We start from the raw sequence: 57,671 nt of genomic DNA, 5'->3' as shown, positions 1-57,671 counted from the left end.
TTGATATCATTAAACGCTTGTGAAAAGACAGTAAATTCAACACGCTTATCGCCTATATATGTATCATATAAGCCACCAATATCTTGCTTTACATCAGCGTTCGGCTTTTCTTCCTGCTTACCGCCTGTTCCCCCTGCACTCATAAAACTGCCAACGACACTAATATCTTTAAGTCCTTCGCCATACGTATCAATCAACTTGTCAAACTCGCCTTGACTGCTGCCGCCGATTGCCCCGCTTACAGTTGTAAGACAAAATACTCCTGCAATCATTAGAGCAAGGGTGGATACTAAAAATCGCCCGAATTTATTTTTGACATTCGATTTGGTCAGTGCAATAGCATTTTTGATAGATAAGGAATGATTCTTATCGTATATAAGATTTTCTGTTTTAGTTACAATTTCTTGTGGTGATGCAATCAGTTCTCCCTTATCCAGGCTCAAAACGTTTGAATGATTATCAATCAAATTGGTATCGTGGGTTACAACTATAACGGTCCTATATTTAGAAATAGCTTTAAGAATATCCATTGTTGCTTTGGCGGTTACTTCATCCAAAGCACTTGTCGGCTCGTCAGCAATAATAACCTTTGGATTTTTCATAAGCTCTCTTGCGATGGCAACACGCTGTTTTTGACCACCAGAAAGATATTTCACTTTTTGATGGGCAAGGTCAACTATTTTGAGGTCCTTTAAAATCGCTTCAGCTTGCGTTTGATTTTGCTTATTTTTTAAATACTGTGGCAGCAACACATTGTCTAAGACCGAAAAATCTTCTAGCAAATTAAAATCCTGCCAAACAAATCCGAAAATATTGTTGTAATAATAGCCTTTTTCATGGGAGGTTAATTTTTTAATGCTCTTACCGCAATAGTAAGCCTCGCCGTCAAAATCTTGTTCCATACCGCTGAGAATTTTTAAGAGAGTAGTTTTGCCGCTACCTGAAGCGCCGACTATAAAATTCAATCCTTTTCCCATTGAAAAGGAAATGTTCTTTAATGCGAATTCGCCGTTATATAGTTTGGATACATCCTTAATTTCAAACATTTGATTACTCCTTGGTTATGTTAGTTTTTCTTCACAAGCGACAGTTTCCCGTCTGAGATCCCCCAGATCTCATCTGCATAATCTGAAACCTTTTTGGAGTGAGTTACAATGATTACACACTTGTTTTCTTCTTCCGAAAGTGAAGTGAGTATGTTCATAATGCTTTCTTCGGTTTCGGTATCTAAGTTTCCCGTTGGCTCGTCTGCAATAATGATGTCAGGATCGTGAGATAAAGCTCTTGCAATACCAATTCGCTGTTGTTCACCGCCGCTTAATTTCAATACCTTTCGATCCGCGGTTTCTTTATCAATACCCACACTTTGCAATAAGGCATAAGCATATTCTTTTTTATTAGCCACCTGGATACCGCTAATGTCAATGGAGAGCATAATATTTTCAATGGCTGTGGCATTAGTGAGCAAATTATAGCTTTGAAAAATAACACCGATTTTATTTGAACGGTAATAATCACGGTCAATCGATTTTATATTCTCACCGTTATAAAGTATTTCGCCCTCTTTACAGAGGTCGAGCCCCGAAAGCAGGGCTAAAAGTGTTGTTTTACCGGAACCTGACTTGCCGACGATTGCATAAGTTTTTTTAGGCTCAAATTCAATGTTAATTTGATTAAGAACTTTCTTTTTAGTGCCATCATAGACATAAGAAAGGTTATTTACTGCTAATACATTCATCCTCATATCCTCCTTAATTTCTTTCCGATAAAATTTTTATAGGCTCATATTTCGTGATATACGTTAGTGACATTGAGCTGGAGATCATTACAAGCAAGCCACCAATAAGGAACATCCCTAATATAACGCTCGCATCTAATTTCACTTGCAACGAGCTAACGATTTCATCTGAAATCGGCATAGCCGCACTGGAGCCGCCTAAATTTCCACCCATATTTTCCATTTGCTCTTGTCTTTGCTCAATTTGATCGGCAAGAAGTTTATCCGATATAGGCTGTGCTGCAACACTTCCCACTCCAAGTCCGATCGTAACGGCAAGCATGGTTACAAGAATGGATTCATATAACAAGGTTTTAATAACCTTAAATTTTTTCATTCCGATCGCTCTTAAAACACCAATTTCATATTTACGTTCTCTAAGAGCAATGAGATTAAGCAGAATAAGAATAATGCCGCCTAAAATAAGCACTACGACTAAGAAAACTGTGCTTATCTTTTGCACGCTTTCAACAGGACCCGCTATTTGTTTATACAGATACTCGTTATTCGTCAATGAGTAATATTTACTCAGCCCTTTGCCTTGAGCATCCTTGACAAAAGCATTTAAATTATCAGGGGAGTTTAAGAAATACTTAATACGTGACATTGTATTGGCTTGTTTTCCTACAAGTCCTGTCGCTGTTTCGTAAGTCGTTAAGATTTCATTTTTTCTTGTCATATAAGGGTCTTTATAAGAGGCGTCAGCGTTATTTTCTTTGGTCAGATCTTTATAAATACCTGTTATTGTAAGACTAATATCTTTATTCGCATCGGCGATAGAACGAACAGTAATGGCATCGCCGACTTTTAAGCTGTTTTTCTGCGCCAAATTTTCGCTGAGAACAATTTCATAATCTTTTTCAAATATTTTTCCGTCTATTATTTTGCGTTCGCCTTTTTTGAATTCTTCAAACAGCTCATAGGACGAGCTTCCAATTATTTTTATATTTGGAGGGCCGATATCGGGACCACCACCTATAGCACTTCCGCTACCTTGCAGTCCTGCATCCCCATCTTGATTTATCGCATTGATTTTAGATACAGCAGGAGCTTCTAAATAAAAATAGTAGTCTTTTACATATTCAGAATCTGCATAATGTTTAAGCTGTTCAATGGTAACTTCGGGAAAATTTGAAGTAATTCCATCTTCATAAAGCTTTGAATAATCAAGCTCAACATTGACTTCACTACCAAATCGATTTTTATAATCGGTTATAATACTACTTGTTGCATTGTTAATTACTAATGAAATAACACAAGTGATAGCGATAATGACCAATACAATACTAATTAAAGAGTTCCTTCCTTTGTTTCTTCTAATGTTTTTAACTGCGTTTTTTACAATATACATTTTGTTCCTCCTAAACTTGATGTAACCATCGTATAACAAACGATGTTAAATCCCTGTTAAGTGATTTTCTTTGTTTGGTCTTAAATGCTTAACATAGATTTAACCTATACTTAGGTACAATAGTAAAAGAGGTGATTAGCGTATGAGGATCCTTATCGTAGAGGACGAGCTTGATTTGCAAGAGGCGATTGCAGAGGGGCTTAGAATAGATGGTTACGCAGTTGATACATGCGACAACGGAGAAGCTGCTTACGAGCTTTTATATGACGTAAATTACGACTTGGTTGTACTTGACTTAAACCTTCCGAAATTAGATGGGCTTGAGGTTTTAGCTAAGATACGAGATGAAAGGCCGGAATTAAAGGTACTTATTCTCAGTGCAAGAAGTAGTGTGAATGATAAAGTAAAAGGCTTAGACATAGGTGCGAATGATTACTTGGCGAAGCCATTTGATTTTGCCGAGCTGGAAGCAAGAATAAGAAATTTGTTAAGGCGAAAGTTTGTGCAAGAAAGTAGTATGCTTTCCTGCGGTGCCATTAAAGTGGATTTATCAAAGCGTATCGCCGTTGTTAATGAAGATGAAATATCTCTTACAAAAAAAGAATTTGCGTTGCTTGAATATTTTTTACTTAACAAGGATAGAGTGGTTAGCCAAGAAGAGCTGATTGAACATGTTTGGGATCAGAATGCGGATAGCTTCAGTGGTGCTATTCGGGTTCATATTGCAACTCTCCGAAAGAAGCTAAAAGCCATCTTGAACTATGACCCCATTGGAACGAAAATCGGTGAAGGATACTTGTTATCAGATAAGGGTGATGATTTTAATGCTTAAAAAAATGCCAATTCGATTGCGGCTTACGGTTATGACCGTTGCACTTTTGACGGTTTGTTGTGTAGGTCTTACCTTAATACTTAATTTATCTGCGGATACTATGGCTACAAGGATTGATGCAACTTTGTTATTACCGGCAAAAAAGATCGGCGAAGATGGATGGGGTGATGAAAGCTCTCAATCACCGTCAAGCAGCATAACCACTCCTGTTCCTTCTGTTGAGTCCCAAAAAGCAAGAATGGATTTTAGAATGGAAAGCATGCTTTATATGATTTTAGTTATTGTTGGCGGCGGGTTCTTAACCTACTATATTTCAGGAAAGGCATTAAAGCCGCTTGATACGCTAAATGGTCAAGTGAAAAACATAAATGTGCATAATCTATCTGAAACATTATCTGTGCCGCCAACAAGGGATGAAATTGCAGAGCTTACTATAACATTTAATGAAATGACGGATAAGCTGGATAATGCTTTTATGATGCAAGGAAGATTTTCCGCAAGTGCCGCTCACGAGCTTAGAACACCTCTTGCTGTGTTACAAACAAAGGTTGATGTATTTAAGAAGAAAAAAGATCATACAAACGAGGAATATGATGCTCTTATTTCCGTTTTTGAAAAACAAATAAACCGCTTGAGAGCACTCGTTGGCAACCTTTTGGATATGACGAATTTGAACGATAACGGTGAGCAAAGCAACATTTGTATAAAGGATATTTTTGAGGATATTATTTCCGAGCTCTCTCAAATAGCTAAAGATAGAAATGTTTCAATGATCTTAGATTGTGATAGTAGCATTGTTACTGGGAATACCGACTTATTGTATCGTGCTTTTTACAACCTTGTGGAAAATGGAATTAATTACAATATTGACGGTGGTACGGTTGGGGTTATTGTAAACAGGTTGAGTAATGATCAGGTCTCAATCAAAATTAAAGATACAGGCATCGGTATTGCCGAAAATAACAAAAAGAATATATTTGAGCCTTTTTATCGTGTTGACAAATCACGCTCCCGTCAAATAGCTGGTGCGGGCTTAGGGCTCTCGATTGTGGACAGTATTATCAAAAAGCATCATGGTACAATTACTGTTACTGATAATGAAAATAGCGGAACTTGCTTCAATCTAATCTTAAATATAAAGCAGCTCGGTTAATGTTTCATCGTGGACCCTTTTTCCAAACAAAAGGGCACCCCTATAAAGGGTGCCCTTAATTTCGCCTTTAGAGTGATACGCCGAACTGTATCATAAGTAGGGCGAAATTTTTGACATTAATCAGTATTAGATTAGATAATCATATATGAAAACTTAACCGTAACTTAACCCAATAGGACATATCATGATATTAATGTTTGGCGGAGGTGATGGAGTTGAAAGTATTGGTTGTCGAAGATGACTTATCGTTGCAGAGAGCAATCAGCATAGGCTTGAAAAAATTCGGATACGCGATAGATGTTGCATCCGATGGTGAAGAAGCCTTGAAATGCTTTGAGGTTAACGAATATGATGCCGTTGTTCTTGATCTGAATATGCCGCGGGTGGATGGTATGGACGTTCTGAAAGAAATCCGTATAAATAATCAGGAAATCAAGGTCCTAATCCTATCGGCACGTTCCGAGGTAGAAGACAAAATCTCCGGGCTAGACACCGGCGCAAACGACTATATGGAGAAGCCGTTTCATTTCAAGGAGCTGGAAGCCAGGCTTCGGGCGTTGCTTCGCCGCAAATTCATCCAGACGAATACGCTGCTGTCCTATGGAGAATTAACAATAGACACTGCATTAAAGGTTGTGCATGTTCATCATACAAGAATTGACTTAACGAAGAAGGAATATGGCATTCTGGAGTATCTCTTATTAAACAAAGTCAAGGTCGTAAGCGCAGAAGAAATCATAGAACATGTGTGGGATAGTAACGCCGATTTATTTTCCAACTCCTTAAAGGTACATATCAATTCGCTGAAAAAGAAGCTTACCTTACACCTTGGCGAAAAAGAATTTATTCGAAATACAAGAGGACTTGGATATTTCATCGCGGAGGCGAATGATGAACCGGTTTAATCGACTATCGCTGCGACTGCGGCTCACCATTGTTATAGCACTGATCTTAATCATAGCCAGTACCGTGTTGATGGCTGTCTCGATCTACTCCGCCCGTAACATTTATTCGGATAAATCAGCAGTGAAAGAAATAGAAAGAATATCGAACGGCGAAATCAGATCAGAGCGACCGAATCCTCCTTATCAAAAACAGCCAGTACTGGCAGTACGGGTGGAACAAGATAATAAGTTTGCATCCATTAGCTTATTAAGTCTTGCTTTGGTCGTCGTTTTCGGAACCGGCATCACCTACCTGATTGCAGGAAGAGTCTTGAAACCCGTTACGAATCTAGCCCGGGAAATCGAGGAGATCGACGAAAATAACTTATTCAGGCCGGTCAGAGTAACTCCTTCGAACGATGAAGTATCTAAATTGTCCGTTTCTTTTAATCACATGATCGCCAAATTGGAAAAAGCGTTTATCTCGCATAAAAATTTTTCGGCCAATGCGGCGCATGAACTCAAAACCCCGCTCGCCGCCATGATTGCCAATATCGAGGTACTGCAGCTAGACGAACATCCTACGCTTGACGAATACAAAGAAACTATGGATGACACATTGAAAAATGCACAGAGGCTAAGCGGTCTGGTGAATGACCTGCTCAAGATGAACGCCGAGCTCAATATCGCGGCTTATGAGAAACTCGAAGCCAAAGCCATGTTCGAGCAAATCTTAGACGATCTTCATCAAGAGATTCAAAGCAAGAACATACAAATCGAGAATTTGACCGGTGAGGTGCAGCTTTATGGAGACAAACCGCTACTGTACAGGGCTTTCTCCAACTTGATTCATAATGCCATCAAATACAACAAGCCAGAGGGGCTCATCAAAATCGCGGCTTCCGAGACGGAAGATAAAGCCCGCATAACGATCATGGATACAGGGATCGGGATACCGGAAGATCAGATCGACAAGATCTTTGATCCGTTTTATTGTGTGGACCAATCTCGATCAAGAGAGCTTGGAGGCAATGGGCTAGGGCTGTCGATCGTAAAGTCGGTCATCGAAAAGCACGGCGGGGTTATCCAAGTGCAAAGCGTGGTCGAAGTCTATACATCCATCGTCGTTACCTTACCAAAACCATAAATGAAACGGCCTGCCGACAGTTTCGGCAGGCCGTTTTCTTAACCGTGATTTAACTTTACAAGCAGTATAGTTGAATCATAAAAGTTAAGGAGTGGGGACATGTACTTAATCAAGAAAGCAATGAAGAATTTACTTAACAACAAGGGACGCAATATCACCATGTTTATTATGCTGTTCATGGTGACTTTGGCTTCTGTTGTAAGTCTGACGATTTACAATACTACCATGAAGGTTAAGGCAGAAACAGAAAATTACTACGCAGGCGAGGTTTCTATCACACAGGACAAGGAGAAAGAACCTCATGCAAGTCCAACATCCGAAGATTACAAAAAATACGTAGACAGCGATTACTTACGGAGCTATGTATTCTATCAAAGCATACCTGTGTCATTAGAAAATTTGAAGTTGCTGGATGGCGATTATGTGGAACCAGAAAACAGCGGTCACGGCGGTCGCAGGATGGTGGACTCTAATTCCCATGCTTATGGTATGTTTGATGAGCATAGTACGGATGAATTTACTTATGGCGACAGGAAAGTGATTGAAGGCCATTTTCCCGCAAGTATAGACGAGTGTATGATTTCTAGCGAACTAGCCGAACTTAATAACCTACATATCGGAGATACACTGCACTTGACTATCGCAATTACCAAAATAAAAAAAGAGTTGAAGATTTCAGGTATATTCACAGACTCTACAATTGCGAGAAGTAATAATGATTTCCATGCGCCCCAATTTAATAGGAGAAATGACGTTATCACAAGTTATGAATTATTTAAGCAGATTCCTGACGATGCAATGCAGGACTATAAAACCTTTTTGTTAAAGGATTCCGCCGATCTTAATGCCTTTCAGAATGAGTTGTATGATAAAGGACTCTCAAAAAGCCTATATTTAAAGTATGACACCGATAGATATGACGAAGCCGTAGAGGGTATAAATGAAATGTTACTGATCGTTACGCAGTTCTTTGGAATTGTTGCGTTTATCGGAATTGGCATTGTGTTTCTGATCAATGTGCTGGCGTTAAGAGAAAGAAAATATGAAATCGGCGTTTTGCGAGCCATTGGAATGTCAAAATTCAAGGTAATGACACTACTTATGAGCGAAATGTTGATACTGGCACTCTTTAGTTCTGTTATTGCACTCCTAGCAGGAATATTTGTCAATCCATCTGCGGTGAATGTAATGAAAAGGGTTACGTTAGGGGGACATCTGCCTTCACCGCTAATGTCTGAAATATTGGGACTCAAGGCTTCGCTTTCCGGAATTGTAATCATGGAAGTTATTTTACTTTCGATACTGCTTGTATTAATTGCGGGCTCTATGACAATCGCAAGTATAACGCGTTTTGATCCTGTGAAGATTTTATCAGAAAGAAATTAGGGAGGAAACCAATATGACAGTGCTTTCCATGAAAGATGTTTCATTTTCATATAAAGGGAATGAAAAAAAAGTATTAAATCATATATCTGCTGACTTTGAAAATGGAAAGGTGTATGCCATTGTGGGTGAATCGGGGTCAGGCAAGACAACTCTGCTTTCCCTTATTGCAGGACTTACAAGCTGTTCATCCGGCGTTATCACATATAAAGATAAGGATATCAATAACATTAACAAAGATCACTATCGCTCTAATAAAATCGGTGTAATATTCCAAAGCTACAACCTGCTGCTATCAGATACGGCGGTGGAAAACGTAATGTTGTCAATTGATCTAAGCGGAAACAAGGAAAATGATAAAAATCAGCTCGCTTACGAGCTGTTGGAAAAAGTTGGAATTGACAAAGAAAAAGCGGAACGCAAAGTCCTGAAACTATCAGGCGGGGAGCAACAACGAGTTGCCATAGCACGTAGTTTGTCCTACAACCCAAACCTAATCATTGCAGACGAACCAACCGGAAACCTTGATGAAAAAAACGAGAAAGGGATTATGGAAATCCTGCAGAGTTTAGCTCACATGGAAGGTAAATGCGTAATCCTAGTTACACACTCATCTTCTGTTACGGAATATGCGGATGTTGTTATGGAAATTAGAAATGGTAGCTTGAGTCAAAGAAGTTAAGGATGAGTCTACCCGGTTTATGGGCGGATGCTCAACGATCTGGAAGTGATTTTGGATTCATAGTACGCAAATCAGATCAAGAGCCCTTGTTATAAGGGTTCTTTTTGTATTGTCGAGGTTCATTATCAAATTGCTTCCTTAGTGGGTAGCTTCCATTTTACTCACAAGCATTTTTGAACCGATCTCCATAAGACGACATCTTCCGACACTAGACGTATATCCATAAGATACCATGTGTCTGAAGGTCTGGAATCGAAAAAAACGATACTACATCCACTGTAAACCAATGATGGATCATAAAAAATATTTAAAGAAATTTAGTAATACTTAACAGTATAATGAATAGGGAATCCAATAATGGGCGCCAAAAAAACCAGAAAAGCAACAATAACATCGTCACATTTTACATAGAACTTGTGTTCGTGTATATGATGGACAGGTACTTTTATAGTTGAATGATAGCATGATGGGGAGTGGAGTTTCATGGAGATGAACATACAAGCACTTCTAGCGCACGGTCAAATGCTGCACAAGCCGGCGGGAGAGGTCATTTTTCGCAGTGGTGATCACGGGGATGAGATGTTTGTTGTACTGGCGGGTACGGTAGAAATATTCCTTGAGCAGGAAGGGCGGCGGATTTCCGTGGCCAAACTCGGACAAGGGGATTTTCTGGGGGAAATGTCCCTGCTCGAGGGGCTGCCCCGCAGCGGGACGGCGGTAACTTCAACGGCTTGTGAGCTGGTGGGACTTGGGAATGAGTCGTTTCGTAAACTGATGACTGAGGATAGTGTACTGGCTTGGCGAGTTATGAAGGGGCTATCGACGCGCATTCGTAATTTAAACCAAGAACTGGCACAGAGGATCGGCAAGGATTTGCAGGAGATGTCACGTAGTTTGCATGAGCATGCGCAGTGGATTTCGAGCAGTATCAAGCAGATTGCAGTGTCAGCGCAAGAAATTGATGCGAATGAGAAGCTTCTAGTGGGGCAGACCAGGGAGGTTCAGGGCATCTCCAAGGATATCGGGGCGATGCTCGATTTCATTCAACATGTCGCGAGCCAAACGCACATCCTCGGCCTTAACGCAGCAATCGAGGCGGCCCGAAGCGGGGAACACGGACGTGGCTTCGGTGTGATTGCAAATGAGATCCGCAAGCTGTCAGCGCAGTCGAAGACGAATGCGGAGCAGATCGCGGATCTAACGGAACTGATCTGGAAGAAAATGGACCAGGTGACGATCGCCTCGGAAAATAGTGCTAGTAAGAGCAACGAGCAGGCGTCCGCGACGCAGCAAATGGTTACGGCGATCGAAGAAGTGGCCCGATTGGCCGAGCGCCTTGCCGGGATTGCGAAGTCACTCGCCTAGCGGGCTTGTTCAAAGTACTTTAAGAAACATGATAAGGGTAGTGTAAAAGATCAAAATAGGAGAAACGTTGTTTGCTCACGGTGGTCGATATTTCCAAAGTTCCGCAACGTTCCTTACAAGAATCCAGTACGGAAATTTCGATTAGGCCGAAGGATGCTTTCACGGAAGAAATGTTCACGAACATGGCGCTGATTCGGAAGCGTCTGCAAACGGGATTATTATTCAGCGAATTGTTCGTCATCGGGAGCTTGAGCAAAACCCGAGTATCCTTGCTCTATATGAGCCATAAAGTAAATCCGGACATGATTGCCGAAGCGCGAAAACGGTTGGCATCATTTCAAACGGAAATGTACTGAGAGCGGTCAGCTCGAGATATGGTTGTCGGATCGAACGTTCTCTCTATTCCCTTTGATTGATTATATCGGTCGGCCCGATTATGTCATTGAAACTTTGCTGAGCGGAAGATTCGCCATACTTGTAGACGGGTCTCCAATGGTGCTGATCAGGCCGAGTAATTTTCTGGAACTGCTGAAATCACCCGAAGACGTTCATTTTCCTTATTTCTACGTTATGTTTCAACGGGTACTCTGAATAATCGGCCTGATGCTAAGCATGTATTTGCTTTTGCATTGGTCAATCAGTCTTTGTCGGGCACAGTCAGCCTGCTTAGGCTATTCATCATGCTCTGAATCTTGGGTATAACTTATTCCGCTATCACTACGGCTATGCGATGCGGATGATCAGGCGGGGCGCTCTGCATACGGCGCCGCTCTTGTCCGCCAAGCTGAACTACCGCGAGGCCGATCGAGCCTACCGCATGCTGATCGATCGCAAGGATCAGGTAAGGGGGTGCTGCAGGCGTCATTTGTTAAACCAGAGCATGGAGTCGTTTTCCATGATGTGTTCCTTCCACACGGCTGCGATGCGATCCATGTTTTTGGAGCGCAGCGTATCGAGCAACAGCCGGTGTTCGCGGGTAATGTTTTGCAAATCGCTGTAATACTGCGTGTTTTTAATAAAATGAAGCCGCAGCCGATTGACGATCCCGTTCCAAATTTGCATCGGGGACGGCGATGGACTGATTTTGACAATAGTTTCATGAAAAAGAATGTCTTGATCGACAATTTGGAATAGCTCGTCTTTGGCGGTAAGCGTACTCATTTTGCCGATGATGCCCTCCAGAGCATCGAACAGATCGTTGTCCATTTCGGTCATATTCGATTGTATCGTATATAGCTCAAGCTGAATGCGGATCGGGATGAGGAGATGAATAATTTCCTCCTTGTTGACGTCGGCAACGACCGTTTCACGATACGGCGATGATATGATCAGTCCCATCGCCTCCAGATCGCGCAGTGCTTCGCGAACCGGACCGCGGCTGATGCCCATCTGTTCCGACACTTCGGCTTCCCGGATTCGTTCCCCCGGTTTCAGATTGCCCATCACGATCGCTTGACGAATGTCCTCGACTACCCGGTGGCGAAGCGACAAGGTAGACTGGGCTTTAAACTGGAATCGATGCATAAAGATCCCTTCCCAACAACAAATTTTCCCCACAAACGATGAGATCGTCTGCATTTACTATAGCAAAAGTGTGAAAAATTTTCAAGAACCACAATCAACAAATGATTGTTGACAATCGACTTTTACCAAATTATGATGGGGGTAAGCGGAAGAGAAGGGGGCTAGGGTGGAAGCAGTTACGATTTCATTGGAATGGATGGCAGCAAAAAGCCGGATGACGAACGCTCCATGCAAACTTGTTATCGAGTTGCGGCGGTGGTATCAGCAAGTTGCGGCAATGGTGGTATCGAGTTGCGCTAATTGGAGGAAGCTTCAGTGATGGCAGCAACAAGCTTAGGTGGCAATATAACTCTTGAGAAACGAGGCGTGAAGACAAATGGCGAAAAGTCCGTTGCCCAGCTTTTTTTATGAGAAATTGACGTGGGAGGAAATGAATACCGCTATCGCCGAGGAACGGGTCATTGTCATTCCGGTCGGTTCGACGGAACAGCACGGTCGGCACTTGCCCATGGATGTCGATACGGTGTTGCCCCGCCGAATTGTAATTGGTGCGGCAGAGCAGGTGCCGGATGATGTGCTCGTGATGCCGACGATTCCTTATGGGTTTAACACGCATCATATGGACTACCCCGGGCAGATTACGATTACGGCCAGCGCGTTTATTCAATACTGTCTTTGCGTGACGAAAAGTTTGTCTTATCACGGATTTAACAAAATTATATTCGTCAACGGACATGGTTCGAATATGCCGGTTCTCGACCTTGTTGCCAGACAGACGGTACTGGAGAGCAAGGGGAAAACGCTCTGTATGACACTCATGCACCCGAGTCTGATTACCGATGTTGTCGATCAGTATCGCGATTCGGAACAAGGCGGAATTGCCCATGCATGCGAGTTGGAGACGTCCTTGTACATGTTCCTTGATGAAGACGGAGTTCGCATGGATAAAATAGAAGACGAGAACAGCCTGCCCCCGTCCGAATTTCACTGGTTCGATTTGGCGAAGGGCTCTCGTGTGCTGATGACCCCGTGGTTTTCGACTTACACGAAGTCGGGGGTTTGCGGTCAAGCGACGCTGGCCACGAAGGAGAAAGGGAAAATTTTCTATGAGGCGACTGTCGACCGACTTGTCCAATTGATCAAGGAATTCAAGGCGCGCCCCATCCAGCCGCGCCACGACAATCATGCCCGCAAACCGGAGCAGGAACTGGATAATTTGCTCCATTTCTAGCCGGACAGCATCAAGGAGGAGCCCATGATTGTCATCGTCAACCGGATTATGAAAGAGCACGTTCGCTGCATTACGCCGCCAATGGCGGAGCAATTGCAAGAAGAGCTTAAGGAGCGTGTCGTGCTGCTGGACACTATATCGGATGTCGAGGATTGGGCGCTGGACGCCAACGATATTGAGCGCACTTCGGAAGGCAGGAAACTTCCGGGCGGCGAGATGAAGACGAAGACAGAGTTAACTTGGAGGAGAACAGACGATGAAAATTACGAAAGTGGAGGCCATTCCAATCCGCCAAAGCTCCGATGTGCAGTTCAATAACGACAGCGCGCAGGATGGCATTATTGTGAAGGTGCATACAGATGAAGGCATTGTCGGCTACGGCGAAGTCGATTCCTCACCGCTGGTGGTAAAGGCTGCTATCGATGCGCCGGCCTCGCACCGCATGTGCCGGGGGCTCGCGGAAGTGATTGTGGGAGAGAATCCGCTCGAAATCGACAAGCTATGGGAAAGCATGTACCACGCAAGCACCTTTTTCGGTCGCAGGGGCGTGGCTGTGCATGCGATGAGCGGCATCGACATCGCCCTGTGGGACATCAAGGGCAAGGTGCTCGGCAAGCCGGTGTACGAATTGCTGGGCGGCGCGGTGCGCCAACGTGTGCGGGCCTACGCCAGCACGCTGATGCCGTACACCCCGGAGGAAGCGTACGAGGAGACGCGCAAATGGTGTGAGGCCGGATTTACGGCGATCAAGCTCGGATGGGGGGGATTTGAGCAAGATGACCGCACAATCGTCGCATTGGTCGAAGCCGCCCGCAATGCGGCCGGTCCGGACGTCGATCTGATGTTCGACCTCGGTTTTATTCCGTCGGACGAACGGGTCATCGATGCCGCTTCCCGCATCCCGCTCGTGCGCAAGCTGGAACCGTACAATCCGTATTGGATCGAAGAAGCGCTTTATCCGGACGATCTGGAAGGCTACCGCAAGCTGGCCGACTCCACGACGGTGCGAATCGCCTGCGGGGAGAACGAAAGCACGCGATACGGCTTCAAAACGTTGATCGAGCTTGGCGGCATCGACATCATCCAGCCGGATGTGACCCGCTGCGGGGGCTTGGGCGAAGCGAAGCGCATCGCCCAGCTGGCCCAGGCGTACCAGATTACGTGCATTCCGCACGCATGGAGCAGCGGGATCGTCATTGCCGCTTCGATGCACTTGATCGCGTCGACGCCGAACAGCAATTTGCTCGAGTACTGCATCGTCGATACGCCGATACGCCGGGAGTTGCTGCAGGAAGACATCACCGTCAAAGACGGCTACGCCAACATTTCGCACAAGCCGGGGCTCGGTATCGAAATCAACGAAGAGGCGATCGAGAAATACAGAATCGACAAGTAAGGGCACGCGATGACTAACGATTGAAGCGGCATGACTGAACGTTGAGCGACAGACGGTTTTGAACGGCACGATGATTCATAGCGATTATCGTACGGAAGGAAGAATGACCATGCATACGGACGGGATGAACATAGAGCATTCGCACTTTTTTCGTGTGGAAGAGGAGAGCGACTGGCTCGTCATGAATGTCGATTTCGGCACGGGTCTACTGACGAAAAACGTATGTTTGCTGTGGGACCCGCACGGAAGGTTGCGCTATCAGCACATGGTCGCCGAAGCACCACGCCGCATCCGCCGCCACCAAGCAGGCGCTTGCGGTATGGAATACGCTGTGGAGCAAAGGCTATCGCAAAGGCGAGACTTTGATCCCGCAGGAAATAGCCAAGATCATGGTGGCTGAATGGACCAGCGGGGTAACTTATTCTATACAAAAGAAAGAAAAAGAGAAAATGCCCCGCTACGGACTGACCGAAAGGGAGCTAGACGTCTTGCGACTGCTCGTTAGCGGGAAGGATAATCGCGAAATTGCACGAAATTTATATTTGACTGAGGGAACCGTTAAAAATTATATCTCTACCATCTATTCCAAGCTCGGAGTATCAGATCGAATTCACACCGTTCTAAAAGCGCAAGATGAGAATCTACTGATTGAATAAATATTATAGAGCGCCTGGGCAGGTGATAAAGGATTATGGTTAACGATCAATCTTATACGATCGGCCACGTGTCACGGATATGCGGGATATCCATCCAAACGCTGCGATATTACGATAAACTTGGATTGGTGAGTCCCAGCCGGACCGATCCCTTTACCCACTATCGTTATTATTCCAACATGGATATTCTACTGGTCAAAATCGTTCAAGATTTGAAGGGGTTGCGGTTCTCATTGGAGGAAATCGGCAGCATCCTGAAACAGAGAGGTCTAGATGGACTCAGTTCAGCTCTGAAGGGGAAAAGGCAAGAAACACTGCAAGAAATCAGTCGTCTAGAAATGACGGCTGCATCCATAGAGGGCCGAATCGGGCAGTTGGAAAGTCTGAGAATTGTGAATGAGAAGCTTGATGGCGAAAGCGTCTTAATAGAGTTGAAGGTGTTGACGGAACGTATTGTCGCGTTCGAAAGGAAGCGGGCGGTATGCGGAATGGAAGCATCTATTGTGCGCTTCACACAGCTGTATGACAAGCTGGAAACGCATGGATTGACTGCACAAGGTCACATCATGAGTATCTATCACGAAAATCTGTTAACCTTCGACAGGGCCGATTCAGATATAGAGGTATGCATTCCACTGTCTTCAGAGGCTCTCAAATACCCGTTCGTGCGGGTACTGCCTGGGGGCGTTTATATTACCGCAACCTACAGTGGTCCTCCCAACGAGGAATCATGCAAAAATGTATACCTTCAACTTTTGGAATGGATGGGTCAACAAGGGTATACGGAGTGTGGGCCAGCGGTTGAGCAGTATGTCGTTGATTTGAGTCGAATGCGTGATCCAAGCGAGTTTATCGTGGAGCTTCAAATTCCTGTAGAAGAGGTATTGACCCTATAGCGGCTATAGGGTTTATTCTGGTTTTATTCAAATGAAACCAGGGAGGCACCGCACGCATGCATGTAGTATTAGGCACAGGACCGCTAGGTAGATCAGTATTCAATGAGATTCGAAGGAGGGAGGAGCCGGTTCGAATGGTGAATTCCTCTGGGCGGTCGGCTTGGGCAGACAATGTAAAGGTTGACAGGGCTGATCTGATGGAGCTTGATCAAGCGATAGCGGCAATTAGAGGAGCGGCAGTAGTATATCAATGTGCACAGCCTCCGTATCACCAGTGGGAGGGAAGATTCGAGCGGCTTCAAGAGAATATCATCACAGCTGCAATGGCAACCGGCGCCAAGCTGGTCGTCGCAGAGAATATGTATATGTACGGGGATGTAGACATCGAGAGGCACGAAGGACTGCCGAACGCCGCGCAGACAAAGAAAGGCAGGATTCGTGCGAGGCTTGCAGAGCGACTGCTTGAATTGTGCCTTCGCGGGAAGCTTCAGGCCGTACTTGGCCGGGGGTCCGATTTCTTCGGACCTGGCGTAACGGACTCGTCCGCTGGCGAAAGGATGTTTCAGCCGCTCATCAAAGGTAAGCCGGCCTCTGTATTAGGCGACCCTGGTCGGAGGCATACGTATACGTTTATTGAAGATTTCGGAAGAGCGCTCGTTATGCTCGGTCAAGCCGAGGATGCCTATGGAGAGGCTTGGCATGTCCCCAACGCGAATACGGTATCCGTAACAGAGTTTGTACAGTTAGCCGCACGGATTGCCGGTGTTGAGGCCACGATAAAGCCGATGGGGAAGTTGATGCTGCGCATTGGCGGGATGTTCATTCCGGCGGCGAGGGAAAGCATCGAGATGTTTTACCAATTCGAAAAGGATTTTGTTGTAAGCAGCCAAAAGTTTACGAATCGTTTCGGGCATCAGGCGACAGCGTTGGAAGAGTCGGTAGCCGCTACGGTCGAATGGTATCGGGCTCGGAGTTCCTCAGGGCAAAGATAATTCTGGATCTTTCTAATAGCACAAATGAAACTTAATTCTTGAAGCAAGACAAAGAACGGCCTTGTTTGCACTCCTAATGCAAAAGAGCCGTTCTTTTATTTTAGAAATTTTCCAATACAATCTTTCCAATCGATCTCCCTGTCTCCATTTTTTCATGTACCAAACGCAGGTTGGTTGCATTAATAGGCTCTAGACGTTCCGATAATGTAGTTTTCAACTTTCCGTTATCGATTAACTCAGCCAGTTTATTCAGCAGATCGTGTTGTTTGATCATATCTTTGGTTTGGAACATGGATCGGGTAAACATAAGCTCCCATACAAACGTGATACTTTTAGCAAAAAGCAGGTCCATATCCAAGCTCCCCGTCCAAGAAGCCTTATGTGCAGGAACGATTGAACAAATCTTACCTTGGGGAGCTATGACCTCAGCCATATTCGCAAAATGTTGTACCGTGTCATTTAAGCAAAATATATAATCGACAGTCTCAAATCCTATTTTCTTGAGCTGCGGTGCAAAAGGGTCATTGTGATTGATTGTAAAATCTGCCCCTTGATTTGTGGTCCACTGAATGGACTCTGGACGTGAGGCCGTACCAATTACAGTTAGACCTGCTAATTTAGCAAGTTGAGTAGCAATCGATCCTACTCCTCCTGCTGCGCCGATAATGAGTATGCTTTTGTTTTCCTCTGCGCTATGACTAATTCCTAATCGATCAAATAAGCCCTCCCAAGCAGTAATAGAGGTAAGCGGTAATGCGGCGGCCTGTGCGAAATCCAGACTTTTTGGCTTGTTTCCAGCAATTCGTTCATCAACCAAGTGAAATTCACTATTACCGCCTGGGCGAGTGACACTGCCCGCATAATAGATCTCGTCCCCGGGTTTAAACAATTGACAATCAGGTCCGATCTGTTCCACGATCCCAGCTACATCCCAACCAAGAATCTTGGGTGATTCTTCTTCATAGTTGTGTTTCTCCCTAACACCCAAGTCGGCGGGGTTGACAGAGATGGCTTTTACTTTTACGAGTAGATCGCGACCTGTTGGAATCGGTTTTTCAATATATAAATCAACCAGGCTCTCCGGATCGGATAAAGCGACATATCGGTAGGCACCAACTGCTTTCATTTGTGGCTGATTGCTCATATTAATCTTCCTTTCAAATTGGTATATCGTACATTTGAATTATATGTTGTATACTAACTTTAAGGAAGTACGCATAATTTTATTATATAGTATTAAAAATCATACCATTGTGAGGGGACAGTGTAATGGGAGATCGGAGAAACAAATACGGTACCAGTCCAAACATGGAAGGATGTCCGGTGGAGACAACTCTAGATGTCATCGGCGGCAAATGGAAAGGGATCATTCTCTATCATCTCATTGACGGAACGAAAAGATTTAATGAATTCCGGCGTCTCAATCCAGGTATTACTCAGTTCATGCTTACCCTTCAGTTACGGGAGCTTGAACGAGACGGCATCATTCACAGAGAAGTTTATAAGGAAGTTCCGCCCAAAGTAGAATACTCTCTTACTGATTTTGGAAGGACCTTGGAACCGCTCATAATATCTATGAAAACATGGGGGGAAACTTATAAAGTCAGAATTAACGAAATTAGAACGCCACAAGAGGAAGATGTTTGAGTGTTCGAGAGAGGTTTAATTAATTCAATAACGAATGGAGAAATGAAATTATGGCGGATTTACCCAATTGCCCGCAATGTAATTCAGAATACACATACGAAGATGGAAGTATATTGATTTGTCCAGAATGTGGTCATGAGTGGACATTAGAATTAGATACCGACAATAGTGAAAATAGTAAGATTATCAAAGATGCAAATGGAAATGTGTTAAACGATGGTGATTCTGTAACAGTAATCAAAGACCTAAAAGTAAAAGGAAGTTCATTAGTCGTAAAAATAGGGACGAGAGTAAAAAATATACGTTTGGTAGATGGAGATCATGATATCGATTGTAAAATTGATGGGTTCGGAGCTATGAAATTAAAATCTGAATTCGTTAAAAAGATATAAAGGCGAACAAGTAATAAAGTAACCACTCCAGAAGGAGTGGCCTTTTGTTTATATATGGAATTTATTTAAACAATTTGTCGGTTCTCTTGTTCATCACTTTGATTTGTTTGGATTCAGGACGCATGAGTTCGACACTTCATCATTAGCGGGCCATGAATAAATTCAACCATTTTTTCCGTTAACTTCATGAGAAACTCGGCCTCCAATAGTTCTTTATACCTAAATACATTCTATGTTGCTGAAACAAAACCTTCCCCAAAAAAGTTTAAATCACCATTATTTTGCGTTTACAGCAAATGAAACTCTGCGTGCCAACTGGCGGTGACGGAGCTTATTTGTTATTATTAAAATATAGTAGCTTACTTAAATGCAGCTACAAAACTACTTGGAGGAGATCCTATGAGCAATGAAACGAACATAGAGTTGGATAACGGAGGCTTTGAATTCGGTCTTTACACGTTCGGCGATATAATTCCAGATACCCGAACCGGAAGGGCGATCAGCGCGCGTCAGCGACTGGAAGAGATCATAGCGGCGGCCAAGCTGGCCGACGAAGCAGGGCTGGACGTCTTTGGCTTAGGTGAGCACCACCGATCCGATTTCGCCGTCTCGTCTCCGCCGGTCATAATGGCCGCCATTGCCCAGGTCACCAAGCGCATTAAACTGACTAGCGCTACGACCGTCCTAAGCACGGCAGACCCGGTGCGGGTGTTTGAAGATTTCGCCAGCGTGGACCTGCTTTCAGACGGGCGGGCTGAGCTCATTGCCGGACGTGGCGCATTCGTCGAATCGTTCCCGTTGTTCGGCTATAATCTGGAAGATTATAACGAGCTTTTTGCCGAGAAGCTTGATTTGCTGCTTCAATTGGCAGAGCACGAGCGAATTACTTGGGACGGCCGATTCCGTCCTTCCTTGCGCGACGCCCAGATCGCGCCCCGTCCCGAGCAGCGGCAAATGCCGGTATGGATCGGCGTCGGGGGCACACCGGAAAGCGCAGCACGCGCTGGTAAGCTGGGTAAAGGCATGGCGATCGCGATTCTTGGCGGCAACCCGGCCCAGTTCAAGCCGCTGGTCGACATCTATCGTCGTGCCGGAGCTGAGGCCGGACATCGGGTCGAGGATCTCAAGATCGCCATCACTAGCCATGGATATGTGGCGAGAACAACCCAACAGGCGTTGGACGAATTCTATCCCCACTACATGAACTACTTCGGTACGCTTATGCGGGAGCGGGGCCGCCGGTTGGGACTGACCCGGGAGGACATGGATCAACTTGTTGTGCCTGAGCAAGGTTTGGCGATCGGGAGCCCGCAGCAGGTCGTAGAAAAAATTCTTTACCAATATGAACTGTTCGGACACGATCGCTTCATAGCCCAGATTGATGTCGGCGGGCTGCCTTTTTCCAAGGTTGCCGCGGCAATTGAACTGCTCGCAGCAGAAGTTGCTCCTGCAGTGCGGCGTGAAATCAGGAAGCGTAAGGCAGCAAAGGGCTAAACGCAGGACACTCAGGGAAGCCTTGCTGGCTTCTCTTTTTGCTGTTCGGCACAGCTCTATTTATGAAAACGACCCTAATTGAGTTCTCATTTGCAATCGACGATAACCCCATTTATTATTAATTGTAGTGTACTTATAAGCAAGTACCCGCTTTTAAGTAAGATAGTATCCATTAATATACTAAAGGAGTCCGTTACCTTGGGGAATCAACTATTCAAGAGCTCAGTAGAAATGACTCTGAAAGTCATTGGCGGCAAATGGAAGCTGGTCATTCTTTGCCATCTGACGGAAGGCGTCCAACGATTCGGCGAATTAAAACGGGCGATGCCTGACATTACACAAAAAATGTTAACCCAACAACTACGGGAATTAGAGGTTGACGGTATCATCCATCGGAAAGTATTCGTTCAAGTGCCTCCGAAAGTCGAGTATTCCTTAACGGAATATGGCGAAAGCTTGAAGGAAGTGCTGAATGTGCTTGCCGATTGGGGACAGAAGCATCAAGAGAAAATCGAGGATAAATCAATATAGGAATGTCCAAACTAGGGACCTTTAACATTGTGTTGAAGGTCTTTTTCGTCGTTCATAGTTTCCAAATGGGTACTACGTCACTGAATAGTGCGTACTTCCTTTTTGAAAAGTATCATCGTACAATAGGACCCGTGAACAACACCAATCTACATGAGGAGTGAAACATCCATGGAACTTCAATTAGCGTTAGATCTTGTCGACATCCCACAAGCCAAACAGTTGGTGAAGGAAGTAGAAGCATATATAGATATCGTTGAAATCGGCACACCAGTTGTCATTAATGAAGGGCTTCGCGCCGTCAAAGAAATCAAAGAAGCTTTTCCAAACCTGAGGGTACTGGCTGATTTGAAAATTATGGACGCCGCTGGTTACGAAGTCATGAAAGCATCCGAAGCAGGAGCAGACATCGTTACCGTATTAGGAGCTTCGGAAGACATGACGATCAAAGGTGCTGTTGAAGAAGCTCGAAAACAAGGCAAACAGATCCTTGTTGATATGATCTCTGTGAAAAATCTCGAGCAACGCGCGCAAGAAATCGACGCACTAGGCGTAGATTACATCTGTGTGCATACAGGTTACGATCTCCAGGCAGTTGGTAAAAATTCATTTGAAGATCTTCTGACTATCAAACGTGTTGTGAAGCATGCCAAAACAGCGATTGCCGGAGGCATTAAATTAAGTACGCTCCCGGAAGTTATCAAAGCGAACCCCGATCTTGTTATTGTTGGCGGAGGTATTACCGGACAAGAGGATAAGCATGCCGCTGCTGCTGAAATGTATAAATTGATCAAACAAGGATCGTAATTCGAATGAAAAACAATCCATATTTCGCTGAAATCCTTCTTGAGCTGCAGCAGGCAGCCGACCATCTGAATGATGAACAAGCAGATCAGTTAGTGGAGCAGATTATGAAGTCCGATAAAGTGTTTGTAGCTGGGGCCGGCCGATCCGGCTTGATGGCCAGAGCATTTGCAATGAGGCTAATGCATATGGGTATTGACGCCTATGTTGTAGGTGAGTCGATCACGCCTAATGTTACCGCAAATGACATGCTGATCATCGGATCGGGTTCCGGGGAAACGAAGAGTCTCATTTCGATGGCGGAGAAGGCCAGAAGCTTGCAAGCTTCCATCGCGGTAGTGACGATATTCCCGGATTCAACGATTGGACAGTTGGCGGATTTCGCCGTGAAACTTCCCGGTTCGCCCAAAGATAAGTCAGCTGGTAATTACTCCACCATACAACCTATGGGCTCGTTATTCGAGCAGACCTTGTTATTATTCTTTGACGCTGCCATATTGCGGTTAATGGAGCAAAAGGGTTATGACTCCACGACTATGTTTGGCCGTCATGCCAATCTGGAATAGATAAAAGTTTGAGTAGAGGGCTCTATGAACGTTTCAAACCTAAAGCTTCGACCTCAGCAAGCCACTTTTCACGTTGCTTATCCGTTGAAGACTTAACCGGACATATTTCAGTGATTCTGACGGGATTGACTCCACAAAATTGCAAAGTAGCACGTTTCATGACATGGTGTCCCCCTTGTTTGTACACCCATCGATTATACCAGGAAGGCGAGTCCATCGTTACAATGAGGCGGGCCGATTTCCCTTTCAACAATTTATCCCAGAGTAAGGAGTTTGGACGGTTCCGATAGGCGAATCCAGGTAGAAATACACGATCAATGAACCCTTTCAGGATGGCGGGGACCGTCCCCCACCAAATAGGATATACGAATACAAGGTGGTTCGCCCAACGGATTGTCTCTTGAGCCGCTATCAAATCCTCTTCTAACTCCAACCGTTGATGGTACCCAAACTTCAAATTCGGTTCAAAATTCAAGGAGCCTATATGAATACTGCGTACAGACGAACCGCTAGCGATTGCACCGTTCTGATAGGCCTCCGATAATGCCGTGCAATAGCTCTTGGAATACGGATGTCCGTTAATAATAGCTATATTGGATTGCATGTTCTCGTCTCCTTTATTCATCTTTAGTGACTGTGCGTGTTAAGATAAAGTAAGAATAAGGCATTTGAAGCTACAGGGATATGATGAAACATGCCAAAATCTTATTCTTAAGCGCAAAAAGGAAGAGGAGAACATCTTGCCAAACTATACTGGGATATCTGTTTCCCTTGTTTATCCTATTGTGAAAACGATTTTGATCAAGGGACATGACAAAGACGATTTTTTCAGAAGGGCAAATATCGATGAATCGCTTTTTCATGATCCCGAAGCACGGTTGCCGGAAGAGGATTTCGAACGTATAACAGAATTGGCCGCTGCCATTACATCGGATGATACATTTGGATTGCATCAAGGACAGAACATAGAAGTTTCTGATTTGGGAATTCTGGGATTTGTTATGCTGCACTCCAAAACCATCGGTCAAGCTTTAGCGGCCTATCAAAAGTACAATGTCGTCGTATGCAATGCATACAACATCAGTTGGCAAGCGGAGGGGGAGGACGTCATCCTCGAGATGTCGTACAATCATCCTCATAGACATCCGACCCGTCACTGCATGGAGGATATGCTCAGTTCGGTATATCATTTGATGATAAGGCTAAGCTGTAGAACCATTTCGTTAAAAGAGGTGCATTTCACCCATCTTCTCTCCTCAGAGATCGACGAGTATACTTCCGTGCTCGGGATAACGCCACAGTTTGACCAAAATTCGAGTATGATTCGCATGAGTAAGGATATTTTAGAGTACCCCATTTTATTTGCAGACTCTAAATTACTAGGAACTTTCGAAGCCATTGCAGAGGAAGCCAAACTCAGATTCATGCAAGGTCGAATATTTTCCGATCAATTGTACACTTGGATCATGAAATGCATGCCGATTTCATTTCCGAGTCTCAAAGATACAGCCAGGGCATTCAAAATGAGCGTAAGGAGTATTCAGACGAGGTTGAAACAAGAAAATACGACTTATCAGGATATTATGAATAGAGTTCGAACAGAGCTTGCCGTTGGGTATTTGGCTAAACCGGAATTTAATATAGGAGAGGTTGCGTACCTTCTTCATTTCTCAGAACCAAGCGCTTTTCAAAGTGCCTTTAAGAAGTGGACAGGGGTAACTCCAAGACAGTATAGGATGGATGTATGGAACGGGAGACTGCAAGGGGAAGCATGATTAGTTTTCTTCTTGACAACTAATAAGTTTAGATACTAAACTAACAACATGGATAATAACAATAGTTCACAATCTAACCATATGAATAAGGGAAGCCGCAATCTTGGTCGATTGTTCCTGCAACTCCGACGGCTCGAACGGCATCCTCAAACCTTTGGACAAGCCGGATCTTTAACGCCAAGTGAAATTCATACGATCGAGGGGATTGGATACGAGGGAAGCATTCTTATGAATGAGCTTGCCGCCCGACTTGGCGTTACGAAAGGTGCGGTCTCGCAGCTTATCGTACGGTTGGAAGCCAAACAAATGGTGACGCGTTCGTCGTATCCGCATGATTCGAGAGGAGTATTAATTTCACTTACCGAAAAGGGTAAGAAAGCCTACATGGCTCACGAAGAAGTACACCTCCAATTTTACGATCAACTTCGTTCTCAGTTAAGCCAACAGGAGATTGAAATATTCGAGAAATGCATTGAAAAATTAAATGAATTTTTGCAAAAATAAATTTTTTTGTCATTTAGTTTAGTAACTATACTATATGTTCAAAACGGAGGAGACAAATATGAAGGAGTACATTGTTGTAATTGGCGGATACGGTCATGTAGGGCAAACGATATGCAGGGAACTGGGTGAATTATATCCAGGTAAAGTTTATGCGGCGGGAAGAAGCCTTGAGCGCGCGGAGCAATTCAGTCGTACAACCGGCGGGAAGGTCATGCCTCTACAAATGAATAGTAAGGAAGGGTTTGATCCGAACATTTTGAACAACGTCAAACTTGTTATCATGTGCCTGGATCAAACAAATACCGAATTCGTCCGCTCATGCTTCAAAAACGGAATTGATTATGTAGATGTATCCGCGAATGACTGCTTCCTGGCTCAGGTGGAAGAATTGCAGGCGGAGGCTAAGGCGAACGGCACAACGGCTGTGCTGAGCATCGGGCTTGCACCAGGGCTGACGAACTTGATGGCTCTTCACGCCAAAAATCTAATGGATCAAGTGAATACCATAGACATCTCTATTATGCTTGGAATGGGAGATCAGCACGGGAAAGCCGCAATCGAATGGACTGTCGACAACCTGGGCATGAATTTTGATGTGGTGAAGGAAGGAAGAAAAGTTGAAGTTGCAAGTTTCAAGGACGGCAAAATAACGGATTTTGGGGCACATTTGGGGCGTAAAAAGGCATACCGGTTCAATTTTTCGGATCAACATGTGCTGCCGCGCACGCTTGGTGTACCGACCGTTTCCACACGTCTCTGTTTCGATTCAACAGCAGGGACAGGGTTGATAGCATGGCTGAGAGCGACGGGAGTGTTCGGTTTATTGAAGTTAAAGCCGCTTCGCAATGCCGCCGTTCAACTGTTCGGGAAGCTGCGATTAGGAAAAGATACTTATGCTGTAAAAATCGATGCATGGGGGAAAAAAAATCAAGAGGATGTAAGGGTCGAGTGCTTCTTACAGGGTAGAAACGAAGCCCAAATTACCGCCAAGGTAGCCGCTTCTGTGGCGGATATTATATACCCGCTCTGCGTTGCCGCATGGCGTATATCATATTGAACAATTGTTTGAATTGAAAAGTACTCTGCATCCTGTTAATCAGACGGTCACCATCGAAACTCGAATCAATGGCGAAATACCTTCTGTAAGTGGGTATTCGCTTTTTTTAACCCAAAATACCACCGAGATTGTTTCACAACTGGGCCTTCGTGTTAAATAAAAGGTAAAATATTTATCCAGCTAGGGGGAAATGAACATGAATGATTACATAAATGATTTGTATGCATCCATGAAAAGTGCAAGAGAGAGGTCCGAAAAGATAAGTGCCTGGGCCTATGACCTTAGACAGAAAGCCTTACGTCTACAATTTGAGGCAACAGCTGCTATTGAAACCGCGGATGTCGCGACTGAAATTCTCCAAGAGTGCAATGATCCTACTCTATTGAAAGTGGTTGTGAAATCCAGTCTTGAAGCAACCCAGAATGCAGCAGAGACGACTCTTAAGGCCATTGTGGCCGTTGAAGAAGCGAACGAAGCCGATAAGGAGGTTACGGAAACCTTTCTGGTCGCCAAGGAAGCGGCCGAGAAATTAGCAGACGCCCTTAATAAAATTACCGAAGAGGTGGATCTTGCCAACTAGTGTTGGCAAGATTTTTTGTGTGATATCGGAACCTGAACCCAACCATCCTAAGAGTTGTTTGCTTAGCTCTGATTTGTCTTGAACATTTCACCTATCGCACCAACTGTACCCAATGTTTCGACGGCCTTGGTAGGGAGGAACACTTTGTTCGCTGGACCCTTCGCAATTTCTGCCAACGCCTCAAAGGACTTGTAAGCAAGTACATTCTCGTCCAGACCGGCCTCTCTAAGCATCTCAATCCGCGTTTTCTCCGCCTCCGCCACTGTCTGGATGGCTTTGGCTTGCCCCAGTGATTCCAGCTCCTGAGCCTGCCTCAGACCCTCTGCTTGCCGGATGCGTGCTTCCTTATCACCCTCGGCTCTCAGGATCTTACTCTGCTTATCTCCCTCCGAGCGGAGAATCATATCCTGCTTCGCCGCTTCCGCTTCCAAAACTACAGCACGCTTGCTGCGCTCCGCTTTCATTTGTTTATCCATTGCATCCTGAATATCGTTAGGAGGTTTGATGTCTAACACTTCTACACGCTCGATGCGCACGCCCCACTTCTCTGTGGCCTCGTCGAGTGCTATTCGTATTTCTGCTGAAATTTTCTCGCGGCCCGATAAGGTTTCGTCCAATTCCAGCTTCCCGATTATTTGACGCATGGTGGCAGTCGTAATATTGCGGACGCCGTACACATAGTCGGAAATCCCATATGTAGCCATGTCAGGTGCGATAATTTGATAGAAAATAATCGTATCGATATGTACTTGGACATTATCCTTCGTAATGACCGTCTGAGGCGGAACGTTCGCTTGTTGAATCCGCAGGTCATGATAGACGCGGACATGGTCAATGATCGGTATCAGAATATTGACACCCGGTGTCAGCAGCCGATTGAATTTACCGAGCCGTTCCACGACACCAACCCGTTGCTGCGGGACGATCTTGATTGATAGCACAATAGCGATCAAGATGACGACCAAGATAATAACACCCAATATTACACCCATTATTGTTCCCCTCCTAATGAACGAACTTGTAGCATGGTTGTTCCGCGATGGGTAATGACGACTAACTGATTCACTTCGAGCGGTTCCTCTGCTGTAGCACTCCATGTCTCGCTTCCGACTCTTACGATGCCCGGCTTCCCTAGAGCGATTGCTTCCACGACAATTCCTTCTTTGCCGACCAGGCCATCAATTGCATCGCGAAACGCAGCCCCAGATCGGAAGCGGCGTGTCAGCGGTTTCGTGAACAAGGTTAGCAGGAGTGCCACCCCTGCGCCTGTAAGCAATTGAACGGTAAGAAGATCAGGGAAAAGAAAGCTCGTCAATGCTCCCGCCAAAGCGCCTATAGCCATCCACAGCAAGTAAAAGGTTAACGTCAGCATCTCTACGGCCACGAGAACCGCGGCAATGGCGAACCATATGATCCATCCTGCCAAATCACACACCTCCTTTTGAGAGAAGAAAACGCACTATATCCACTTTATTAATGAAATCAGAAAAGAATGAATGATAATATCCAAAAATTTTGGTGGTGGGGAGGGGGGGCATTTTGTTTCATTCTATCGGGTATGCGGTACTACGTAGGTAGATCAAATAAATCCGGAGAGAGGGTCAGGTATGAACCATTCTGCTCATAAACAAGACCATTCCCATTCAGACCTCGTCCTTTTACCCAAAGTGCGCAAGAAGGTTGCCCAAAAGCGGTGGCTGCTAGGCGTCATGATCGTTGTATTGTTCTATACAGCAGTTGCGGTATACCATACGAATAAGCCGTTACCTGATGGAATCTCAGTAGAGGGTCCTATTCATTATGTGACGGATACAGATATTCATTTTCTCAGCGATCTGACTTATAAGGGTCAGTCTGATGGCCAAACCATTCAGGAGCAAAACATATTCGAGCGGGTGTACAAAGCTATAGATGAAGCGAAGCAATTCATTGTGGTGGACATGTTCCTATATAATGGCTATTACAAGAAGGAACAATCGTTTCCTCCGCTCAGCCAGACACTTACCGATAAACTAATCGCGCAAAAAAAGAAATACCCGCAGATGTCGATTGTGGTCATCACCGACGCCATCAACACCTCCTATGGCTCACATCCATCGCCAGAGCTTGAACGATTGCAGGCGGCAGGGATTGAGACGGTGCTGACCGATGTGGACCCCCTGAGAGACTCCACACCCCTGTACTCAGCATGGTGGCGTATATTCGCACAGTGGTTCGGGCAATCCGGCAATGCAACGTTGCCGAATGGCATGGCTAACAGGGCGCCGGATATGACGACACGCTCTTATTTGAAGCTGTTGAATGTCAAAGCGAACCACCGCAAGGTAATCGTGACCGAGCAAACGGTGATCGTCCCTAGTGCGAATGCGCATGATGCCAGCTTTTATAACTCGAACAGTGCCATCGAGGTAAGAGGAGATCTTATTGGCGATGTGCTTGAAAGCGAGCAGGCGGCCATTCGGATGTCGGATTCCTCGGTCAAGCTGCCGCAATATAATCCAGTAGGTCCTAACAACGGAAACATTCAGGTACGTCTCTTGACGGAGGGCAAAATTCTGGATCATGTGCGAAAGGATTTATCTGAAGCTGGCGCTGACGAAACGATATGGATGGGAATGTTCTATCTGGCCGACAGACAGGTGGTTCGTCAGCTTCTGGAAGCTTCAGATCGAGGCGCGCAAATCAGGCTTATCCTTGACCCGAATGAGAATGCCTTCGGCAGTGAGAAGATCGGGATTCCCAATCGGCCGGTTGCATCGGAGTTGCTGAAGAAATCAGGCAATCGGATCCAAGTGCGATGGTACAATACGAGCAAGGAGCAATATCATACGAAGCTGATGATGATTGAGAGTAAAGAGCATGCTGTGATCCACAATGGCTCGGCTAATTTCACATCGCGCAATCTGGACGATCTGAATCTCGAAACGAACCTTAAGGTTGTCGCGCCAACGGAAAGCAAGGTTGCAACGGAGGTAAGTGAATACTTCCGTAGACTCTGGAATAATGAGGGGGCTGCATTTACTATAGATTACACGGAGTATCAAGAGGAAACCGTGTTTTTAAAACGAATCCTATATAGATTACAAGGCTGGCTTGGCTTTACAACATTTTGAAGGATATGGAAATCCATAGAAGTAGAAACTATAAAATTAGGGGAGGGGGATGCTTATGGAGATTGCTTATTGGAGTGTATTCGTTCTGACTCTCGTTGGGTTCTCCTTGTTGTACTTTGGTGCGGCTTGGATTGGCAATAGACTGACTCGCCATTCAGCAGGACGGTTGATTGATGAACGGCCTGTGAAACCGAAGCAGCTCCAATCCGAAATTATGCATTCGCTCCTCTCTATTGTGATGTTTGGTGTGATTTCGGTCTTTACAGCATTCCTAGTGAATTATGGTGTTCTTCATGTGACCTGGACGGTTACATGGTGGAAGCTACCGCTCGAGATCATCGCACTTTTCCTGTGGAATGAGATTCACTTTTACATCAGTCACCGCTTATTACACACGAAATGGTTGTACAGGCACGTGCATTACAAGCACCATAAGTCCGTAACACCAACGGCTTACTCGACCTACAGTTTTCACTTTGTAGAAGCCTTGTTATTAGGAAGTGTGATGACAACCGCACTGTTGTTTTTTTCGTTCTCCGTGGTATCTCTTCTCACCTTGCCGCTGATGAGTATTGTGCTCAATACGATGGGTCACTACAATGTCGATTTTTTCCCCGGACGGCCTATAGGAAGCCTGCTTAGCTTTACCCGACGCCATAGCTATCATCACAGTAGAAATACAGGAAACTTTGGTTTCTTTCTACCCTATTTAGACAAACTATTTTCCACACATATCAAGGAAAAAGGGCGGGGCGCCTCTTGAGCCCCAATCAAACACGAACAGGCTGACTCATCAGGCAGCCTGTTTGTGCTTCAATTCTACTAATAAGGCGTGAAGCTGCTCTGTGGCAAGCCCATGAAGAACCAAGCGAAATCCTGCCCGGAGGGTAGAGAGCGGAACCATAGGATGCTTGTTGTTAATCAAGGCCAACCTGTCATTGCTGCCGATCACCTTGGAGGCTAGTATTCCTATCGTTTCATCCAGTTGTAACGAATTCGTTGCCCGCCAGAAGTCATTATCGGTCAGGAACAATTGATATACAGGCGTGAAGCATTCGATTGCGGTCATTAGGTCAAGAAAATTCGAGCGATGAGCAGGCATCCGCTCGATAGGAATCGGCTCGGAAGTGATAGCGTCAAAATTAAGCCGCTCCTGCTTGGTCACTTCTATATGCTTGGAACGAATCTCTGTGTTTAGATTAATCACAAAGTTATATAGATTGAGATCATGGATGAGGAACAGATCGTCCTTAACCGGTTCAAGGTTGGTTGGCTTGAGCGGGTTCATCTCCATCTGAACGCCAGGCACGTTGTCGCGAATGAATTGCAGCACTTCGGAGCCTAGATAGAAATGCCGGAGAATCATATAATTTGCATCCGGACTTACAAAGGTTCTCATTCCCCAATACAAGAAACGATGGAGCATTCTGGATGAAGTGAAGGCTTTCGGGAATATGATTTTATAAATTTGAAAGAGAATGATGAACAGCCGTGACAGCGGTCTTAGTACAGGAAGCAGGAACTGTCGGGACTTACTTGAGCAATCTTTCAAATAGGCTGCCTTTGCTTCTTCATTAAAAGGAATGCTCTGGTCCAGAAAGATCGCAAGAAACGGGTTCGGGTCGTGCTTGTTATGCTGCATCGTTTTGAAATAATCAGCTTGGCTCATATGTTCCCCAGCTCCTCTAATTGCAGTAAATACAACCGTGCTGTTGTTTTGGCCGTTTTCACAATGCGCTCCGCGATTTCCATCGTTAGCATGGGATGCTGGATACCAGCTTCTAGTCTTTCAAAATGTTTCTCATCGGAATCGCTATGATACAGAAGGAAAGATACTTGCTCGTCGCTCAGGTGGAGCTGATCACGAATCGCTTCTCCCCAATGCCTGGCCATGCGGCACCCAAGACCCTCAATGATCCACATTGCCCCCATCAAATCGACCGGATTCTCGCGGCTGGCCCGCTGGAATAAGTAAGCGGATAGCGCTTCGCTGCCGATATTTTTCTCTCCTGACTGGATGTCTTCCAGCTTTCCGCCTACTGCAACGTAGTTACGCTCGAGGATTTGAAAGTCACGATGCTCGTCGCGCGCATGGGCGATAAACAAGGAACGCAGATCAATATGCTCGATGGCAATATAAGAAGCGGCGCGTGCGATCCACTGAGACCCGTCAATGACCTGCTGTCGGATGTTCTCCATGAGCAGCTTGTAATCCTCAAGTGTAAACTTGCCTCTATAGAGCTTATGAATAACCGGGACCTGTGACAGCTTCTGTTCAAAATCAACCCATATATGGACTAACTGACGAACCAGATAGGACTGAATGAAATCGGACTCATCATATTCCAAGTGAGGCGCTTCCGGTAGACGCTCCAGATTGACCTCTGGGACTTTGCTGTTGTCAGTATTAGCATCTGAACCGACAACGGTCAGCAGCATATAGGAGGTTTGGAATCGTCCGCTCTCCGGCACCATGCACAAGACCTTCTCCCCAGGCTTCAGATGTCCTTCGTTCAGGAGCTCCTCCAGCATGATATAGATGGATGCCGCACCCGTGTTCCCTTTTGTATACAGATTGGTAAACCACTTCTCTTCGGGAATCGTCATTCCCCCAAGCTTCATCAAGCGGAAAATCTCGTCACGGAAAAAATGAGAGGAGTAATGGCACACCATCCAGTCGATATCGCCCGGGTGTACTTTGCCCTCGTCCACGAGCTCAAAAAATCGATTCACACCGACTTTGGGCATTTCATTGACGAGACGAATATCTTGCTTGAGATTAATAGCACCGTCATCAGCAGCCTCATGGACGGATGCATAATCGAGCCAGCCGGATGAGTTGGCGGCGACCGAAGACCCGTCCTTATTGCACCCGGCATACATACAGACCTCGTACAGATTGGCATAGGACTTGTTATCAATCCATTCAATACGGAGCGATAATCCATGGTCGCTTGGTTGATGCTGCAGCACAGCAGCACCTGCGCCATCGGATAGCATGAATCGAAGAAAGTCCGTATCGAAAGGGATAGCATGATTCATGAACTTAGCCTGCGTCTCGAAACGAGTATGCTTGAATACACGGCTTGGGAACTCGCTTGCACAGGAGATCGCGGTTTGCTTCTCACCTGATTGCACCTGTAAGTAGGCATTCTTCATCGCTTGCATGCCGCTAGCACAGACACCATGATGAGTGGCGATCTCCATGACGGGTAACCCCGTTTCAGCATGAACCATGCTTGCAAAACCGGGTACCAGCAGGTCGCCTTGGGTAGTACCGACAGCGAGAAAGTCGATTTGATCGTATAAATCGTCATTATTCCGATCCAGAGCGTCCCGGATTGCAAGGTTTGCCATCTCTGCATTGGAATATAAGCTTTGTTGATTTTTATCGAGGGCATAGTACCGATAACGAATCTTGTTTTGTTCAAGAATACGGCGCATGGACTTCGAACTCTTATCTCCTATTCGGCCGAGGTAATCTTCCATCTCATCGTTGCCAATAGGCTCACCAGGCAGAAATTTGCCAATACTAGTAATGTATACTGGATTCATGCATGTCCTCCAAATAAGGAATCTTATAATGGCTAGTAACTGAAAACGATGCCAAACTAACATAAGTATACCGTTAAAGGAAGAGTCTGTCATTTGACAGCCCTATCAGGATATGGTTCTCTAATCTTACAGGCGCCACGACTCGGGTGGATTCGACAAATTGGCATTATATCGATGAAGGAGACCAAAAGGGAATGAACAAGAGAGCTGTTCTGTACATGAGCCTCATCCTTGTATCTGTCTATTTATTAGCGGCTTGTGACAAGGCAACGAAGCCCGTAGTGCAATTCCCCGAACCGTCCTTGCTGCCGCCGAAGCAATATGGGAACGCCATGCAAATGCAAGAGAATCGCGAGGGACTGCAGCAATTTATTGTGGGCCGACTCTCTGGAAGCAACGGGATCCATACGAATTATCTGGATACGGACCAGTCTGCGGAGGCAGCAACAGGTCATGAGCTATTGAGCGAGTCGTCAGGGCTCATGATGCGTTATTATGCGCTGACTGGGCAGCAGAGCGCTTTTGATTCCGAGTGGGCGCGAGCCAAACAAATATTCGATATGGATACCGGCTTCAGCTATCGATATAGTCCCAAGCAGCAGAAGAAGTACATGATTAATGCTGCTGTGGACGACATGAGGATCATTCGAGCTCTTCATGAAGCGGGTCGAATGTTCAAGGATACGAAGTACGTAACGGAAGCTGATACATATGGGAGCCGTTTCTACAAGTACAATATCAACGATGAGCATCTGTATGATTTCTACGATGCTGCATACCGAACGACGAACGCGTTCATCACCTTATGTTACATTGATCTCAAGACGCTGCAGTTGCTCCCTGATTCCATCAAGCAACAGCAGAAGCTGCCCGCGAACATGCTGGAAATCATACAGGGAGGGTATTTGTCTGATCAGTTCCCTTTTTACGAGACCCGATATCAATATAAGACGCGTTCATATAGCTCGGACTCTATAAACACTGTGGAGTCGCTTCTCACCATTCTTGCGCTCGCCGAGGTCAAGCAACATAATCCGGAAAGTATTCGTTATTTGAAGGAACAGGTGAGGGCAGGTACCCTGTACGGGCAATACACCAAAGAAGGAAAGCCGACGAACGATATTCGATCGACTGCCATCTATGCGATTTCTGCTATGATTGGATCACAGCTCGGAGATGGGCCTCTGTATGAGGACAGCATTCGGAGAATGAACGAGTTCCAGGTCCGGGATACAGCAAGTCCGCTGAATGGAGGATTTGGTTATGGGCCGACACTGCAGGCCTACTCCTTCGATAATCTGATGGCCTTGCTGGCCTACACCTATTGAAAATGGAAAGGAGTACAGAATGACAGGTATCGAGCTTAACCATAATCTGACGCATAGGCTTCTAAGGCTCGGCCGAATGATCTCACCTGCTTGGATGAGTGCCATAGGGGTGCTGTTAATTACGGTGATCGCGTTGTTCGTACGACCTTTTATCGGAATGGCGGATAACGGGGATTACTTTCGTATCTTATACAGCAATGGCCTCTACTTCAACGTACCGGACTATGACAGTCATTACTTAGGCTACTTCGTCAAGGATTACGGGATCTTCCAGTACTACAATGAGAATGGAGCAACTTTATCGTCCTCACAATCGTTATTTATTCGCCTAGCAATCTGGGTCAATACATGGTTTTATCATAATGAGCAGTTCGACATCCGATTCCAAGCGGCTATCTTTACCATCCTGTATGTGATTGCAATCTATTTACTGGTAGAAAGTCTGACATGGAGAATAGCTAAGAAGTATGGGTATTCTATTGCAGCGATCGCCATCTTCGTATTCGCAGACACGGGGTATACAGCTTACTTTAACTCGTTTTATAGCGAAAGCATCGTTTTAATCTCACTGCTATTCTTATTCGCGGCAGGATTGTTGCTCTATCGGAGACGATATAACGATTACCTGCTGCTGGCCATCTTCGCGATCAGCGGGCTGCTTCTAACCACAAGCAAGCAGCAGAATGCGCCCGTGGGTGTTATTATTGCCTTGACCTTGTTCATTCTCATTTATATTCGCAAAGAAAGACCGTTCCGCGCCCTGATGGCTACTTCACTAATCGGTATGCTCCTTACTGGTGTGGCTGCGTATGTTTGGATCCCGCAAGAGTTTGTGAATATCAACAAATACCACGCGATGACAAGGGGGGTATTAATGGAGTCGAACGATCCAGAAGCTGCTTTGCAAGCTTTTGGGATCGACAAACAATTCGCTGTATTGAATAAGAGCATCTATTATGAGCCATACACTACCGTAGATGTGAATTCCGAGATACTGGAGAAACACTTCTATAACGAGTATGGATTCGGATCGATTCTACTCTACTATCTCACCCATCCGGAGCAGGCAGGAAAAATGCTGGATTTGGCCGCCCAGAATGCTTTCAAGATTCGGCCTTCTGCCATGGGCAATTATGAGAAATCGGTTGAGAAGCCTTTTGGAGCACAGACCTCATTCTTCTCAGGGTACAGCCTGTTAAAAGAAACGATTGCGCCAAAGACGTTCGGGTTTATAGGTCTATGGATGATTCTTATAATCGGTCTGTACATGCCTTCCTTCATTTATGCTATAAAAGCCCGGAATATGAGGGGCGCCTTGCGGCTTCCTCTAATCATAATGATGATCCTGGCCGGCTTATCCGGTATCGTGGCCTCCATCATAGGGGCTGGGGATGCGGATCTGGCCAAACACGAATTTCTATTTACGGCCGCATTCGATATGGTTACTTATTTAACGATTGCCGATGTCATTCGACGACAGCTGTGGCAGAGCGAGTTAGGAGGTGAGGCCTAGCATGTTCGTACACAAATGGAAACATTCGCTCATCATGCTGCTTATCCTCCTGCTGTCCATTCCACCTGTTGTCGTTCAATCGGCGGGCAGAGATCCTGTTCATGTGCTGCTGCTCTATGACAGTCAGTCGATAGGGACGTCCAGAGAAGGCAATATCGAGGCGCTGGGGCGGATGCTTGCCTCGTTCAGTGCCAAGGTCACTTTGACTTCTATGGATAGCTACAAGCAAGGAACGCTGCAGTTATATACGAAGGTCATAGCCGTCCGCAATGCTGAGGATCTTGCCGATACCCCTCCAGATTTACTTAAGGATCTCGCAGCCTATGAAGGTGATTATCTGCATATTGGAGAGCACTTACCTGTTCATGTTCAAGAGAAGCTGAATATTCAGACCCGCAAGACTGGCAAGGGAACAATCCGCTTGTCAATCGGACCGTTCTCTCAGCCCTTGATCCGTGTGAACAATATGCCTTATTTGGTTCAGCATAACGGAGTCGAGTATGGCAGTCTCTCGTCTGAGAACGGAGAATTCCGTTCCCCCTTTGCAGTAAGGGAGGGTCGGTATACCTATATTCCCTATTTGGAAAAGGGGAACCTCAGCGAACTGGCCATCTCCTATGTGTTAAAGGATTGGTTCGCTGTCGCGGCGCCAAGCCACACTTATCTATTATTTAAAGAAATTTATCCGTTCTCAGATTTGAAGATGCTGGAGAGGTTATCCGACAAGCTGTATGATGCCGGCATTCCTTTTGCGGTTAGTGTCAGTCCTGTGTTCGGTAATACTGAATATCCAGCCGCACAACGCTATCTGGAAACCTTGAAATATGTACAGTCCCGCAACGGCAGCATCTTGGTTCATGCTCCTGTTGTGGCATCTACAAGCAGTCAAGAGGGCGGTAATACGCTTAAGCCTAAGATGACTTCGTTCCTGAAGGTTCTGATCGATTATGGGATCGCCCCCCTTGGGATGGGGGCGGAGATGTATTGGTCTTATGATACGGAATACGTGACAGCAGGGATGAGCTATTTCGATTCCGTTGTGTTATTTCCTAATAAACAATTGATGTACCGGGCACAGACGAATTCTTCACAGCCCTTTGCCTCTGCCATGTACAGCTTACCAATGGACGTTTTTCAGCAGTACGAGCATACAGGCAAGGCGGTACAAGCATTTCCGATGCATACAGCCATCACGGTCGATATGTATGAGAACGAGACGGAGCTCGAACAGGCGGTTCAGAGGCTTAAGCAGAGTTGGTTGACTTTTGCCGACTATAAAAGCGTGCCTCACCAGGTTCAGACGGAAGCTAGTATTCGCTCCACTTCACAGGATGGCCAACTTCTTATAAATGGCCAGAATGTGGATCTGAATGATGTCAGGAAGGATATTAGCTCAGAGCACAGCTATGTGCAACAAGAGGAGAAGAGCTTCTCCAGGCTGTTCAACGTTCAGAATACGATCTTTATCATCATCATTGTGTTAACCCTGGTTATATTCGGATTCTTGTTCATCATCGGATACCGGCTATACAAACGTAAGTATTACAAATAAGGAGACAGTTATGACAATTGCAGACGTTCTAATGTTAATTGCAGTTATCTGTATTTGGTCGCTCTTGCTTGTAAACGTGGTCCTTATTATTGCAGGTTATCTCTATTATATTCAGGGTGAGAGTGAGTCTGTGCCAGAGATTGTCGGGGATGCGCCGTTCGTCACGATCATGGTGCCTGCTCATAATGAAGGGAAAGTGATCGTCAAGACTGTAGAGGCATTGCTCGCCCTGGATTATCCTCGTGATCGGTATGAGATTATTGTGATTAACGATAATTCCTCCGATAATAGCAGCGTTCTGCTAGCGAAAGTACAGGAGACCTATCCTGAGCGCAATCTAATCATCATTAACACCGATAAGATCACGGGGGGGAAAGGCAAGTCCAACGCACTGAACATCGGGTTCTCTCAAAGCAAGGGGGAGCTGATCGCGATCTATGATGCGGACAATACCCCTGAGAAAAAAGCGCTTCGTTATCTGGTCGGGGAGATCATGAACGATGCCGCGCTCGGAGCCGTGATTGGCAAATTCCGCACCCGTAATCGGGATGCCAGCCTATTAACCCGATTTATTAATATCGAGACGTTATCCTTTCAGTGGATGGCACAGGCCGGAAGATGGAAACTGTTCAAGCTGTGCACGATACCCGGAACTAACTTTATCATGCGGCGGCATATCGTAGAGCGGATCGGTGGTTGGGACGTGAAGGCGATCGCAGAGGATACCGAGATCAGCTTTCGCATCTATATGATGGGGTATCGAATCAAGTTCCAGCCTAAGGCCGTCACCTGGGAACAGGAGCCGCAGACGATGAAGGTGTGGTTCAAGCAACGAACGAGATGGGCGAAGGGCAATATCTATGTCATTGTGAAAAATGCCCGGCTCCTCTTTGACCGTTCGGCGCGCAACATTCGCTTCGATATCTTGTACTTCCTGTCCATCTATTTCCTGCTGCTAACTTCACTCGTGATGTCCGATATACTGCTAATTCTTCATGCCTTAGGGTATGTGCATACGACGATTGCTGGGTTCAGCGTGTTTCTATGGCTGCTTGCGATCACTCTATTTATAGTAGGGACTTTTATTACAGTTATAACCGAAAAGGGAGAGATGAAGCTCTCCAATCTATGGATCATCATGCTCATGTATGTTTCATACTGTCAATTCTGGATGGTGGTTGCGGCCTATGGTTTGTACGCTTATCTGAAAGATTTGGTATTCAAGCGGGAAGCCAAATGGTATAAGACGGAACGTTACTGAGAAAGGGGAGAGAATAGTGATAAGAATTAAAAGAGCGATAGGTATAGGGTTGCTCGGCTTGTCCCTCTTGTTCACACTGATTGGTCAGACTGTGATAGTGGAGGCAGCGGATGTGCCTGGACAGACTTATGCAACACCATTCGCGGATACGAATAGTGCTTTAACCGGCTTGATGACGTCCAGGCAGCAATTTTTCCAGATCGCACCGTATTGGCAAGTAAGTGAAGTGAAGGTTCATTTGGACTATTCTGCTTCTCCGTTGTTACTAAATGAACAATCCAGCATCACCCTGGTTATCAATGGAACTACCTTCCATTCATTCCGTCCAAATACAAAAGAAACAAAGCAGCGTCAGTCGGTAACCATTCCCAATGATTTAATCATAAAAGGGGTCAATACGCTAAGCATCGAAGGGAACATTCAAGCAACTTCGAAGCCTGATCTGGCCTGTCCGCCGCCTCAGACGCAAGAGAGCTGGCTGCAGCTGTATAACACCTCCAGTGTCATGGTTCAATACAGCAATACTCCTCTGAAGGGGAGCATCAGCGATTTCAACCAGCATTTCATAGGTCTTGATACGGTTAGCGCAGGTCTTAATGCGATTGCAGTTCCGCTGAGAAGCACACCTTCTGAACTAGAGGCAGCAGTCTACGCGCTATCCGGATTCTCCAAGGCGAATAGCTTGAAGGATACCATTATCCCGATTGTCTCTAACAGTCCGGACAACCTGAAGGATAAGAAGGCTGTAGTGGCTGTGGCGTTGTACGATAATTTACCCGCAGAGCTCAAAAGTCTTGTGGCCAATGAAGATCTGAACAATAATGCAATCATCCAATTGGTGAACACAGACAAGCAGCCGACCCTGGTCGTTACTTCGAAAAGTCCCGAGCTATTAATCCGAGCAAGCCGTTTAGTAGCGAACCAAGGGCTGATGGGGCAAATGGAGACGGCCATCAAATTGGTGAATGAGCTTACGGAGATCGCAGCCCCAGTTACCGGCATCACTAAGAACGTGACCTTAACCGAAACCGGTGACAAGCTAAGCGGGTCGATGCACCGGGAGAAGACTTATTTCGTACCCCTGCCAGCCAATCGATCGATAGCAGAGGCCAGTAAGATTAATCTGGACTTCCGGTACTCCAAAAATCTCGATTTCGACCGCTCCATGGTAACCATTCTAGTGAACAATGCTCCGATTGGCAGCAAGAAGCTTACCTCGGTGTTGGCAGACGGAGACAACGTCACCATGCCGATTCCCAAGAATCTTAGCACGACGGGTAACTTCGCGGTTACGGTCGCCTTCGATCTGGAGTTGAAGAATAACGTCAGCTGCATACAGAATCAGAATGAAATGCCATGGGCGTTCATAACCAAAGATTCGATCCTGCAGTTGAATACCAAAGACAGAACCGATTTATTGTTCAACAACTATCCTTATCCGTTCTTGCGGGACGGCAGCTATAATCAGGTAGCGGTCGTAGTACCAGATGAGCGTGATCCTTATACGTTCCAGACAATCTCCAACCTGTTCAACCTGTTGGGTAAGTATGCCGAAGGGAATATGGGGGAGGTTAAGTTCTTTGCATCAGGTGCTGAAGCCAAGGACTTGCAGAACCGACAAATTATCGCGATCGGGACTTATCAGAATAATAAAGTCATACGAGAGAATAACAGCAAGCTCTATTTCCAATACGATCTGAGCGGCAGCGGTATTCGTTCCAATGAAAAAATGAGTGTTGAGTTGGACTATGGGAAAAGAATCGGAACGCTGCAGTTAATTGATTCGCCGTATGAAGCAGGACACGCTCTATTAGCTGTGACAGGGGTCGGGTCCGAATATTATTATATGGCTTCCAAGCTGGTATCGAGTGAAAGCACAATGTGGAAAATATTCGGTGACGGCGCGGTAACGGATAAAGATGGGAATATTCATGCGTTCCGTTTCAAGAAACAGGCCGATCCAGCACAATCGAATATAATTAGCGACATCGTACAGCGTGAGGACGTATTAGGATTTATGATTGCCATCGTATTAGTGCTGGTTCTCGTGCTTGTATCGTTGATCTTGTTGATCCGCAAGTATAGGAAGAATCGAGGGAATGTGCGATGAAACGGAATCAAAGCAGCTTGCTGTCGGATGGCGGCTTCTTATTGTTATTCGTCATTTGCTTTATCACCATTTTGTTCATGACGGGCGATCCTGATCGCTATATTCAGAACATCATCCTCTTGAATGTGGCCTTCTTGATTGCCATTGTAACGTACTTTACGACGGTTACCACAGGGTTGATCATGAATATCTTGTTTATATTCGGTTACGGGACGTTTACCCTGTACCAGACCGTTGTGGCGGGAGATGTCATCGGAACCCAGAATTACTTTTGGTTAGTCATGACCCCGGCGTTCACCTTTGTCACATGGATGCTTACGCTTGCCCAGAAGCAGCTGCAGACCAAGAATGATCTGTTAGAAAAAACGAATGCTTCGCTGGCTACGATGGACGAGAACACGAATTTGAAGAATAGTCGATCGTTCCAAAAGGATGCCACCGTATTCATGGCGCTCTCCGTCCGATATAAGATCCCCTTAACGCTGATGGTGGTGAACGTGAAATATTGGGATGAGTTAAAACGCATGATTAGTGAAGAGAAGATGACAGAGGCGATGTATGATCTCTCCAAGTTGAACGAGACGAGCATTCGCACGAACGACTCCCTGTATATGCTCAGCAATGAGAATCCCACATGGGGCATGCTCTTGTTCACGGACCGGATGGGAGCGAACTTAGTCATCGACCGGCTCATGCAAAATGTAGTTGAATTTAACCAAGTAGAATTTGCCGACAAGTACAAAATCGAATTAAATCTGCGAATGGGTGCCATGGAATATGATCCCGAGAAGATTGCAACGCCGCTTGATTTCATTGTGCAGGCTCGAAAGCAATTGGAATATGATGTGTAGCTCGGAATGAAAAAAATATTTTAAAAAATGCGTAGAAGTACGGAATTTCTTAACACTCCATGCCGATATACTAAATGTATCGTTATTTTATTGGGGGGAACCATCTTGTATATCTACGTGTTAACGCTTCACATCGTTGCTGCCATTATGGGTTTGGGGGCGGCATTCGGGTTTCCGATCATCGCGAAGAGCGCTGGTACGGTCAGCCAAGCCAAGTTCGTACTGTCTCTTCTGAAGAGACTAGAGATTCTGCCTAAGGTAGGGAGTATTCTCTTACTGGTAACTGGTCTCGTGATGGGAATCATGCACACTTCCTTGTTCACCACAGGCTGGTTCATTGCATCAATCGTTATCTACCTGGTTGTCCAGGTAATAGTAGTAGGATTTCTGCCCAAGTACATGAAGCAGCAGCAGGAGATTCTGGACAAAGTTAAAGGCGAAGAGCTTCCTGTAGCTTATAAGGTTATCAGCAAGCAATCTGCAAAGCTTGAAGGATTCGTGCACTTAATGGCATTCGTCTTGATTATACTCATGGTATTCAAACCGTTCTAATTCATCCAACAAGGAAGAGCTGCCGTCATGTACATACATGCTGGCGGCTCTTTTTGTGTTTTCATTAAAGTGTTTTTTGTGTATTAACCATTAATTACCAGGTATTATTTTATACTATTGACCCATAAACAGGGGAGGTTACTCGAATCTTATAATAGACTGTCATGGGAGGCTAAGAGATTGCTTACATATGACAAGGAGTCAACAAAACCGAATAGCTTGGTCAGTGAGGCATTCGATTTAGGGATGTCTTTTTCACGTTTGTCAGACTAGCCCTGTAGTGTGCCATTAGAAACGCCAAGCAGGACAAGGTAACACCGAATAACATCACATATGGGAGGTATGAATATGAAGTACCATTTCTTTGTAGGCAATGATAACGGGAACAGTGAGCATGATATGATCATCGACGGTAAACATATAGCACAGCCAAATGTGAATTGCACGGTGGACGAGCTCCCTTGGAGCGAGGAACAGGCCCCGGAGAGCTTTATTAAGAACTTGCAGGATCAGCTTGTTGTTACGATTGATTCGCCATCAGCACGCCCGGGGATGTATTATATCGGGAAGTTCGCGCTTGAAAGCGGAGAGATCCTGGATAGCCTGCAGATCGGAATTGATATGAAATGCGACATGGATCTGCCTCTAATCAATACTCTAGCGCAGATCGCAGCGGCGGCCGTGCAGAAGGCGAATGAAGAGGAGAACAAGATTCCGGAACATATTGAAGTCGAAGTGGATATGGTTACGGCACTGCCGGTCACGCAGCATACGGATGAGACATCGGCGAAGTTCGAGAAACGATTCATGTCCGGTTCTCATCATGTGACCGTTCACCTTGGGATCCAACGTGTTGCCGTCAAGATCGTGTTCGTGTTCGCCAAGGTAGTTCCGGAAGCCACACCTGTTATTTTCGCTCTTCAAAAGGATATGGAAGGCAACTGGAGAGATGGGGACATCTTCCAGGAGTTCGTGGAAACCTATGATCTGAGCAAAAATTTTAACGGGAGCTACTTCAAGGATAAGCGTATTCTTCATGTGGATATTGGAGATGGATCGACGGAATACCCGATAACAGAAGGCAATAAGTTTCTGCGCCAATTCGTGCATGGTAGTCATCATGGCGCAGGCTATGCGATTGAGGAGTCACTGGATGATTTCAATAGATTGCTTCATTTGCCGGACAGCCCGCGTCAGTTCTTCAGTGATGTAATCAAGAACACCAAGCACAAGTACCATGCCCGTGCGATCAAAGCACTGAAAAGACCGCTTGAAAGCCAAGTCAGACAAATTATCCAAAACGTCAAAAGACAGTTAACCAAGTCGAGGAATGAGATCGATGTCATCTGCGTTTACGGCGGGGGAAGTGTTCTAATGCGCTCGGCCCTGTATCCGCTACTTAATGAGCTATGCGTGGAGAGGGAGATCAAGCTCTTATACATTCCTGCGCAATATGCGGTGCAGATGAATGCGATGGGACTAGATGCCTTTGTGAGGGGCAAGATCTATGAGGCACTCAAAGGGAAGGCTGCACAACCCGTATAACGGAAATATGGCACTTTAAAAGGTGATTGGAAATGAAGAAAACAAAACAGCCTGGAGAGAACATTAGTCTCAAAACTAAAAAAACGGAAGACTCATCCATTATGGAATGGATCAATGCTCAAACAAACTTGATGGACTCGATTCGATACCTGATTGAGAATGAGCTGAGCCAAAATGGAGTGCGCAATCTGCAAGCTTACGTTCCGGCTGAACGATCTTTCTCTATTGCATCCATACAATCAACTCCAGATGACAGCACGAGCAGTTCACCTGTGAGTGCCAGCTCTGAGGGTGATGGAAGGGCAGAGACGGCTGAGAAAAAGGAAGCGGTAAAACCAGTTGAGGACGATATAGACGATGAAGACATAGAGTCATGGACCTAGAAGCCTTACGCAGCAAGGGATAACACAAAGGGATGCCGAGTATTACTTAGTAATACTCGGCATCCCTTTGTTATATTAGATATTACATAGTAATACTAAGTGGAGTCTTGGTAATGCTGAATAGGAGTAATTATTCAGCGCGCTTGGGAGCCAATTCAATGGCTTGACGAAGCGCTTCCTTCAGGCTCTGCTCGTCCGCGATTCCTTTACCTGCTATGTCGAATGCAGTGCCATGATCTACACTGGTCCGAATGATTGGCAGACCAATCGTTATATTAACTCCGGCTTCTAGTCCAAGAACTTTAATGGGACCGTGTCCTTGGTCATGATACATCGCCACAATGATGTCGAAATCACCGCGTGTTGCACGGAAGAACAGGGTATCGGCAGGGAGCGGACCAACAACTTGAATCCCTTCATCTTGAGCGCGTTTGACGCCTGGAATGATTTTTTCCTCTTCTTCGCCGTAGCCAAAAAGTCCGTTTTCTCCCGCATGCGGATTAATTCCGCAGACAGCAATCTTGGGAGAGGCATAACCCGCCTTTTGCAGGGTTTCATGCGCCATGCGAATCACTTTGTAAACTCGTTCTGGATTGATCATCTTGACGGCGTCCAGAATCCCCACATGAGTCGTCACATGGATCACTTTAAGCTTTGGCGCAGAAAGCATCATGGAGAAATCCTGCGTGTTCGTTAAATCTGCCAGAATTTCCGTATGGCCCGGGTATAGATGGCCGCCTTTGTGAAGAGCTTCTTTGTTTAAAGGAGCTGTACAGATCGCATCAATTTCACCAGCATTAGCAAGCTCAATCGCCTTTTTCAAAAAGCTAAAGGATGCATGTCCAGCTTCAGCGGACACTTGTCCAATGGGAAGATCGGCAGGAAGTAGATTGAGATCCAGACAGTCTACAGTGCCATGTTGAAACACAGCCTCCGAGACAGATTGAATGGTGCGGACTTGAAGTCCTGTATGGACGAAGCCATCAGCTCTCTCTAATATTTTGGAATCCCCAATTACAAATGGCTTGCATGACTCATACACTCGGCTATCTTGTAAAGATTTCATAATGATTTCCGGGCCAACACCAGCAGCGTCTCCCATTGTTATACCGATCACGGGTCTAGTCATTCGATTGATCTCCCTTCAAAGCTTGTTTGGCATGCGACAAACTATTATCATTACCGAAAGCGCCGGCTTTGGTGACTACCCACAATGAAGTGTTCCCCACCAGCTTGCCTAGCGGAATCCCAGGTTCGATCTCTTTGATGAGTTGAATGCCGGATACACCCAGATGTCTGCACACAGCCTTCGCTGTGTCACCGCCAGTAAGGATCACACCTTGCAGCTCTACTTGTTGGATAAGACCGGAAGCAATCTCACCCAGTATATTTGCGATTCGATTGGAAACTTCGGTTGGGTCGAATCCTCTCACAGCTCCTGCATCCTTGGACGATTGAACCTGCTCTGGAGAAGAGCTGGCATAAAGGGATGCATCCGATCCTGCAGCTATAGCAGCCAAGAGCTCATTCCGGCAGCGCTCCGTCTCCTGGATACTTCCCTCGTCAGAGGTGATCATCTTGACCGTATCCAGCTCAACGGCTCTGACTTGCGGGTCTTCATTATAAATAGAAACCTGATTACGGGTAACTTTGGAGATACTTCCGGCCACTAAGAGCACAGGTTTATTTGAGACAGGAAGAGCTAGAGGCTTGCTGTTGCTGACTGGGAAAGACAAGGCTGCAGGCAGGTAATCGGCTAGTCCTGCTGATCCCGCCCATAGAACCCGATAATCGCTAGCCGCAATGATCTCAGCGATTTGCTGCATATCTTCTTCCATAACCGCGTCGAACACTATGATCTCCATATGATCTTGAAGCAAAGCTTTAATCTTGTCCATAACTTGCTCTCTGCCTGCATGAAGAATATCTAATGGAATAAGTCCAACTTTTCGTTTCGATTGTGAGGTGAAAAGCTTTACCAGGTCTGATTCTTTAACAGGACTCTTGGGATCGCGGGCAATTTCCGTTTGATCAATTGGAACCCCATTCAAATAATGAACCCCATTGGATGTAGTTCTTCCTATCTTGGGAAAAGCGGGTGCCACGACTGCAAAATCCACCTGAATCGTATCCAGGACTGCATCTAATTCTGAACCCAAATTCCCGCGCAGGGTGGAATCCATTTTTTTGTATACATGCTTAAAACCAGCCTTATGGACGACGATCGCAGCTTGCAGTGCTTTCTCAAAAGCAGTTTGCGATGGAACAGAACGGCTATCCGTATCCAAAACCACGGTGTGGATGTCCTGAATGTCTGTAGAGAAATGCTTTAAATCAAATACAACTTGGGTATCCAACCCTTTTCTTGCAAATTGGACTCCTGAATCAGAAGCTCCAGTTAAATCATCTGCGATAATAGCCATGTGTCTCATGATAAGCTTCCTCCTTGCCAATCATCTGTCTTGTATGATTAATGTGCGTACGAAAGTCCCGGAGGTCTAATTCCGGGACGGTTCAGATAGCGTCGATTTATTATACGATTTGACTTTTAACACCAATTCGCTTGGCATACCAAGCTGTTACAATCGGTACCAGGATAGCGGTCACGATGACGCAAGAAGCAACTAGTGCTGTTGCGGAAGGGACTAGAGGAGCATAGGCTGCATTGGCAGCTGCGACGGCTGCAGGCACACCAGCTGCGTTACCTGCTGTTGAAGCGGCCGATAAGCCGGCAATCCCGTTTCCACCGATTAACCGATCTGTGAACAGTAATGTTATCCCTGTAACCAGAACAACAGACACCCCAAGCAATATGCCTAAGAATCCGGCCTTCCAGACCGTCTGCAGATTCAGGCCCGCACCAAGTGCGAAAGCGAAGAATGGAACCAGAACCGGTACAGCTTTTCCAAGAAATTCACGCATATTCTTATCCAAGTTACCCAATATCATCCCCACGATTAGAGGCAGTATCGCTCCTACAAATGTTTGCCATGGGAAGGCTGCAAGTCCTGCTACGCCCAAAGTGATCATTGTAAAGAATGGCCCGGATTCCAAGCTCATCACAGAGTAGGCGCCTACATCTTCTTTTTTACCGAACTGGCCCATCAAAGCCATGTACAATCCGCCGTTGGTATCATTCATAGCGGCAACAATAGCAAGAACCGAGATTCCTGCAAAAAATCCACTGCTTATCATGCCGTCTCCAAGGAATTGGGCGGCTATGAAACCGACTGCCATTGCAGTCAATATCTTAGTTGCGAGCAAGGTGCCGCCTTTTTTCAGAATATAGGGAGTCGCTTTGAAATTAATCGTAGCACCCATACATACATAGAATACGGCCAAGATCGGCAAGGATCCTGTCATTAGAGCTCCTGTAAATGAGCCAAAGGTTTTGGCCATTGTCGGAAATAGGGTTGTTATAATAGCCCCTAATAGCAAAGGCACGATCATCATGCCGCCGGGGATTCGTTCAATTGTTGCTTTTATTCTCATGCTGCGAACCTCCTAGATGTAATTTGTGCTATTTTCAAATAATGTGATAGATAATGCAACACACAGTGGATTGAAAACCGCTCGAAGCTAATTATAAGGGTACATTAATAGGACTACAATATGGTGAGTGTTTAATTTTGCAACATATTTTTAAGTTTTCGCCAAAGTGTGGATCGATTAATCCCTAATCTTTTGGCTGCCTTGGATTGATTCATATCTTCTTTTTGAAGGATTTCCCATAAAACCCTTTTTTCGATTTCATCCCAAGTACCTGACAAATTCAAGAGAGCGGTATGGCTTACTCCCTCCATCTGTAAGTTTTCTCTCACTTGGTTCCATCCTTCTGTTGCTTCTTTTATACCTATATAGTGACCATTTGTACGGGCTAGCATACTTTCAATTACGATTTCCAATTGGTTGATATTACCTGGCCATAGCTTCTGCATAAGATCGTCTTCTAATACTTCTTGACGAATGCCAACAATTTGTTTGCCGTGACGGGAATTGAACCTGGCGATTAATCCTCGAATGATCTCGCCTATATCTTCTACGCGTTCACGGAGAGGAGGAACTTGCAAGATTGTATCAAGGAAATAGTGGGCAAAGTCAGGGTCAACCTCATCTTTTTTCAACAGAGTTTTGATTGGAAGGACAGAGGTTACTATAAGACGCGCATCGTTTCCGGCTTGAAGGGCAGCACCTAGCTTACGCTGCAGTTGCAGACCAACATGCTGGATCTGCTGGAGGCATATCGTCCCGACTGTATCTATATACAAGAGCCCGGGCTCGGTATCCGTACCGAACAAGATGGATTCTTGTTCAATATCAGTTAGGAGGTTGCATGGCAGAATGTATAAAGAAGCATGATTCCGGTCGCTTGCAGAATGAATGGCTTGGGCAAACAGGTGCTTGCCTGTGCCTGATTCCCCAACGATCCAGATGGGCTTGTCTGTTTTCGCCAATGCTTTGGCTCGCTTGATCGTTTGCTCAATAACAAAGCTGGAGCCCATGATTTGGGCAAATGTGCCGATGCGTTCATTGATTTCATAGGTGCCGAACCCTGGCCTTATCCCGCTATCCTCTAAAGGATTCAAATAGATTAGGAAATGGTGCTCCTTAACATTGGAAGGAACAACGATTTCTATATGGATTTGGCGTTTGTGGAACCATTTGTTTTGTTTATTCGCTGAGACAACAGGGCTATTGGCCGCCTCCTCGAGATATCGCTCCCATACAGGATCAATGCCTTTAAGATTCATTCCACGCATGACAGTGTGCTCGTAGCCTAATAATAGAGAAGAGGCATGATTGGCATATAGAATGATTCCGTTGCTGTCAACTGCTAGCACACCTGACCGATGATGCTCAAGTATGTGCTCAAAGAAACGTTCGTTCTCCCGGGCTTTTGCTATAACGTCATAGATCCGTGTAACCTCAGACAGAGCTTCCAGTATGGATTCCCGGCCAGATGTAATAAGGATTCCGTTGTAGCCCATCTCTTCTGCTGTATTTACGGTAACGACATCTCCTAAGACAATGGTCACCCCGTGTTCGAATGCTTCTCTCAAGGCGTCCTGGACATCTGTTGCTTGTTCGATCCGATAAATAGGAATCTCGAAATCAAGTAGGCTCAAAACAGCTGCTGCCCCTCGGCATATGTTGGGGAACCCGATAATAGCTACCTTGCTATGGGAGTTTTTCACTAAAGTAAGGACCCGTAATATATCGTAACCAGAGACAGGAATATCCACGACTGGAGTAGAGACATGGCTTCTAATTATCGTTGAGGTTCCCCCTCGGCTGAGGATGATGTCATAAGACCGACTCTTGGCTCCCATGACGATCGGAATCGCGTTGTGAAGATCAGCAACCTCAATGTCCATCTGAATCCGCGAGTCGCTGCTGGAAAGATCCTCTAATAAACCCTTTAATCCCGGGTAAGGGGCTATAGCTAGTACTTTGATTGTCATCTGGTCTGGCCGCCTCTTTTATAATAGTACTGTTGCAAAATACAACAACTTGTTTTTCATTATACACAAAATTAAAATAGAGGATCAAACTACATAACGGGAGGGTACACAATGGACGCTTTTGAAAGGAATTTGGAAAAATATGCGGAGCTCGTTGTTCGTGTCGGCTTAAATGTTCAGCCCGGCCAAGTATTGATGATTGAATCGCCGCTCGAAACGGCTGAATTAACTCGAATGATCGTTAAGCAAGCTTACCTGATAGGTGCGAAGTATGTGCAGGTTAACTGGGATGACGAACAAATAACACGCACTCGGTTCGAGTATGCCCCGGATGAGTCGTTTACCTATTACCCACAATGGACGGTTCAGATGATGGAACAGCTTGCAGAAGCGGGAGGTGCACTCTTGAATATAAAAGTGCCGGACCCTGAGCTCTTCAATGGGATCGATAGCTGGAAGGTGTCGGCGGCTACCAAGACGGCGGCTGTATCCCGCCAAAAGTTCTCTACTTATGTGCGGAACAGTACATTCAGCTGGTGTTTGGTGAAAGCCCCTACCCGTGCATGGGCGGCAAAAGTATTCGCAGAATTGCCCGAGGAAGATCGAATAGAAGCCATGTGGGAGGCAATCTTCAGGATGAACCGAGTAGACCGTGATGATCCGGTGGCGGCATGGAGGGAGCATCTGGATGTTCTGCTTGAGAAGCGGAAGGTGTTGAATCGCAAGCGGTATCGAAGGCTGCATTACCGTGCTCCAGGCACGGATCTGAGCGTAGAGCTGCCTGAAGGTCATATTTGGCTTGGCGGAGGGAAAGAGAACGGCTCCGGCATCTATTTCGTAGCGAACATGCCTACGGAGGAAGTCTATACGATGCCGAAGCGCGACGGGGTGAATGGTACAGTGAAGAGCACGATGCCGCTCAACCTGAACGGCCGACTGGTGGAACACTTCAGCCTCACTTTCCAGGATGGGATTGTAACAGGCTACAAGGCTGAGAAGGGAGAGGAGCATCTCGCGCAGCTGCTCGATACAGATGAAGGGGCCCGATTCCTGGGAGAGCTCGCATTGGTCCCGCACGATTCGCCTATCTCCAATTTGCGGCGGACCTTCTATAACACGGGGATTGACGAGAACGCGTCTTGTCATTTGGCACTCGGCAGTGCCTACCCCGTCAACATCGAGAACGGGACCCGAATGAGCAAGGAAGAGCTGATTGCCAAAGGGGCCAATGTGAGCCTGGTCCATGTTGATTTCATGGTCGGCACCGATCAGCTCGACATTGACGGCGAGCTTCAGGACGGTACGATCGAGCCGGTATTTCGTAAAGGCAACTGGGCTATTCCGCTTGAGGAATAATACAAAGCTTAACTAAATCATACAAGGAATAACAATAATCCCTTTTCCCCTTTGCGGCGAGAAGGGATTTTATTGGTTCCGCAGAATAATGTAGAAATGATCAAGTAAAATGCTGCATGGATGGTGTATGGACTATGGCCGGCCACTCGGATTATGACAGTCAGAAGCACTTTTGGGCAGCGGAGGTGATCCGCTTGGAACGTATCCTTCTCAGTGGAAATGTGCTAGCTGCATCGGTTTTACAAGACATTCCGGACATGTATATGGGAATATCCCCCCTGCTGCTCAAAGCATGCGGGGACTTAAATGTCCATCAAGGCTATCTGACTAAGGCCAAGCTGTATTACGAACAAGCAATCAAAGGCTTCGCCTCACAGACGTTTCAGCAGCAGCTTTTATCCGCACTTGCAGGCCTGGCCTGTGTCCATCTTAGAACCGGTGAACTGCAGGAAGCAGCAACGATTATTCAGTTTCTCAGCGAGGAATGGACCCGAGGCGAGGTTGTCGTTACCGGACAAGTTCCATATGCGCTCGCGCAAGGTGCTTTCTTACTTGACGAAACCGACCGGGATCTGACTTATTATCGTTCGGCAGCGGAAACATTCTTCAGGGAGCAAGATTCCCGAAGCGGGTGTGCTGTATTGCTTGATATGCTGCTGCGCTGCGGCCATCGATTCACAGCTGCGGAATGGGAAGAAACGCTGCTCGTTATCCAGCAAAAAGCCAGGCTGAATGCTGCATGCAGCTCCATTGTTCATGCTTCAGAGATTGTCCGATGCTTTGATCTCAAGCAGTGGAAAAGTGTCGAAAAACTAGTATCGGTGCTTAAGACAGAGCAACTGAGCTACCAGCAAACGGTGGGGTTGCAGTTGCTCTCCGTAAGAGCGGAGTTGTATCAATATCATAAAGCGGATGAAACCCGGTTAGATCCTGTCATTCGGTATTGTCTCAAGGATGAAGCCGATCTCGTGCATCAATATAACGTGTTATGTATCCAGTTCGAATACAAGCTCATAAAAGGTCATACCCAGGAAGCGGATCAATACTTGCAAAAAGCCGCAGCTTTATGCAAGCTCGTGCCGTCAAATGATCGGATGATCGAGGTTAAGAATATGGAAATTGGGCTGCGTCAACAGATGCAGTCAATGGAAGACAAGGCGCGAATCGTATCTCCTCCGCCTGACCCTGCCTTCATGTTCCCGCTCATTATTCACTGCTTCGGCAAGATGCGCTTTGTGTCTGGTAATAAGGAGATCGGAGAGATTCACTGGAAACGCAAAAAAGCTCAAGAGCTGCTCCTTTATTTACTGCTTCAGCCTCACTATTCTGCTGTGAAGGAACAGGTGACGGAGGCTTTATTCGAGAGTGTGGAACGAGATAAAGTGGCCAATCAACTGTATGTTACTCTTCATCAATTGAAGCAGACGTTGAAGGAATACTTCGGGGTAACGGACGCGCTCATTATCAAAGATGGTGTAATACGGCTAAGAGACGGCTGGATTGAATATGTGGACGTAGAGCGATATTTAACCTTAATTCGTGTTGGCAACCAGCTATCGGCTCATGACCGGAAGTTATCCGTTGAGTTCTATGAGGAGGCTTATCAAATGTATGGTGAGCTGATACCAGAGATGCGGTATTTGGACTGGGTCGATCGTTTTCGTCTTCATCTTGAGGAGAAGCAAGCTGCCCTATTATGCAGGCTGGGTCATGATGCGATGGATCAATCGGAATATGGAAAAGCAGAAGACTACTATAGAGAATGGCTGAGGCTCTGCCCCATTGACGAGCAAGCGTACCAGGAGCTTATGCGTGCTCTATTAGTTATGGGCAAACAAACAGAAGCTAAGCAGCTATACAGGAAGCTGGAGCAGATGTGCAGGGAAGAGCTGGGAACCGCACCAATGGCCGAATCGGTTCAACTGATGACTAGGATGATGTCATCATGAAAAGTTGGCGATCCGACTTATTGCGTCCGTTTTCTCAGTTTTATGCCGGTGTTGCTTTTTTTTCAGTCATTGGTCTCAATTGTTACAACGTATTTGTGGACGGATCGACTTGGTCACATATCTTCAAGCTGGATTTTTATTTCATTCTGGTCACGGTAACCTTATTCTTCTTTGCTCTGCAAAGCTATACATTCAGCAGGCTCCATTCAGCCGATTTATATTTTCTGAATGATCGATCAAGCCCCATATCCGAGACCCTTCTTTTGCAAAGACTGCTGCGATTCCCGGCGGAGCTGTTTGTTGCAGTGTGGGGCTGCAGCACCTTATCCACTGTGGTCTACCATACGATGGAGCTTGCCGTTTTGCACCTTCGCTCCTTTGATATTTATGTCGTTCAGCACATCCTCGTTGAACAGGCGCTAGGGCTGACTCTTGCAATGATGATGTTCGGGACGGCAAGGAGAATTCTTCGTCCTTATTTGATGCGCGCGGCTAAGACCAGCTTTACAGGACTAAAGGAAACGACTTTTTTCAATGTGTGGCTGGGGACCTTTGTCAGCTTCCTGTTAGCTGCGGTTCTTGTGGTGTTGTGGAGCTCCATCAATTCCATGGATCGGCATAGTGAAGTGAATATTATTCTTGTCACCTGTGTGGCGGTTATCTCGATCAGCTTCGCAGTAGTCATATTTCGCAGCTATACCTCGGATTTCCGTGATGAGCTGAACTTGATCGCGGCTGGAATTCGTTCTTTGGCGGTAGGACAAGGGTCCGGGCTGCATCAGCAAATCCCGATTATCTCGCTCGATGAGACGGGGCAGCTAACGGCAGCTTTCAATTGCTTGCAGGAGCGTATCTCCGGGGAGTATGCGGAACTCGAACGGGAGAGGAGGCTTGCGTATGATGTTCAACAAAAGCTGCTGCCTTCTCCTCTGCATGAGATCGGTCGTTTCCGAATGGCTTGTTACAGTAAAGCTGCTAGAGAAGTAGGAGGTGATTTATACGATGTCGTCATGCTTCCCGATGACAGATTCGCCGTTATTGTTGGAGATGTATCAGGAAAAGGCATGCAAGCGGCACTGATTATGTCCTCCGTGATGATGCTGTTCCGAACGGAAGTGCGCCGAGGCGGGGGTGCACGTGAGTTAATGGTCCGACTCAATCGGCGGCTAGTCGAAACGTTGCGCGGTGAGCATTATGTAACGCTGGGGCTGGCCATTTGCGACTGTCGGAAGGGGTCCGTTGTCTATGCGAGCGGCGGGCATGTCGGACCTTATCATATAAGTGAGGATCGAATGGATCAAATCATCCTTCCATCGCTTCCGCTCGGTTTCCACGAGGACGAGGAATTTAAGGAGCAAGAGATAATACTTCGTGGCAGGGATCGTTTTCTGATGTATACAGATGGGACAATAGAGTCCATGGATGAAGAAGGGGAGATGGTCGGTTTTGAATTCCTGGAGCACATGATGCTTGAGCTCTCTCCCGATCTGGAACCGAAACATCAAGTTGACCGGTTGATCGCCCGGCTACCTAAGATAGAGGGTTCCCGTTACGAGGATGACCGCACTATCGTTTTGCTTCAATACCGATAAGGTAGGATTCTTAGGAATTAAAGGGGGCGCAGATCATGCAGACCGGTAAACCAACAGCCTTCCCGCTGATGCTGAGATTGTCTTTCATGTATGTGCTTGCTCTGGTATTTGGCGGGTGTATGATTACGCTTAAAAATTTATATGTAAATGGAAGTGCGCTCTCGGAGCTTTGGGAATTTAATCTAAAAGCACTCCTCATAGGAATTCCGTTATTCATCCTGCTGCTGCAAGTGATAACGTATTGGCGACTTCGCCCGGTTATGCGATATATTGGGGGAAATATTCCTGGTAGTGGGAAAGAAATCATCATGGCCCGTATGCTTCGTTTTCCGGCAGAGTTATTCTGGGGTGTTACGATCCTGTCGATTATTTTTTCGATCCTGTTCCATACGGCTGATCACATCTATTATGGGATTTCTCCGGGCGAGGCGGACAAGGCCCTCCTCCTGGGCCTCATTAATACAACGCTTAGCGAACAAGCGCTTGCGCTTACAATCTCCATTCTGCTTTACACGATGACCCGCAGCAGTCTGCGTCCCTATATCAATCAATTACATATTTTGCGGATTGGTGATCTGAAAAAAGAAAGCCTCGTGAAACCGATTCTTATTTATTTTATCAGCTGCTTTATCATCGTGATTCTTAATTTGCTGCTGTATCTAAATGACAACCTCCTGTATAATGAGCCGATTGAGCTTCCTGTCTTGTTCTGGATGACTGGGTTATATTTTTTATTCGCAACCTTGTTATTCACGGTGATGGTCATACAGCTACGCAAAGAGCTTAGAACGATGGTCGAGGGGATTGGTTCTCTAACAACAGGAGATCGGAATAAACTTCACAGTCAAATCGCGATATACCACCCTGACGAGATGGGGCAGCTGGCAGATGCCTTTAATGAATTGCAGGATCAAATCTCCAAAGAATATGATGAGCTGGATAAAGAGCTCGAACTGGCCTATATGGTGCAGCAGCAAATGCTTCCTGGAGGCTACCACGCGGTGGGGGAATACCGAATATGCGCGATTTGTGAGCAGATCAAAGAGGTAGGAGGGGATTTGTACGATATTGTGCAGCTCGACGAACAACGGCTCGCCGTTATAGTAGGTGATGTCTCAGGCAAGGGAATACAAGCTGCGCTTGTCATGTCGGCCGTTATGGTAGTATTCCGTACGGAAATTCGGCAAGGCGGATCAGCGGGAGAAGTGCTTGGCAGGCTTAACCATATGCTTGCAGAAACCCTCCAGGGCGATATGATGATTACGCTAGGACTGGCTATATGTGAGGTTCAGACAGGGAGGGTGGAATACGCAAGTGCGGGGCATGTCTCACCCTATTCCGTAAGGGGTTCAAAAGTCGAACAGCATAGCATGTCTTCTTTTCCATTAGGGATCGATCCAGACCAGCACTATTCGGAAATCCGGTTTGTCATGGCTAAAGGTGAGTATTTGATCTTATATACAGATGGTATCGTTAAAAGCATGAATCCTTCGAGAGAGAACGGCGGCTTTGAGCAGTTGGAGAGTGTGCTGGCCAGTCTGCCTGCAGATGGTGGGGTGCAGCGTCTTGTCGCGGATTTATTCGATTCCTTGCAACAGTCAGTAGATCAGATGCATGCGGATGATTGTACATTAGTCGTGATTAAGCGGGAGTAGCAAGGCTTGTAAGGTTCTTGTAAGTAACCAACGGTATAATATGGATCTAGGAGACCATCCTTCATGCTTGATCGAAGAAGAAGGTGATGAAGAACGTGAACGAAGAGCCTTTATTTGCAAAGCAATGGATTGTGAGCAGTGAATTCGGACAAGAAAAAATTGTCATGGAAGATGTCGCCGAGATCATCGAGCGATTCGACTCGGGGTCTGAGCAGAAGGAAGACATCCTTACGACTGTTTCTGAGTCCTGTCTGAATGCTATTGAACATGGCAATAAGCAGGAGAAGCAGCTGCCCGTAAGGGTAACGATGAACGTCTTCGAAGATAAATATATTTTCTGTGTGTATGACGAAGGCAAAGGATTTGATTATTCCGGTCCCCAAGGATCCGATCGGGAACTACAAGCAGAGCGCACCTCACGAGGCTGGGGGATGCTATTTATCTCTACATTTGCCCATTCTGTCCGTTTCGGGAGAGATGACAGTGACGGAAAATTTTATATAGAAATGCAGTTTTGCCGATTTTCTTAATTAAGGAAGTGACTGTGCATGGATACGAAATTCCGAGTAGAAGGCAAGGCGATCACTCAGGGACTTGCTTTGACCCTGAGCGGCGATTTGACCAAACAGGCCGAGGAAGCACTGCTGCATTATAAACCATGGGAGCAAGGAATGGGGTCTCCGAAGGGCTTCCTTGTTATGGATTTTACACAAGTGCCTTATATCAACAGCGCTGGAATTGCCATCTTAATTCGCATCGTGCGGGCAGGGGTCAAAGGTAACTATCAGACTTTTGCTTACGGGTTAACGGGTCATTACCAGAAGCTGTTTCGCATGGTGGGTCTGACGGAATACATGATGATTTATCCAGATGAATATGCCGTCATGCAGAGGTTGGAAGCATTGACCCAGTTAGATTGAAAAGGGCAGGAAGATGGAGCGGAAAATCCGCTCAAGAGCACGCGAAATGCAGCTTGGTATCGCTTCTAAAGCGGAAAATCCGCTCTACAGCACACGAAACGCAGCCTGGCATTGCTCCAAAGCGGATTTTCCGCTCTACAGCATGTGAAACGCAGCCTGGCACTGCTCCAAAGCGGAAAAACCGCTCTACCACCTTCCCACACACCTAACCAAGCTCAACCACAAGAAAGACCGTCCGAATTATTTATGAGCTGCACCCCAATTGTTAGACACATCTAACAATTGGAGGTGCAGTTTTTATGTCCAAGTATACTTTGGAAATAAAACTAAGGGCCGTATTGAGATATTTAGAGGGCCA

The 57,671-nt window shown here is 45.9% G+C and carries 58 protein-coding genes (1 of these 58 running past the window's edge); 43 read left to right on the top strand and 15 right to left on the bottom strand.

Annotation, left to right across the window (positions count from 1 at the left end):
* The 3 genes in view from AC58QD_RS26055 to AC58QD_RS26045 are tightly spaced (at most 20 nt apart) and all read right to left on the bottom strand, a layout consistent with a single transcriptional unit that may run on beyond the window.
* Positions 1 to 1,046: the 5' portion of an ATP-binding cassette domain-containing protein gene (locus AC58QD_RS26055; protein ID WP_497337956.1), read on the bottom strand. 898 nt of this gene lie to the left of the window's left edge; only the first 1,046 of its 1,944 coding nucleotides appear in the window; it begins with the start codon at positions 1,044 to 1,046; the stop codon falls past the left edge of the window.
* Between the two features lie 20 nt (positions 1,047 to 1,066).
* Positions 1,067 to 1,738: an ABC transporter ATP-binding protein gene (locus tag AC58QD_RS26050; protein ID WP_497337955.1), complete on the bottom strand. Its 672-nt coding sequence runs from the start codon at positions 1,736 to 1,738 to the stop codon at positions 1,067 to 1,069.
* 13 nt (positions 1,739 to 1,751) lie between these two features.
* Complete coding sequence (locus AC58QD_RS26045; RefSeq protein WP_497337954.1) at positions 1,752 to 3,128, bottom strand: ABC transporter permease; 1,377 nt, start codon at positions 3,126 to 3,128, stop codon at positions 1,752 to 1,754.
* Between the two features lie 142 nt (positions 3,129 to 3,270).
* Here AC58QD_RS26045 and AC58QD_RS26040 point away from each other — a divergent pair, with 142 nt between their 5' ends.
* The 9 genes from AC58QD_RS26040 to AC58QD_RS26000 all read left to right on the top strand — a co-directional run bounded on the left by AC58QD_RS26040 (position 3,271) and on the right by AC58QD_RS26000 (position 11,165).
* The gene (locus AC58QD_RS26040; RefSeq protein ID WP_497337953.1) at positions 3,271 to 3,960 is read left to right on the top strand and encodes a response regulator transcription factor; all 690 of its coding nucleotides are present in this window, start codon (positions 3,271 to 3,273) and stop codon (positions 3,958 to 3,960) included.
* Positions 3,953 to 5,113: a sensor histidine kinase gene (locus AC58QD_RS26035; RefSeq protein WP_497337952.1), complete on the top strand. Its 1,161-nt coding sequence runs from the start codon at positions 3,953 to 3,955 to the stop codon at positions 5,111 to 5,113. The genes AC58QD_RS26040 and AC58QD_RS26035 overlap by 8 nt, the downstream gene beginning before the upstream one ends.
* A gap of 215 nt (positions 5,114 to 5,328) precedes the next feature.
* A complete protein-coding gene (locus tag AC58QD_RS26030; RefSeq protein WP_497337951.1) occupies positions 5,329 to 6,018 on the top strand; it encodes a response regulator transcription factor in 690 nt (229 codons plus the stop codon).
* A complete protein-coding gene (locus AC58QD_RS26025) occupies positions 6,005 to 7,144 on the top strand; it encodes a sensor histidine kinase (RefSeq protein WP_497337950.1) in 1,140 nt (379 codons plus the stop codon). Before AC58QD_RS26030 ends, AC58QD_RS26025 begins: the two co-directional genes overlap by 14 nt.
* Positions 7,145 to 7,243: 99 nt before the next feature.
* Positions 7,244 to 8,530 (top strand): ABC transporter permease, encoded by a 1,287-nt coding sequence (locus tag AC58QD_RS26020; RefSeq protein WP_497337949.1) that lies wholly within the window; start codon positions 7,244 to 7,246, stop codon positions 8,528 to 8,530.
* A 13-nt stretch (positions 8,531 to 8,543) separates the two neighbouring features.
* A complete protein-coding gene (locus AC58QD_RS26015) occupies positions 8,544 to 9,209 on the top strand; it encodes an ABC transporter ATP-binding protein (protein WP_497337948.1) in 666 nt (221 codons plus the stop codon).
* A gap of 483 nt (positions 9,210 to 9,692) precedes the next feature.
* Positions 9,693 to 10,574 carry a methyl-accepting chemotaxis protein gene (locus tag AC58QD_RS26010; protein ID WP_497337947.1) on the top strand — a complete coding sequence of 294 codons (882 nt, stop codon included), beginning with the start codon at positions 9,693 to 9,695 and terminating at the stop codon, positions 10,572 to 10,574.
* 80 nt (positions 10,575 to 10,654) lie between these two features.
* Positions 10,655 to 10,930 carry a spore germination protein gene (locus AC58QD_RS26005; protein ID WP_497338041.1) on the top strand — a complete coding sequence of 92 codons (276 nt, stop codon included), beginning with the start codon at positions 10,655 to 10,657 and terminating at the stop codon, positions 10,928 to 10,930.
* Between the two features lie 22 nt (positions 10,931 to 10,952).
* Entirely contained in the window at positions 10,953 to 11,165 is a 213-nt protein-coding gene (locus AC58QD_RS26000) for a spore germination protein (RefSeq protein ID WP_497337946.1), read from the top strand.
* Positions 11,166 to 11,277: 112 nt separating this feature from the next.
* Here the strand turns inward: AC58QD_RS26000 and AC58QD_RS25995 are convergent, their stop codons facing one another.
* Together AC58QD_RS25995 and AC58QD_RS25990 are read right to left on the bottom strand one after the other, a co-directional pair.
* On the bottom strand, positions 11,278 to 11,439 hold the full coding sequence (locus tag AC58QD_RS25995) for a hypothetical protein (protein ID WP_497337945.1): 162 nt from the start codon (positions 11,437 to 11,439) through the stop codon (positions 11,278 to 11,280).
* The gene (locus AC58QD_RS25990) at positions 11,436 to 12,098 is read right to left on the bottom strand and encodes a GntR family transcriptional regulator (protein WP_497337944.1); all 663 of its coding nucleotides are present in this window, start codon (positions 12,096 to 12,098) and stop codon (positions 11,436 to 11,438) included. Before AC58QD_RS25990 ends, AC58QD_RS25995 begins: the two co-directional genes overlap by 4 nt.
* Positions 12,099 to 12,474: 376 nt before the next feature.
* On the opposite strand from AC58QD_RS25990, the gene AC58QD_RS25985 reads away from it, so the two are divergent.
* The 7 genes from AC58QD_RS25985 to AC58QD_RS25955 all read left to right on the top strand — a co-directional run bounded on the left by AC58QD_RS25985 (position 12,475) and on the right by AC58QD_RS25955 (position 17,269).
* Positions 12,475 to 13,329 carry a creatininase family protein gene (locus AC58QD_RS25985; RefSeq protein ID WP_497337943.1) on the top strand — a complete coding sequence of 285 codons (855 nt, stop codon included), beginning with the start codon at positions 12,475 to 12,477 and terminating at the stop codon, positions 13,327 to 13,329.
* A gap of 24 nt (positions 13,330 to 13,353) precedes the next feature.
* The gene (locus tag AC58QD_RS25980) at positions 13,354 to 13,647 is read left to right on the top strand and encodes a hypothetical protein (RefSeq protein ID WP_497337942.1); all 294 of its coding nucleotides are present in this window, start codon (positions 13,354 to 13,356) and stop codon (positions 13,645 to 13,647) included.
* Complete coding sequence (locus AC58QD_RS25975; protein ID WP_497337941.1) at positions 13,586 to 14,725, top strand: mandelate racemase/muconate lactonizing enzyme family protein; 1,140 nt, start codon at positions 13,586 to 13,588, stop codon at positions 14,723 to 14,725. Before AC58QD_RS25980 ends, AC58QD_RS25975 begins: the two co-directional genes overlap by 62 nt.
* Positions 14,726 to 14,834: 109 nt before the next feature.
* Positions 14,835 to 15,125, top strand: a complete 291-nt coding sequence (locus AC58QD_RS25970) for a hypothetical protein (protein WP_497337940.1) — start codon at positions 14,835 to 14,837, stop codon at positions 15,123 to 15,125.
* Positions 15,115 to 15,381, top strand: a complete 267-nt coding sequence (locus AC58QD_RS25965; protein WP_497337939.1) for a response regulator transcription factor — start codon at positions 15,115 to 15,117, stop codon at positions 15,379 to 15,381. Before AC58QD_RS25970 ends, AC58QD_RS25965 begins: the two co-directional genes overlap by 11 nt.
* 35 nt (positions 15,382 to 15,416) lie before the next feature.
* On the top strand, positions 15,417 to 16,277 hold the full coding sequence (locus tag AC58QD_RS25960) for a MerR family transcriptional regulator (protein WP_497337938.1): 861 nt from the start codon (positions 15,417 to 15,419) through the stop codon (positions 16,275 to 16,277).
* A 56-nt stretch (positions 16,278 to 16,333) separates the two neighbouring features.
* Positions 16,334 to 17,269: an NAD-dependent epimerase/dehydratase family protein gene (locus AC58QD_RS25955; protein WP_497337937.1), complete on the top strand. Its 936-nt coding sequence runs from the start codon at positions 16,334 to 16,336 to the stop codon at positions 17,267 to 17,269.
* Between the two features lie 100 nt (positions 17,270 to 17,369).
* On the opposite strand, the gene AC58QD_RS25950 is transcribed toward AC58QD_RS25955, so the two are convergent.
* On the bottom strand, positions 17,370 to 18,413 hold the full coding sequence (locus AC58QD_RS25950) for a zinc-binding alcohol dehydrogenase family protein (protein ID WP_497337936.1): 1,044 nt from the start codon (positions 18,411 to 18,413) through the stop codon (positions 17,370 to 17,372).
* 125 nt (positions 18,414 to 18,538) lie between these two features.
* Here AC58QD_RS25950 and AC58QD_RS25945 point away from each other — a divergent pair, with 125 nt between their 5' ends.
* The 6 genes from AC58QD_RS25945 to hxlB all read left to right on the top strand — a co-directional run bounded on the left by AC58QD_RS25945 (position 18,539) and on the right by hxlB (position 22,700).
* Entirely contained in the window at positions 18,539 to 18,916 is a 378-nt protein-coding gene (locus tag AC58QD_RS25945) for a winged helix-turn-helix transcriptional regulator (RefSeq protein WP_497337935.1), read from the top strand.
* Between the two features lie 50 nt (positions 18,917 to 18,966).
* Positions 18,967 to 19,308, top strand: coding sequence for a zinc ribbon domain-containing protein YjdM (locus tag AC58QD_RS25940; protein ID WP_497337934.1), 342 nt, complete (start codon positions 18,967 to 18,969; stop codon positions 19,306 to 19,308).
* A 399-nt stretch (positions 19,309 to 19,707) separates the two neighbouring features.
* Complete coding sequence (locus tag AC58QD_RS25935; protein WP_497337933.1) at positions 19,708 to 20,802, top strand: LLM class flavin-dependent oxidoreductase; 1,095 nt, start codon at positions 19,708 to 19,710, stop codon at positions 20,800 to 20,802.
* A 231-nt stretch (positions 20,803 to 21,033) separates the two neighbouring features.
* Positions 21,034 to 21,333 carry a winged helix-turn-helix transcriptional regulator gene (locus AC58QD_RS25930; RefSeq protein ID WP_497338040.1) on the top strand — a complete coding sequence of 100 codons (300 nt, stop codon included), beginning with the start codon at positions 21,034 to 21,036 and terminating at the stop codon, positions 21,331 to 21,333.
* A 168-nt stretch (positions 21,334 to 21,501) separates the two neighbouring features.
* Positions 21,502 to 22,137 (top strand): 3-hexulose-6-phosphate synthase, encoded by a 636-nt coding sequence (gene hxlA, locus AC58QD_RS25925; protein WP_497337932.1) that lies wholly within the window; start codon positions 21,502 to 21,504, stop codon positions 22,135 to 22,137.
* Between the two features lie 5 nt (positions 22,138 to 22,142).
* On the top strand, positions 22,143 to 22,700 hold the full coding sequence (gene hxlB / locus AC58QD_RS25920) for a 6-phospho-3-hexuloisomerase (RefSeq protein WP_497337931.1): 558 nt from the start codon (positions 22,143 to 22,145) through the stop codon (positions 22,698 to 22,700).
* Between the two features lie 22 nt (positions 22,701 to 22,722).
* On the opposite strand, the gene AC58QD_RS25915 is transcribed toward hxlB, so the two are convergent.
* Positions 22,723 to 23,304 (bottom strand): NAD(P)H-dependent oxidoreductase, encoded by a 582-nt coding sequence (locus AC58QD_RS25915; RefSeq protein ID WP_497337930.1) that lies wholly within the window; start codon positions 23,302 to 23,304, stop codon positions 22,723 to 22,725.
* Between the two features lie 136 nt (positions 23,305 to 23,440).
* On the opposite strand from AC58QD_RS25915, the gene AC58QD_RS25910 reads away from it, so the two are divergent.
* From AC58QD_RS25910 to AC58QD_RS25895, 4 genes are all read left to right on the top strand, one after another.
* Complete coding sequence (locus tag AC58QD_RS25910; RefSeq protein ID WP_497337929.1) at positions 23,441 to 24,475, top strand: AraC family transcriptional regulator; 1,035 nt, start codon at positions 23,441 to 23,443, stop codon at positions 24,473 to 24,475.
* Between the two features lie 48 nt (positions 24,476 to 24,523).
* The gene (locus tag AC58QD_RS25905) at positions 24,524 to 24,979 is read left to right on the top strand and encodes a MarR family winged helix-turn-helix transcriptional regulator (RefSeq protein ID WP_497337928.1); all 456 of its coding nucleotides are present in this window, start codon (positions 24,524 to 24,526) and stop codon (positions 24,977 to 24,979) included.
* Positions 24,980 to 25,037: 58 nt separating this feature from the next.
* Positions 25,038 to 26,036, top strand: a complete 999-nt coding sequence (locus AC58QD_RS25900) for a saccharopine dehydrogenase family protein (protein ID WP_497337927.1) — start codon at positions 25,038 to 25,040, stop codon at positions 26,034 to 26,036.
* Between the two features lie 196 nt (positions 26,037 to 26,232).
* Complete coding sequence (locus tag AC58QD_RS25895) at positions 26,233 to 26,616, top strand: hypothetical protein (protein ID WP_497337926.1); 384 nt, start codon at positions 26,233 to 26,235, stop codon at positions 26,614 to 26,616.
* A 62-nt stretch (positions 26,617 to 26,678) separates the two neighbouring features.
* Here AC58QD_RS25895 and AC58QD_RS25890 read toward each other — a convergent pair whose 3' ends face one another.
* Both AC58QD_RS25890 and AC58QD_RS25885 read right to left on the bottom strand, forming a co-directional pair.
* Positions 26,679 to 27,608, bottom strand: a complete 930-nt coding sequence (locus AC58QD_RS25890) for an SPFH domain-containing protein (RefSeq protein ID WP_497337925.1) — start codon at positions 27,606 to 27,608, stop codon at positions 26,679 to 26,681.
* The gene (locus tag AC58QD_RS25885) at positions 27,608 to 28,042 is read right to left on the bottom strand and encodes an NfeD family protein (protein ID WP_497337924.1); all 435 of its coding nucleotides are present in this window, start codon (positions 28,040 to 28,042) and stop codon (positions 27,608 to 27,610) included. The genes AC58QD_RS25890 and AC58QD_RS25885 overlap by 1 nt, the downstream gene beginning before the upstream one ends.
* A gap of 181 nt (positions 28,043 to 28,223) precedes the next feature.
* Here AC58QD_RS25885 and AC58QD_RS25880 point away from each other — a divergent pair, with 181 nt between their 5' ends.
* The gene (locus AC58QD_RS25880) at positions 28,224 to 29,729 is read left to right on the top strand and encodes a phospholipase D family protein (protein ID WP_497337923.1); all 1,506 of its coding nucleotides are present in this window, start codon (positions 28,224 to 28,226) and stop codon (positions 29,727 to 29,729) included.
* Between the two features lie 55 nt (positions 29,730 to 29,784).
* Entirely contained in the window at positions 29,785 to 30,492 is a 708-nt protein-coding gene (locus AC58QD_RS25875) for a sterol desaturase family protein (RefSeq protein ID WP_497337922.1), read from the top strand.
* A gap of 30 nt (positions 30,493 to 30,522) precedes the next feature.
* Here AC58QD_RS25875 and AC58QD_RS25870 read toward each other — a convergent pair whose 3' ends face one another.
* Both AC58QD_RS25870 and AC58QD_RS25865 read right to left on the bottom strand, forming a co-directional pair.
* Entirely contained in the window at positions 30,523 to 31,398 is an 876-nt protein-coding gene (locus tag AC58QD_RS25870; RefSeq protein ID WP_497337921.1) for a DUF6999 family protein, read from the bottom strand.
* Positions 31,395 to 33,284 carry a 3-oxoacyl-[acyl-carrier-protein] synthase III C-terminal domain-containing protein gene (locus AC58QD_RS25865; protein ID WP_497337920.1) on the bottom strand — a complete coding sequence of 630 codons (1,890 nt, stop codon included), beginning with the start codon at positions 33,282 to 33,284 and terminating at the stop codon, positions 31,395 to 31,397. Before AC58QD_RS25865 ends, AC58QD_RS25870 begins: the two co-directional genes overlap by 4 nt.
* A gap of 194 nt (positions 33,285 to 33,478) precedes the next feature.
* Here AC58QD_RS25865 and AC58QD_RS25860 point away from each other — a divergent pair, with 194 nt between their 5' ends.
* From AC58QD_RS25860 to AC58QD_RS25820, 9 genes are all read left to right on the top strand, one after another.
* Positions 33,479 to 34,612, top strand: a complete 1,134-nt coding sequence (locus tag AC58QD_RS25860; protein WP_497337919.1) for a hypothetical protein — start codon at positions 33,479 to 33,481, stop codon at positions 34,610 to 34,612.
* 19 nt (positions 34,613 to 34,631) lie between these two features.
* A complete protein-coding gene (gene wsfD, locus AC58QD_RS25855) occupies positions 34,632 to 36,125 on the top strand; it encodes a glycan biosynthesis hexose transferase WsfD (protein ID WP_497337918.1) in 1,494 nt (497 codons plus the stop codon).
* A 1-nt stretch (position 36,126) separates the two neighbouring features.
* Positions 36,127 to 37,677, top strand: a complete 1,551-nt coding sequence (locus AC58QD_RS25850; RefSeq protein ID WP_497337917.1) for a DUF2334 domain-containing protein — start codon at positions 36,127 to 36,129, stop codon at positions 37,675 to 37,677.
* Between the two features lie 10 nt (positions 37,678 to 37,687).
* A complete protein-coding gene (locus AC58QD_RS25845; protein ID WP_497337916.1) occupies positions 37,688 to 38,938 on the top strand; it encodes a glycosyltransferase family 2 protein in 1,251 nt (416 codons plus the stop codon).
* Positions 38,939 to 38,954: 16 nt separating this feature from the next.
* Entirely contained in the window at positions 38,955 to 41,048 is a 2,094-nt protein-coding gene (locus AC58QD_RS25840; RefSeq protein ID WP_497337915.1) for a cellulose biosynthesis cyclic di-GMP-binding regulatory protein BcsB, read from the top strand.
* Positions 41,045 to 41,899, top strand: coding sequence for a diguanylate cyclase domain-containing protein (locus AC58QD_RS25835; RefSeq protein ID WP_497337914.1), 855 nt, complete (start codon positions 41,045 to 41,047; stop codon positions 41,897 to 41,899). Before AC58QD_RS25840 ends, AC58QD_RS25835 begins: the two co-directional genes overlap by 4 nt.
* A gap of 105 nt (positions 41,900 to 42,004) precedes the next feature.
* Positions 42,005 to 42,451, top strand: coding sequence for a DUF2269 family protein (locus AC58QD_RS25830; RefSeq protein WP_497337913.1), 447 nt, complete (start codon positions 42,005 to 42,007; stop codon positions 42,449 to 42,451).
* Positions 42,452 to 42,799: 348 nt separating this feature from the next.
* The gene (locus AC58QD_RS25825; RefSeq protein ID WP_497337912.1) at positions 42,800 to 43,996 is read left to right on the top strand and encodes a ParM/StbA family protein; all 1,197 of its coding nucleotides are present in this window, start codon (positions 42,800 to 42,802) and stop codon (positions 43,994 to 43,996) included.
* A 32-nt stretch (positions 43,997 to 44,028) separates the two neighbouring features.
* Entirely contained in the window at positions 44,029 to 44,379 is a 351-nt protein-coding gene (locus tag AC58QD_RS25820; protein ID WP_497337911.1) for a hypothetical protein, read from the top strand.
* Positions 44,380 to 44,509: 130 nt separating this feature from the next.
* Here AC58QD_RS25820 and pdxA read toward each other — a convergent pair whose 3' ends face one another.
* The 4 genes from pdxA to AC58QD_RS25800 form a co-directional block, all read right to left on the bottom strand.
* A complete protein-coding gene (gene pdxA, locus AC58QD_RS25815) occupies positions 44,510 to 45,508 on the bottom strand; it encodes a 4-hydroxythreonine-4-phosphate dehydrogenase PdxA (RefSeq protein WP_497337910.1) in 999 nt (332 codons plus the stop codon).
* Positions 45,501 to 46,811 carry a four-carbon acid sugar kinase family protein gene (locus AC58QD_RS25810; RefSeq protein ID WP_497337909.1) on the bottom strand — a complete coding sequence of 437 codons (1,311 nt, stop codon included), beginning with the start codon at positions 46,809 to 46,811 and terminating at the stop codon, positions 45,501 to 45,503. The genes pdxA and AC58QD_RS25810 overlap by 8 nt, the downstream gene beginning before the upstream one ends.
* Positions 46,812 to 46,911: 100 nt before the next feature.
* Positions 46,912 to 47,871: a 2-keto-3-deoxygluconate permease gene (locus tag AC58QD_RS25805; protein WP_497337908.1), complete on the bottom strand. Its 960-nt coding sequence runs from the start codon at positions 47,869 to 47,871 to the stop codon at positions 46,912 to 46,914.
* Positions 47,872 to 48,002: 131 nt separating this feature from the next.
* Positions 48,003 to 49,841, bottom strand: coding sequence for a sigma-54-dependent Fis family transcriptional regulator (locus AC58QD_RS25800; RefSeq protein WP_497337907.1), 1,839 nt, complete (start codon positions 49,839 to 49,841; stop codon positions 48,003 to 48,005).
* Between the two features lie 111 nt (positions 49,842 to 49,952).
* On the opposite strand from AC58QD_RS25800, the gene AC58QD_RS25795 reads away from it, so the two are divergent.
* The 6 genes from AC58QD_RS25795 (at position 49,953) to AC58QD_RS25770 (ending at position 57,313) form a co-directional block, all read left to right on the top strand.
* Entirely contained in the window at positions 49,953 to 51,197 is a 1,245-nt protein-coding gene (locus tag AC58QD_RS25795; protein WP_497337905.1) for an aminopeptidase, read from the top strand.
* Positions 51,198 to 51,331: 134 nt separating this feature from the next.
* On the top strand, positions 51,332 to 53,146 hold the full coding sequence (locus AC58QD_RS25790) for a BTAD domain-containing putative transcriptional regulator (RefSeq protein ID WP_497337904.1): 1,815 nt from the start codon (positions 51,332 to 51,334) through the stop codon (positions 53,144 to 53,146).
* Positions 53,143 to 54,738, top strand: coding sequence for a PP2C family protein-serine/threonine phosphatase (locus AC58QD_RS25785; protein ID WP_497337903.1), 1,596 nt, complete (start codon positions 53,143 to 53,145; stop codon positions 54,736 to 54,738). The genes AC58QD_RS25790 and AC58QD_RS25785 overlap by 4 nt, the downstream gene beginning before the upstream one ends.
* 35 nt (positions 54,739 to 54,773) lie before the next feature.
* On the top strand, positions 54,774 to 56,393 hold the full coding sequence (locus AC58QD_RS25780) for a PP2C family protein-serine/threonine phosphatase (protein ID WP_497337902.1): 1,620 nt from the start codon (positions 54,774 to 54,776) through the stop codon (positions 56,391 to 56,393).
* Positions 56,394 to 56,479: 86 nt separating this feature from the next.
* Positions 56,480 to 56,923, top strand: a complete 444-nt coding sequence (locus AC58QD_RS25775) for an ATP-binding protein (protein ID WP_497337901.1) — start codon at positions 56,480 to 56,482, stop codon at positions 56,921 to 56,923.
* A gap of 18 nt (positions 56,924 to 56,941) precedes the next feature.
* The gene (locus tag AC58QD_RS25770; RefSeq protein WP_497337900.1) at positions 56,942 to 57,313 is read left to right on the top strand and encodes an STAS domain-containing protein; all 372 of its coding nucleotides are present in this window, start codon (positions 56,942 to 56,944) and stop codon (positions 57,311 to 57,313) included.
* Positions 57,314 to 57,671: the final 358 nt, after the last annotated feature.

This window comes from Paenibacillus sp. J2R1T-4, assembly GCF_059692235.1.
This window is presented reverse-complemented; position numbering and strand designations above follow the sequence as displayed.

Coding starts and splice junctions, on each gene's coding strand:
- AC58QD_RS25915 (WP_497337930.1), bottom strand. CDS start 23,304: ATGCAATCCAATATAGCTATTATTAACGGACATCCGTATTCCAAGAGC.
- AC58QD_RS26025 (WP_497337950.1), top strand. CDS start 6,005: ATGAACCGGTTTAATCGACTATCGCTGCGACTGCGGCTCACCATTGTT.
- AC58QD_RS25930 (WP_497338040.1), top strand. CDS start 21,034: ATGACTCTGAAAGTCATTGGCGGCAAATGGAAGCTGGTCATTCTTTGC.
- AC58QD_RS26020 (WP_497337949.1), top strand. CDS start 7,244: ATGTACTTAATCAAGAAAGCAATGAAGAATTTACTTAACAACAAGGGA.
- AC58QD_RS25835 (WP_497337914.1), top strand. CDS start 41,045: ATGAAACGGAATCAAAGCAGCTTGCTGTCGGATGGCGGCTTCTTATTG.
- AC58QD_RS25900 (WP_497337927.1), top strand. CDS start 25,038: ATGAAGGAGTACATTGTTGTAATTGGCGGATACGGTCATGTAGGGCAA.
- AC58QD_RS25970 (WP_497337940.1), top strand. CDS start 14,835: ATGCATACGGACGGGATGAACATAGAGCATTCGCACTTTTTTCGTGTG.
- AC58QD_RS25960 (WP_497337938.1), top strand. CDS start 15,417: ATGGTTAACGATCAATCTTATACGATCGGCCACGTGTCACGGATATGC.
- AC58QD_RS25790 (WP_497337904.1), top strand. CDS start 51,332: ATGGCCGGCCACTCGGATTATGACAGTCAGAAGCACTTTTGGGCAGCG.
- AC58QD_RS25980 (WP_497337942.1), top strand. CDS start 13,354: ATGATTGTCATCGTCAACCGGATTATGAAAGAGCACGTTCGCTGCATT.
- AC58QD_RS25895 (WP_497337926.1), top strand. CDS start 26,233: ATGAATGATTACATAAATGATTTGTATGCATCCATGAAAAGTGCAAGA.
- AC58QD_RS25845 (WP_497337916.1), top strand. CDS start 37,688: ATGACAATTGCAGACGTTCTAATGTTAATTGCAGTTATCTGTATTTGG.
- AC58QD_RS25850 (WP_497337917.1), top strand. CDS start 36,127: ATGTTCGTACACAAATGGAAACATTCGCTCATCATGCTGCTTATCCTC.
- AC58QD_RS26010 (WP_497337947.1), top strand. CDS start 9,693: ATGGAGATGAACATACAAGCACTTCTAGCGCACGGTCAAATGCTGCAC.
- AC58QD_RS26040 (WP_497337953.1), top strand. CDS start 3,271: ATGAGGATCCTTATCGTAGAGGACGAGCTTGATTTGCAAGAGGCGATT.
- AC58QD_RS25905 (WP_497337928.1), top strand. CDS start 24,524: ATGGATAATAACAATAGTTCACAATCTAACCATATGAATAAGGGAAGC.
- AC58QD_RS25945 (WP_497337935.1), top strand. CDS start 18,539: ATGGGAGATCGGAGAAACAAATACGGTACCAGTCCAAACATGGAAGGA.
- AC58QD_RS25775 (WP_497337901.1), top strand. CDS start 56,480: ATGAAGAACGTGAACGAAGAGCCTTTATTTGCAAAGCAATGGATTGTG.
- AC58QD_RS26035 (WP_497337952.1), top strand. CDS start 3,953: ATGCTTAAAAAAATGCCAATTCGATTGCGGCTTACGGTTATGACCGTT.
- AC58QD_RS25950 (WP_497337936.1), bottom strand. CDS start 18,413: ATGAGCAATCAGCCACAAATGAAAGCAGTTGGTGCCTACCGATATGTC.
- wsfD (WP_497337918.1), top strand. CDS start 34,632: ATGACAGGTATCGAGCTTAACCATAATCTGACGCATAGGCTTCTAAGG.
- AC58QD_RS25975 (WP_497337941.1), top strand. CDS start 13,586: ATGAAAATTACGAAAGTGGAGGCCATTCCAATCCGCCAAAGCTCCGAT.
- AC58QD_RS25800 (WP_497337907.1), bottom strand. CDS start 49,841: ATGACAATCAAAGTACTAGCTATAGCCCCTTACCCGGGATTAAAGGGT.
- AC58QD_RS25985 (WP_497337943.1), top strand. CDS start 12,475: ATGGCGAAAAGTCCGTTGCCCAGCTTTTTTTATGAGAAATTGACGTGG.
- AC58QD_RS25995 (WP_497337945.1), bottom strand. CDS start 11,439: ATGACGCCTGCAGCACCCCCTTACCTGATCCTTGCGATCGATCAGCAT.
- AC58QD_RS25820 (WP_497337911.1), top strand. CDS start 44,029: ATGAAGAAAACAAAACAGCCTGGAGAGAACATTAGTCTCAAAACTAAA.
- AC58QD_RS25890 (WP_497337925.1), bottom strand. CDS start 27,608: ATGGGTGTAATATTGGGTGTTATTATCTTGGTCGTCATCTTGATCGCT.
- hxlB (WP_497337931.1), top strand. CDS start 22,143: ATGAAAAACAATCCATATTTCGCTGAAATCCTTCTTGAGCTGCAGCAG.
- AC58QD_RS26045 (WP_497337954.1), bottom strand. CDS start 3,128: ATGTATATTGTAAAAAACGCAGTTAAAAACATTAGAAGAAACAAAGGA.
- AC58QD_RS25990 (WP_497337944.1), bottom strand. CDS start 12,098: ATGCATCGATTCCAGTTTAAAGCCCAGTCTACCTTGTCGCTTCGCCAC.
- AC58QD_RS25880 (WP_497337923.1), top strand. CDS start 28,224: ATGAACCATTCTGCTCATAAACAAGACCATTCCCATTCAGACCTCGTC.
- AC58QD_RS25935 (WP_497337933.1), top strand. CDS start 19,708: ATGAGCAATGAAACGAACATAGAGTTGGATAACGGAGGCTTTGAATTC.
- hxlA (WP_497337932.1), top strand. CDS start 21,502: ATGGAACTTCAATTAGCGTTAGATCTTGTCGACATCCCACAAGCCAAA.
- AC58QD_RS25940 (WP_497337934.1), top strand. CDS start 18,967: ATGGCGGATTTACCCAATTGCCCGCAATGTAATTCAGAATACACATAC.
- pdxA (WP_497337910.1), bottom strand. CDS start 45,508: ATGACTAGACCCGTGATCGGTATAACAATGGGAGACGCTGCTGGTGTT.
- AC58QD_RS25825 (WP_497337912.1), top strand. CDS start 42,800: ATGAAGTACCATTTCTTTGTAGGCAATGATAACGGGAACAGTGAGCAT.
- AC58QD_RS25795 (WP_497337905.1), top strand. CDS start 49,953: ATGGACGCTTTTGAAAGGAATTTGGAAAAATATGCGGAGCTCGTTGTT.
- AC58QD_RS25785 (WP_497337903.1), top strand. CDS start 53,143: ATGAAAAGTTGGCGATCCGACTTATTGCGTCCGTTTTCTCAGTTTTAT.
- AC58QD_RS25860 (WP_497337919.1), top strand. CDS start 33,479: ATGAACAAGAGAGCTGTTCTGTACATGAGCCTCATCCTTGTATCTGTC.
- AC58QD_RS26050 (WP_497337955.1), bottom strand. CDS start 1,738: ATGAATGTATTAGCAGTAAATAACCTTTCTTATGTCTATGATGGCACT.
- AC58QD_RS25810 (WP_497337909.1), bottom strand. CDS start 46,811: ATGAGACACATGGCTATTATCGCAGATGATTTAACTGGAGCTTCTGAT.
- AC58QD_RS25965 (WP_497337939.1), top strand. CDS start 15,115: ATGGTGGCTGAATGGACCAGCGGGGTAACTTATTCTATACAAAAGAAA.
- AC58QD_RS25875 (WP_497337922.1), top strand. CDS start 29,785: ATGGAGATTGCTTATTGGAGTGTATTCGTTCTGACTCTCGTTGGGTTC.
- AC58QD_RS25805 (WP_497337908.1), bottom strand. CDS start 47,871: ATGAGAATAAAAGCAACAATTGAACGAATCCCCGGCGGCATGATGATC.
- AC58QD_RS25865 (WP_497337920.1), bottom strand. CDS start 33,284: ATGAATCCAGTATACATTACTAGTATTGGCAAATTTCTGCCTGGTGAG.
- AC58QD_RS25870 (WP_497337921.1), bottom strand. CDS start 31,398: ATGAGCCAAGCTGATTATTTCAAAACGATGCAGCATAACAAGCACGAC.
- AC58QD_RS25780 (WP_497337902.1), top strand. CDS start 54,774: ATGCAGACCGGTAAACCAACAGCCTTCCCGCTGATGCTGAGATTGTCT.
- AC58QD_RS26015 (WP_497337948.1), top strand. CDS start 8,544: ATGACAGTGCTTTCCATGAAAGATGTTTCATTTTCATATAAAGGGAAT.
- AC58QD_RS25955 (WP_497337937.1), top strand. CDS start 16,334: ATGCATGTAGTATTAGGCACAGGACCGCTAGGTAGATCAGTATTCAAT.
- AC58QD_RS25770 (WP_497337900.1), top strand. CDS start 56,942: ATGGATACGAAATTCCGAGTAGAAGGCAAGGCGATCACTCAGGGACTT.